The following is a 57,671-nucleotide window of genomic DNA, read 5'->3' as shown; positions in this document are numbered from 1 at the left end:
TGCTCACCGCACGAAACGCGTCGTTGGTGCTGATGCTCAGGTCATGGAATTGTTCGATCTGCTGCAACACCGGGTCCGGCTGGCGGCAGGCATACACATCGCCGGGCAGCAGCAACAAAGGGATGCGGTTGGCCGTGGCGGTGGCGGCGGCGGTCAGCATATTCGCCGCGCCGGGGCCGACCGAAGCGGTGCAGGCGTAGACCTTGCGCCGCAAATGCTGCTTGGCAAAACCAATCGCGGCATGGGCCATGCCCTGCTCGTTGCGGCCCTGGTGCACCACCAGGTCGCCACTGTCTTGCTCCAGGGCCTGGCCCAGGCCCAGCACATTGCCGTGGCCGAAGATGGTGAACACCCCGGCGACAAACTTGCTCTGCACGCCATCGACTTCGATGTACTGGTTATCGAGGAACTTCACCAGGGCCTGGGCCATGGTCAATCGGGTGGTGGTCATGTTGGGTCCCCTCGGCGCCTACGGGTTAAAGATCCAGCAGCCAACTGTGCTGCGGGTCATTGTGAAAGTGCCAGGCGCGCTTGGGGCCGGCCATCACATTCAAGTAATAGGACTCGTAGCCATAGGGCACGCTGACGGGGTGATAGCCCTTGGGCACCACCACCAGGTCGTGGTTTTCCACGGCCATGGCCTGGTCGATGCTGCGGTCGTCGGTGTACACCCGCTGGAACACAAAGCCCTGGGACGGGTTGATCTGGTGGTAATAGGTTTCTTCAAGAAAGCTCTGGTGCGGCAAGTCATCGGTATCGTGCTTGTGCGGCGGGTAGCTGGATGAGTGCCCGGACGGCGTGCGCACCTCCACCACCAGCAGCGAATGGGCCGGCTCGCTGTCGGGCAGGATGTCGCAGACATAACGCGTGTTGGCGCCCTTGCCACGCACGCTGCGCCGACACTGCTCAGGGCGGATCAGCCGGGGCGTGAAACCGCCGGCCGTGGCGCCCGGCGCGGCGCAGACGGCGATCTGCACATCGCTCAGGGCGGTCACCTGGGCAAGGGTGCCCGGTGGCAGGTAGGCGGCGAACGGCGATTTGTCTTCAAATACCGATTGGCGATCACCCAGGTTCTGCCAACTGAACCCTTCGCCCTCGATCGTGACCCGGCCACTGAGCAGCACCAGGCACAGCTCGTTGTCGTCGGCGCTGACCGGCAGTGTTTGCCCCAGGCTCAGGCGGTAAGCGGCAAACCCTACATATTCCAGGCGCCCCTCTGGCAGCGCGACCATGGTTGGCCCGCGCGGGGTGCTTTTGACCAGCAGGCTCATTGTACAGCCCTCGCATCCAGCAGCGCGCGCAAGGTATCGAAGCCTTTTTTCGCATAGATATAGCTGGGTGCCACGGCCGGATCCTGCTCGGCTTCCACCACCAGCCAGCCACGGTAGCCGGCGCCCAGCAGCACATCCAGCAACTCGGCGAAGTCGATATCGCCATCGCCCGGCACGGTGAAGGTGCCATTGACGATGCAGTCGGGGAAGCTCCACAGCTGGTTGCGCGCCAGTTGCACCACCGCTTTGCGCACATCCTTGAAGTGCACATGGCACACGCGCCCCAGATGCTTGCGTAGCACCTCGACCGGCTCGCCACCGCCCATATAGCAGTGTCCCGAATCGAACAGCAGGCCGACCTCCGGGCCGGTGAGGCGCATCAGGGTGTCAATGTCCTCCGGGGACTCGACGTACGCGCCCATATGATGGTGGTAGGCCAGGCGCACGCCCTGGGACAGGGTAAAACGCGCCAATTCGGTGAGTTTGTCGGCATAGGCTTGCCATGCCTGCTCGCTGTGAAAGCGCGGGCGTTCGATCAGGCGGATCGGCGAGCCCTGGATCGAGTCGGCCACTTCGCCGTAGACCAGCACCGTGGCGCCGTTCTCGCGCAGCAGTTGCACATGGCTGGCGATGGCGTCGATTTCCTCGGCCACCGAGCGCCGGGCCAGGCGGCTGGAATACCAGCCGGAGACCAGTGCCAGGTCGTAGGGGCGTAACACATCGCCCACGCCCTTGGCGTCCTTGGGGAACTTGCCGTTGAGTTCAAAACCTTCGTAGCCGATGGCCTTGCCTTCGCTTAGCGCAGTGCTCAAGGGCGTTTCGCCGCCCAGGGCCGGCAGGTCGTCGTTACTCCAGGAGATGGGGTTGATGCCAATACGGATTGCGGGCATGGCTGCACCTTTTATTGTTTTAACCTTAAGGCTGCTGATATCTGCTTCTGTGGGCGCTGGCTTGCCAGCTCCCACCTTTGAGCGTGTTTAAATTCTGGAGCTGCGCCAAGCCTGGATCAGTTGTTCGAAGGTTTGCTGCACCTGCTGGATCAGGGTTTCATCATCAATCTCCCCCGCCATCCACGCCCTGCTCGGCTCCTGGAAAATCGTCCGGCCCACGGCAAACCCACGGCAGGTCCGGCTCTGGCTGGCCTGCTGGAACCCCTCGGCCAACGCTTGCGCCGAGGCATTCAGGCCCAGCAATACCACGCCCCGGCAATAAGGGTCGCGCTCCTCGATCAGCTCATCAAGCTGCTGCCACTGCTCGGCACTCTGCGCCTCGATCTTCCACCAGGCCGGGTAGATGCCCAGGTTGTACAGGCGCTTGAGGCTGCGATAGAGCACATCCGGGTAGGTCGAGGGATGATCCTTGGGCGGCACCACTTCCAGCAGCAGTTCATGGCCACTGGTTTGCGCGGCCTGATACAGGGCCTTGAGCTGCGCCTCCTGCTCCAGGCGAAGCAGCGGCTCGTCGTCGGGGTGAAACTGCACCAGGCACTTGATGATCTGCTCCTGGGGCCAGGTAATCAGGTTGCTGCCGATCGAGCGGCCATGTTCGAACGCCAGCGGCCGCGAACCCTGTACCTCTACCGGGCGCGCCACCCACCAACCACGGCCGGTGGCGGCGTTCAGCGCATCCTGGCCGAAACGCTGGTCGGCCAAAATGCCCACATCGGCCTCCACCCCCTGCTCGCCCAGCTTGCTCTCCACACGCTCCACTGCCTGGATAAACAGCTGCTTGATCGCGCTGACCCGCGCCGGGTCCTGGCCGCCTTTTTGCGCCAGTTCCAGCAATTGCCAGCGATGGTCAAAAGCGAACACAAACAGCTGCTTCCAGGTTTTGCGCGGCACACTGACCTGATGCAAACGCTGCAGCACCAAATCCTGATCCGGCCGGGTGATAGGCACCGGGCTGTTGAACAGATACTCAAGCTCCGCCGGGGTCGGCATTGCCGGGGCGCAGGCATGGCGCGACACCACCAACCCGCCGCAGGCATTGGCCAGTTGGCAGCAACGCGCGTCACCGGCGTCGTTCAACCAGCCACTGAGGAAGCCCGATATAAACGCATCGCCGGCGCCCAGCACATTCAGCACTTCGACGCGCACGCCGGGATAGATCGCACCGTCTTCGAGGCGCGCCGGTATATCCCCATGAATCACCGTGCACCCTTGCGGGCCGAGCTTGACCACCAGGGTCGCCGCCGTCAGTTGGCGCACGTTACGCAAAGCGCTGAGCAGGTCGTGGCTGGCACCGGCAATCAAAAATTCCTCTTCGGTGCCGACAATCAGGTCAAAGCGCGGCAGGATGCCTTGCAGGTGCTGGCTGACGTTCTGGTCGGCGACAAAACGAGTCTCGCCGTCAGCCTTGCCTGCCAGGCCCCAGAGCACTGGGCGGTAGTCGATATCCAGCACACGCTTGACGCCGTGCTGCTCGGCGTAATCCAGGGCCTGGAGGCTGGCCTGGTACACGCCGTCGGTGGAGAAATGGGTGCCGGTGATCAGCAGCGCCTTGCTGCTGGCGATAAAGGCTTCGCGAATGTCCTCGGCACGCAGGGCCATGTCGGCACAGTTTTCGCGGTAGAACACCAGGGGGAAGGTTTCGCGGTCCTTGAGGCCCAGCAGGACCATGGCGGTCAGGCGCTGCGGGTCGAGCGTGATACCGCTGACATCACAGCCCTCGCGCGCCAGGGACTCTACGAGGAAGCGCCCCATATGATCGTCGCCGACCCGGCTCAGCATCGCCGACTTAAGCCCCAGGCGCGCCGTACCGAAGGCAATATTGGCGGACGATCCACCCAGGTACTTGGCGAAACTGGTGACATCTTCCAGCCGCGCCCCGACTTGCTGCGCGTAAAGATCGACGCCCATGCGTCCAAGACAAATCAGATCCAATTGACGACCACTGGCAAAACGAGTCTGGCCCATGCTGGCTCCTGTTATTTTTATCAGCCCGCGCCTGCCATCGTGACGGCGACGCTCTTGGTGGATGCAGACTAGGACGTCCGGCGCCATCAATCAATATTTATTCTATAAATTTTTTATGTGGAATATATTTTCCATTAAGATATTTTTTGCCGCCTTCCCTGTAGACTTGTGCCCATTGACCTATTGTCAGGGGCGACGTGCCAGCCGCATGCTCCGTAAGAACAAGCCAGAAGGATTGCCTATGTCCCGCACCGATCAGCAGGCTCCCGCCGAGACCGAGGTCACCGAGGTTCTCGCCAGTCCTCCGATCAATGCCGAGCGTCTGTTGCAGTTGATCACCGATGAATACGAAAGCCTGCCCCGCCAGCTCAAGCGCATCGCCAGCTATATGAGCCAGCAGAGCGATCGGATCATGGTCGACCGCATCAGCGATATCGCCCGGGAATGCGAAGTTCACCCTTCGGCCATCGTGCGGTTTTCCCAGCGCTTTGGTTTCAGCGGCTTCAGCGAAATGCAGGCGCTGTTTCGCGAGGCGTATACCCACAAGACCACGCCGGTGCAGAACTACCAGCAGCGCATCCGCAGCATGATCGCCAACAAGTCGCAGAAAGCCAGCGGCGGCGACCTGGCCCGTGAATGCGTGAATGCCACGCTGTCGGGCATCGAGCGCCTGGGCCTGGAGCTGGACGACGCGGCCTTCGAGAAAGCCGTGGACCTGGTGGTCAACGCCGACAATATCTATGTGGTCGGCGTACGCCGCTCCTTTGCGGTGGCCGACTACCTGGTCTACAACCTGCAGCACACCAACAAGCGTATCCACCTGGTCTCGGGCCTGGGCGGCAGCTACCGCGAACAGATGCGCAGCGTGCGCGCCAATGACTTGGTGATCGCGATCAGCTTCACGCCCTACGGCAAGGAAACCCAGCACTGCCTGCGTATCGCCCAGCACCACCAGGCCAAGACGCTGATCATCACCGACAGCAACCTGTCACCGCTGGCCAAGCGCGCCAACACGGTGCTGCTGGTCAATGAAGGGTCGTCGTTCGCGTTCCGCTCGCTGAGTGCCACGCTGTGCCTGTGCCAGGCGCTGTTTATTGCGGTGGCGTACCGGCTGGAACTGAAGGTTGATGAGATTCACGAACAGGTAGGGTTTGACGACTAAAAAAGGCCGCCCTGCCATGCAGGAGCGGCCTTGATCAAGCGGGTACGCGGGTTAGTGCATGAAGATCGCGATCAGGATAATGACCGGGATCGGCACACCGAGGAACCACAGCAGTAATGAGCGCATGACGTTCTCCTTGAGTTAACGAATGGTTTCCAGATACACCACGGCGTCGCGGCGGCGACCGCCGAAGGTGGCGGCGAAACTGGCGAAGAAAGCACCGAGCAACAGTGCGACGAAGGTCCACAGCGAGGTCACGGCGGCGATTTTGCTGGCGGTGTCGGCGGCCTGCCTGGCTTTCAACTTGGCCTCTTCCAGGGCTTTGCGGGCGTCACCGTAGACCTGGTCGACGCGCCGTTCGGCATCGGCCTGGCTGAGGTTGGTGCGCTGGCTGATCAACTGCGCCAGGTAGGCACGGTCCTGCGGGGCCAACTGGCCGTCATTGCCCAGGGTGCGGGCGAAGATCCGCGCCACCACCCCATGCACTGCGTCATCACTGGCGGCTGCCGGGCGATCATCGCGGAACAGGCTGTCAACGTAATAGCCGAAATCGTCGCCATTGGCCGCATTGCCGGCGGCCTGGGTCAAGCCGCTGGCTGCGCCCGAGGCCACACTCGCACCGGCCTGCACCCCACCACCGACGATGCTGCTGACCGAGCCGACCACCAGGGTCGCGGTCACCAGCGTGGCCACGGCCCAGGCGAGAAAACCATGGGCGGTGTCGCGAAAGTACACCTCATCGCCATGCATATTGGCCCACTTGACCCGCAGCCGACCGGCGAGATAACCGCCCAGTCCCGCCGCGACAATCTGGGTGAAGGCCAGCCAGACAATCGTGGAAATGCCCAGGCCCTTGGCGCTGATGCCACTGTCGGCCCACGGCGACACCGCCGAAAAGCCCAGGCCGAAGCCCAGCAGCACCAGGACCAGGGACAACGCAGCGGCGGCCGCAGCCCCGGCAAAGATCGCCCCCCAGGAAACCCCGGAGAGCGTGCTCGACTCTTGCAAAGTGGATGAGGATGTCATCATTGTTGTTGTGCTCCAGGCATTGAAAAATGGTGTTACATCTGTCGAAACGGACGGTGCAGACGCCGTGCCAGTCGCCTTAAAAATAAAAACCCATTAATTTCAATCAGATAAGCAAGTTGAACTTCCAAGAATCATGCAACTTGCAAGAACCAGGCATAGAGGGCGGGCGTTATGCACTCCCAGGACCGGCACCGCCAACCCCTGTGGGAGCGGGCTTGCCCGCGATGGCGGCGTGTCAGTCACCGAATGCTTGGGCTGATCTACCGCTATCGCGAGCACGCCGGCTCCCACATTTGACCGAGGCGACCTTGAGAATGGCCTACATGAATTTTCTTTTAGAAACCTCGCTGGCATTTCTTGGCAAAATGCCCCACTCCCGTGTGACCAGGTAACCTGTATGACCCGCATTTTGACCATCGAAGACGACGCCGTGACGGCCCGCGAGATCGTCGCTGAGTTAAGCAGTCATGGACTGGACGTGGACTGGGTCGACAACGGCCGCGAAGGTCTGACGCGGGCAGTCAGTGGCGATTACGACCTGATCACCCTCGATCGCATGCTCCCGGAGCTCGATGGCCTGGCCATTGTCACCACCTTGCGCACCCTCGGCGTGTCGACGCCGATCCTGATGATCAGCGCCCTCTCCGACGTGGATGAACGGGTACGCGGCCTGCGCGCCGGTGGCGATGACTACCTGACCAAACCCTTTGCCTCCGACGAGATGGCCGCGCGGGTCGAGGTGCTGCTGCGCCGCAACAACGCGGTCAAGGCCGCGCAAACCGCACTGCGCGTGGCTGACCTGGAGCTGAACCTGATCAGCCGCGAGGCCAGCCGTGCCGACCAGCCGCTGAGCCTGCTGCCGACCGAGTACAAGTTGCTGGAATTCCTGATGCGCAACACCGGGCAGATCCTCTCGCGGATGATGATCTTCGAGGAAGTCTGGGGTTATCACTTCGACCCGGGGACCAACCTGATCGACGTGCACATTGGCCGCCTGCGCAAGAAAATCGACCCGCCGGGCCTGACGCCGCTGATCCGCACGGTACGAGGTTCGGGCTATGTCATTGCTGAACCCGTCTAACGGCTGGCGCTCGTCCAGCAGCCGTCTGCTGGCACTGTACAGCTCGCTGTTCGTGGCCTGGAGCTGCATCCTCATGGGAGTGCTGTATTACGAGGTCTCGGGTTATCTGGGCGACCTGTCGCGCCACTCGCTGATGCAGCGTCAGCATCTGTTCCAGCGTTTCAACGGCGCGCAACTGGATGAAGCCCTGGCCACCAGCATGACCTTCGATATGAAGGGCATGGATGCCTATGGCCTGTTCGATGGGCAACAACGCCCCCTCAGCGGCCCGCTCCAGCAGATCCCCGCAGGCTTGCCCCTGGACGGGCGCATCCATGCCTTGGCCAACTGCATCGAATCGGATGACCCGAAACTGCCCCGGGGCAGCTGCGACGCCGTGGCAACCCACACCCAGGATGGCCGCTGGCTGGTGCTGGTGCGCGACAACGGCTCGTTGCTGGGCGTGACGCGGATCATCCTGCAGGCCCTGCTCTGGGCGATCTCCCTGACCATCATCCCCGGCGTCGCCGGCTGGCATCTGCTGCGCCGGCGCCCTTTGCGGCGGATTCGCGGGATCCAGGCCAGCGCCGAAGCCATCGTCGCCGGCGACCTGACCCACCGCCTGCCGCTGTCCAACCGCCGCGATGAACTGGACATGCTCGCGGCCATCGTCAATGCCATGCTTGAGCGCATTGAAAAGCTGATGAACGAGGTCAAGGGCGTGTGCGACAACATTGCCCACGACCTGCGCACCCCACTGACCCGCTTGCGTGCGCAGCTGTACCGAATCAAGCAGCAGACCGATGAAGGTTCGCCGCAGGCCCTGCAGCTTGATGAAGTCATCAGCGAGACCGACACCCTGATGGCGCGCTTTCGCGGCCTGTTGCGCATCTCCGAGCTGGAAGACCGTCAACGACGCTCCGGCTTCCTGGTCTTCGATCCCCTGCCCTTGCTCCAGGAACTGCATGACTTCTACCTGCCACTGGCGGAAGAAGGCCAGTTGGAGCTGCTGCTGCAAATCCCCGATTCATTGCCGCCGATCACCGGTGACCGCGCACTGTTGTTCGAGGCCCTGGCCAACCTGCTGAGCAATTCGATCAAGTTCACCCCGTCGGGCGGCGAAGTGATTCTGCGCGGGCTCGACCAGGCGGGCAGTGCGCGCATCGAGGTACTGGACTCCGGCCCGGGAATCCCGGAAACGGAACGCGCGGCGGTGTTCCAGCGGTTTTACCGGGTCGACGGTGGTCAGCAGGGCAGCTTTGGCCTGGGCCTGTCGATTGTGGCGGCGATCGTCAACCTGCATGGCTTCGGCCTGGAAGTCGGCAGTAGCGAGCGTGGGGGCGCGCGGTTGACCCTGGAGTGCCGCGCACAACAGCCGCTGTAGGAGCCGGCTTGCCGGCGATAGTGGCGGATCAGGCCGGGAAGTTTTTGCGCAGGGCCTCGACGCCGCCGGTGTAGACGCCGCTGAACAGCTCTTCCACCTCGGCATCCGTCACACCGGCAATCGGAGTGAACACACCCGACCAGGTGACTTTGGCCGAATGCTCACCCAGCGCTTCAACCTGCAATGTCGCCAAATAGGCACTGACCGGAAACGGCGATTCGCTGATGGTGTAGCTGTAGGTGCGCGCAACGTTGTCAAAGGTCTGCAAGTGCTCGACCACCACGGCGCCATCCGCCGTTTGCAGGTGACGCACGCGCCCGCCTTCACCCGGCTCGCTCTTGGCAATCAATGGCAGCCAGTCAGGCAACGAGTTGAACCCGCCGACCAGTTGCCAGACTTGATCGGCCGAGACCGGGATTTCAATGACAGCAGCTGCTTTGGCCACGATAAAACTCCACGACAGGGGAAAAAGTCAGGCAGCTTACGCTGCCTGGTGGTGTTGGCGCTATTGGCCGATCAGCCATGGGCCGACTTGGCACACTCGCAGCCAGTCGCCGATTCGCACGGCTCACCATGGGCATGGTGCTCGGCACAACCCTGGCAGCAATAGCCCTTGCCGTCTTTGATCACAGCGTTCGGCCCCAGTACACATTTGCAATGCGGGCAAGCACAGGTTGGATCTGGCATGTTAAGACTCCTTTTTCATGGTCGTCCTGGTGCAGCGAATGCTGGCACCTTAAGCAGTGACTCCCGCCCGCCACCCAAGGTTCAGCGCCGTTAATCAGCCTGGCGTGCACTGCTGCGGTACATGAACACCAGTGCCAACGCCAGGCACAGCATCGCCAGCACCCGGCTGCCGGACAGTTCGATGGCGGTGTTGCCCAGCCAGCCGAAGTTGTCGATCAGCATGCCCATGGCCAATTGACCGACGATCACCGCGACCGTCGCCACCGCCGTGCCCACGATCGGCACCGCACCGACCATCACCATCATGTACACCACACCGAACAACGCCCCGGTCAGTTGCCACTTGGGCACCTCCAACAGGCTGACGGCCTCGGCCGGTTCGAAGAACAGGATCAGCAGGCCAGTCACCAGCGTGCCCACCGAGAACGTCACCAGGCTGCTGCGCAGCACACCGACGGTTTGCCCCAGGCGCCCATTGATCGCCGCTTGCACACTCAACACCGCGCCGGCGGCAACCACCAGCACCAACAATAGAAGCAGATTCATTGCCTTAACCCCGCGCAATCAAAACAAGAGCCACCACAATCAACAGCAGCGCAATCCAGCGTTCACCGTTGACCCGCTTGCGGGCAGTGCCGAACCAGCCAAAGTGGTCGATCAGCACACTCTTGCCGACCTGCCCGGAGAGGATCGCGATCATGGTCATGGCAATGCCGATATGGGGCGTGGCCAGGGTCAGCACCACCACATACATCGGCCCCAGGAACCCACCGATCAGTTGCCAGCGCGGCAGTTCGTTGAGGGCCGGACCTTGTTGTGGGCCGCTGAACAGCAGCAGCAACAGGAGGATCGCCGTGCCCACCGCGAAGATGCTCAAGGTCGCCCATAAGTGCCCCACCTGGGCACCCAACGGCCCCAGCAACCCGGCCTCCACCGACAGGCCCATGCCTGCCAGGATCACCAGCGGCAACAGCAGCAGCCCCAGGCGGTTTTTCGGTCGGGCCTGGGCCGCGGCCTCAAGAGAAGAACTTTGCATACAGCACCTACAGGTCAGAAGAACAATGACGCGCATTATCCGGTGGCACACCTGTGCGATAAATGGGAGCATGCCGACAACACCTTTGCGCAATACGCACAGCATGGAGTGACGATGCAGGGCTTCAACGAGCTGAGTTTCAAGGCGCTACGCCTGTTTGTCGCGGTGCTGGACCACGGCAGCTTCTCTGAAGTCGCACGCCGCGAAGGCCTGGCGCCCTCTTCCATCTCCCGGCAGATCCAGTTGATGGAACAGGCCCTGAGCCAGCAATTGCTGTATCGGCATACCCGTGCGGTCAGCCCCACGGAAGCCGGGCGCTTACTCGGGCATCATGCGCGCTTGATGCTGCAACAGCTGGAAGAAGCCGGGCAGGCCCTGCAGGAACAGGAAAGCGAGCCCAGCGGCCTGGTGCGCATCAATGCGCCCATGGTGTTCGGCCAGCGCCACCTGTCACCCTGGCTGGCCGAGTTGTGCCAGCGATACCCCAAGCTGCAACTGGATATCCAGCAGACCGACACCTACGTCGATCCCTTGCAGGAAGGCGCCGACTTGTTGTTCCGTATCGGTGTGCTCAACGATTCCGGAATGCAGGCGCGTATTTTCGCGCCCCAGCGCTACCGGATCGCTGCCAGCCCCGACTACCTGGCGCGCTTTGGCACTCCACGCCATCCCGATGAACTGCTCAATCACCAGTGCCTGGCGTACAAGGGCGTGAACGGCCAGCAGCGTTGGTTCTTCCGCCGCGCCCAGGACGACTGGACGCCCTATACAGTCAAGGGCCCGATCACCGGCAACCACGCCGACACCCTGGCGCGCGCCGCCGAACAGGGCCTGGGGTTCGTGGTGTTCCCTTCGTGGCTGATCGGCGACAGCCTGCGCGCCGGACGCCTGCAGGCGGTGCTGACCGAATATGAAGTGGCCACCACCCTGGAGCCGCAGCAGATTGCCGCGCTGTGGCCCGGCAGCCGGCGGTTGTCGGTGAAGGTGCGCACGGTCATCGACTTCTTTGTCGAACGCTTCGGCAGCGTGCCCTACTGGGACCGCTGACTCAGAACAGCCACTGGCCGATCAGCCAGGCGTTGGCGCCGCTGATCACACTAAACAGGCTCCAGGCCAGGATCCTGGTGGGCAGGCGATTGACGAACGGCCCCATCAGTTGCCGGTCGCCGGTCATGCGGATCAACGGGTACAGGGCAAAGGGCAACTGCAGGCTGAGCACCACCTGGCTGAGGATCAGCAACTTGCCAATGGCATCATCGCCCATCAACCACACCCCGAGAAACGCCGGGATCAGCGCCAGGCCACGGGTGATCAGGCGGCGTTGCCAGCAAGGAATGCGCAGGTTGAGGTAACCCTCCATGATCACCTGGCCGGCGATGGTGCCGGTGAAGGTCGAGCTTTGCCCGGACGCCAGCAAGGCAATGCCGAACAGGATACTGGCAAAGGCGCCGCCCACCAGCGGGTCCAGCAGGTGGTAGGCGTCCTGGATTTCCACGACCTCGGTATGACCGCTCTGGTGGAATGCCGCGGCGGCCAGCACCAGGATCGCCGAGTTGACAAGCAAGGCCAGGGCCAGGGAACCGATGGTGTCGATACGCGCCAGCTTGACCGCGTCCTGGCGGCTGGCCAGGTCTTTGCCGAACAGGCGGGTTTGCACGATGGACGTGTGCAGATACAGGTTATGTGGCATCACGGTGGCCCCGAGGATACCAATGGCCAGGTACAACGGCGCCGCATCGCTGATCGCCGAGAGCGACGGCGTGAAGCCACGCATGACATCCGGCCAATAGGGCTTGATCAACACCAGTTCGACAAAGAAACACACACCGATGGTCGCCACCAGCGCCAGCATGATCGCTTCCAGGCGCCGGAAGCCGCGGTTTTGCAGGGCCAGGATCAGCAGCGTGTCAAACGCGGTAATGACAATACCGGTGGTCAGCGATACCCCCAGCAACAGGTGGAACGCCAGGGCGCAGCCGAGGACTTCGGCCAGGTCGGTGGCGATAATCGAGATTTCCGCCAGCACCCATTGCGTGCGCGCTGAACGCCGGCTGTAGCGCTCGCGGCACAGCTGCGCCAGGTCCTTGCCGGTGGCGATGCCCAGCCGCGAACACAGGCACTGCACCGCCATCCCGGCCAGGCTGGCGAGCAACACCACAAACAGCAGGTTATAGCCATAGCGCGACCCGGCCTCGATGGCCGTGGCCCAGTTGCCGGGGTCCATGTAGCCGATGGAAATCAGCAGGCCGGGACCGGCAAACTGCAGCACCCGTTTGAAAAACGGCGCACGGGGATCGACGGGGATGGTGCCCGCCACTTCCGGAGGGCAAAACGGGGCGGTCGCAATTTTCGGCAGGCTGAATTTCACGCGGGGTACCCGGCAGACACACAAGACAAGGACGCAGCTTAGCAGTCAGGCGAGACCGTGCGCATCAGCGTTTCCCGGGGCAGATCAAGCGCCTCGACCACCTGCACCACCAGGTCCATTTCCTGATTCAACGCCTCGCGCTCCATGCGCTGGCGAATCACCCCCAGCACCAGCACCGCCAGGGTCGTGATGGAATACGCCGGCCCGGAAAACGCCCGTACCCCGCTCACCAGCAGCATGGCCGCCGCCAGCGCCTGCCCCACCACCGGAATCGCCGTGGCCGCACCGCGCCGCAGGATAAACCCGGTCAACCCGGCGAGCGCCGTTCCGCTCAAGGCGGTGGTGGCCGAGCGGCCGACATCGAAACGGTGGAAAAACCCCTGTTCCTTTTGCGCGGCGGCCCGGAGTTCGGCCTCGAACACCTGGCGGTCGGCCAGGCTGAGCTTGTCCTTGTACTGTTCGATCAGGGTCTCGGCGACCCGCTCTTCCAGGCTCACCAGGGCCACGCTGTCGATGGGCTGGTCAAACTTGATACCGACGCGCAGGGCCACGTCCTGGGCCAATTGGCGGTAACTCACGCCGTGCCCACGGGCCAGGTTCATAAAGCTGTCACCGCCCATGCGCTGCAACTCGATGGCCAACTGCAGTGGGTCGCGCACATCCGCAGCGATGGTCGCACTGCGCTTGGCGGCCATCAGCTCGGCGAGGAACTGCAACTCTGGCGCCCGTGCCTGGAGCAGCACCGGATACAGGTCCACATCCTCTTCGGCAAAGCGCACCTCGGCACTGCGCTGGTCCGCACGGATCATGCCCCGGCGCTCTTGCAGCAAGTCGGTGTACTGCACCACGGTCTGCAACTGCGGCCAGTAGGCAGCGTGGTCGAACGTGACCAGATGCACATTGGTCACTTTGCCCTTGAGGGATGGCGTCAGGGGGATGGCATAGCGGCCAATACAGCGCTCGGTATCCGGCTTGAGCGCCAGGGCCCAGTCCTTGCTGGAGTGACAATTGATCACGCGCCCCTTGAGCGGTGCCGACACCTGCTCCCAGGGGCTGGACGTGCAAATCGCCCCGCCCATCAACAACAGGTGATTGAGGGGCAGTTCCCGGGCCAGCTCCGGGCTGGCCAACAGGCTCTTGACCAGCAGGCGTGCGCCCAGGGAGTGGCCGATCAAGTTGATCTGACGGACCTCGATCGACTCGGCGTGCAGGTAGTTGGCCAGCTCCGCCAACAGCGTCCTGGCCACCTCGTCCACCCGCGCCTCGACACTTTTGTAGTGATCGAGAAAATAACCCACCGCCTTGCCCAGACCCACGGTCGCCGCGCCCAGGCTGCCGCCGCCGAGCATCGAGGCAATGATGTCCTTGAAGGGGGCGAAGAGGTTTTCCAGGAAATGCCCGGCCGGCCAGAACAGCATCAGATTGGTCGAACCCTCGATCCCCGCCAGCTGCGCCTGGAAACTGGCCAGTTGTTGCTGGTTGAAAAACGCAGAATAACCATGGACATAGAGATTGAGCACCTGCCCCTGGGGCTCGCCGCACAGCACGAACGAGGGCTTGCGGGTGCGGTGCATTTCATCCCACTGGTGTTGCATGAGGCGTTGGCTCCTGGTGAAAACGCAGGGCGATAGTAACAAGAATTGGCGCAGGACCTGGCCCTGTAAAGGACTGCATCCAGCACAATAGGTGGCGAAGTTGTCGATCTTGACCTGCCCGTCCGGGAACGTCGCCCGGATGTAGTTGCGCAAGGTGCTGATGTACCTATCGGTACGACGCTCCATCTTGGAAACCGCCGCCTGGTTGATATCTAATGCCTTGGCCAGGCTTTCCTGGCTCAACAGGCGCTGGCGCAATGCGTCGTGCCTTGGCAAAAATTCAGATTCAACAGCGTAAAAGCGCGCTCTAATAGCGCCCTGTCGATTCGCCTCAAAGATTCTGGAGTAAGCGATGCCCCATGAAGGCAACCTGTTACAAGCGGCCGTAGTTTTCCTGTTGGCGGCGGTGCTGACCGTGCCTCTGGCCAAGCGCCTGCAATTGGGCGCGGTGCTGGGCTATCTGTTCGCCGGTGTGATCATCGGCCCCTCGGTGCTGGGGTTGGTGGGCAATCCGCAAAGTGTCGCGCAGTTCTCCGAGCTGGGGGTGGTGTTGTTGCTGTTCATCATCGGCCTGGAACTGTCGCCAAAACGCCTGTGGGTGATGCGCAAGGCGGTGTTTGGCGTGGGCCTGGCGCAGGTGCTGCTGACCGCGATGGTGATAGGTGCAGTAGCGCTCTGGGCCTTTGGTCAGTCGTGGAATAGCGCGATTGTGCTGGGCCTGGGCCTGGCGCTGTCCTCCACCGCCTTCGGCCTGCAAAGCCTGGCCGAACGCAAGGAACTGAACAGCCCCCACGGGCGCCTGGCCTTTGCGATCCTGCTGTTCCAGGACATCGCGGCAATCCCGCTGATCGCCATGGTGCCGCTGCTGGCAGGCAGCGACCACACCACCACTGCGGCCCAGGACCTGAACCACGGTTTGCAGGTACTGGGCAGCATCGCCGTGGTGATCATCGGCGGTCGCTACCTGTTGCGGCCAGTGTTTCGTATTGTCGCCAAGACCGGCCTGCGCGAAGTGTCCACCGCCACCGCGCTGCTGGTGGTGATCGGCACCGCCTGGCTGATGGAGCTGGTGGGCGTGTCCATGGCCCTCGGCGCATTCCTCGCCGGCCTGCTGCTGGCCGACTCGGAATACCGCCACGAACTGGAATCGCAGATCGAGCCGTTCAAGGGCCTGCTGCTGGGGTTGTTCTTTATCAGCGTGGGCATGGGCGCCAATATCGGCCTGTTGTTCAGCACGCCCTTCGTGGTGCTGGGCCTGACCCTGCTGCTGATCGCCATCAAGTTGCCGCTGCTGTACGCAGTCGGGCAGATGGTCGGCGAGCTGAACCGCGAGAGCGCGGTGCGCCTGGGCGTGGTCCTGGCGGCCGGCGGTGAGTTTGCCTTTGTGGTGTTCAAGATCGGCCGCGACCAGGGCCTGTTTGCCCCGCACCTGTACGATGTGCTGGTGCTGACCATCACCCTGTCCATGGCCCTCACCCCGCTCCTGCTATTGCTGTGCCCGAAGCTGTTCCGGCCCAAGACCAAGCCGGTGGACGTGCCGGAAGAATACCGCGCGATCGAGAGCGATGCGCCGCGCGTGGTGATCGCCGGGATGGGCAGGATGGGGCAGATCGTGGCGCGGATCCTGCGGGCGCAGAACATTTCATTTATCGCCCTCGACACCTCGGTGGAAACCATCGATCTGACCCGCAGTTTCGGCGGCATGCCGGTGTTCTACGGCGATCCCCAGCGCCCAGAGATCCTGCACGCGGCCAAGGTCGACCAGGCCGAGTACTTCGTGATTGCCATGGATGATCCGGAAATCAACATCAAGACCGCCGAGCTGGTGCGCAATCTCTACCCGCACATGAAGATCATCGCCCGCGCCCGTAACCGCCAGCACGTACACCGCCTGGTGGACCTGGACGCGTCACCGGTGCGCGAAACCTTCTATTCCAGCCTGGAAATGAGCCGCCGCACCCTGGTCGGCCTGGGCCTGAGCGAGACCCAGGCCGATGCGCGGATCAACCGCTTCAAGCACCACGACCTGCAATTGCTGGCGGCCCAGCACGCTGTGTACGACGACGCGGCCAAGGTGATGCAGTCGGCCCAGGAAGCCCGTGCGGAACTGGCGCGGTTGTTTGAAATGGACCGCCTCGAAGAGGAATCCGCAAAGGTCTGAGGATGGATCCGAACGAAATTGCGAATTTTCTGACAGAATATGGCGCAATTTCGTTCATCCATTGGAAGACCTCATGCTCACCCTCAGCAAAATCGCCACCCGCCTGGCCCTGGCGCTGACCGTCAGCCTGGGCGCCAGCCCGCTGTTCGCGGCAGCCAAGCCGGCCGCCGCGCCGCCGGACGACTTCCAGATCGTCTCGACCCTGGACGGCAAATTCACCTTCACCCTGCCCAAGGGCTATGTCGCCGATGCCCTGCCTGCCGGCGCGCAAGCCCAGGGCACCGCTGGCGCCAACGGCACGATGTATATCAACCAGGCCTCAAAAAGCGTGGTGGTGGTGGCCCAGACCCTGCGCAATGACGGGATCGACTTGAAGGACGACGAACCGCTGTTTCTCGACAGCGCGGTCGAGGGTTTCCTCAAGGACGTCGGCACCAGCCTGCCGGACTACAAGAAACTGGCGCAGAAAAAACTGCTGATCAAAGGCGTGGGCCTGCGCCAGATTGATGGCACGGCCACCATGGGCGGCGGCAAGACCTTGAACTCGACCTTCCTCGCAGGCTCCGGCAACCGGTTGCTGGTGATCCAGGCCATTTCCCGGGCTGAGGATGTGACGGGGCATGGGCTGCTGGTCAGGCAGATCACCAGCGGCAAGTGACATTCCCTTAAGCACCACACATCCAATGTGGGAGCGGGTTTGCCCGCGATCGCGGTGTATCAGCCAATACATAGGCTGACTGACACGCCGCCATCGCGGGCAAGCCCGCTCCCACTTTGTTTATTGCATTCCCCCCTACGGCTTGCGTAGCAGGTAGGTATCCATGATCCAGCCATTGGCCTGGCGCGCCGCCTTGCGCACGCGCTCGATTTCCTCGGCCACCTCGGCCACCTTGCCGCTGATCAGGATTTCATCCGGCGTGCCCAGGTACGCGCCCCAGTAAATCTCCAGGCCCTGGTCCGCGACGCTGCGGTAGGAGTCCTCGGCGTCGAGCATCACCACCAGGGTATCGGCATCGCTGGCCTGCCCCGCCGCGAGCCGGCGCCCGGTGGTGATCTCGATGGACCGGCCAATGCGGTTCAACGGCACTTTATGCTGGGCCGCCAGGGCCTGGACGCTGGTAATCCCGGGGATAACCTCGAACTCAAACTCACTGCCGCCACTGGCCAGGATCGCCTGCAGGATGCGGATGGTGCTGTCGTACAACGCCGGGTCGCCCCAGGCCAGGAAAGCGCCCACTTCGCCGTCGGCCATTTCCTGGTTGATCATGCGCTCGAAGGTCTGTTGCTTGTCGCGATTCAGATCCTGCACGGCCGTGGTGTAGTCGACCTCGCCACGCACACGCTCGGGGCAGTCGGCTTCGACAAAGCGGTAGGTGCGGTCGGCGTCGATATAGGTCTGGCAGATTTCCCGGCGCAGGTCGATCAGCTTGTCCTTGCTCTGGCCCTTGTCCATCAGGAAAAACACGTCGGTGCGGTTAAGCGCCTTCACCGCCTGCATCGTGATGTAGTCGGGGTTGCCGGCGCCAATGCCGATGATCAGGATCTTTTTCATGAAGGGGTTCTCAGTGCGGGGCTGCGATTTTGCCATGTTCGCGCGGCTCAGGTCTCGCGTGTTTCCAGGCGCAGGCGCCACACACCGTTGAAACGCAGTTCGGTGGAGGACAACGGCTCCACATCTATCCGGTTGAACATCGCCAGCGGGCCTTGCATGACGTAGAGCAACGCGGCGCGGATCACAAAGGGGTGAGTCACCGCCACGACATGGCCTGGGATCTGCTCCAGGGTGTGCAGCCACTGCCCGACCCGTTCACACACTTGTGCAACGGATTCGCCGCCATGGGGAGCGGCCGTGCTGTCCGTCAACCAGGCCTGCAAAGCCTCGGGTTCGGCTTGCTCTATCTCATCCAGGCGCTGCCCTCGCCATCGCCCGAAATCACAGTCGCGCAGGGCCTCGTCTACCTGCGGGTGCTCGCCAAACAGCAGGGCCGTCTGCCGGGTGCGCAGTTCGGGGCCGCACAGCAAACGGGGGGCGCGCTTGAAGCGCTTTGCCTGGGCCAACGGCATCTGCTGCCCCTCCGTCTCCAACGGTTCATCCAAGGCAAAGCGCGTGCGTTTGCGGGCCTGGGTGCTGGCGTGGGCAATCAGGGTCAAGCGGGTGGCCGGCATACAAAGCTCCACGGGTTAAGTGATTTCTAGATGTCACAGCGATCCAGGCAAGTCGCGCCACTGTAGGCCGCCCACACGCCGTAAACCAGCCCCTGTGGATCGCACTTGAAGGCGCTTACAACGTGCAGCGGAACTGATGCTCGTCGCTCATCACCCAGTCATTGCCCTGGCCGCTGAATCACTGCGTTCAAAGAATCATCTCCCCCCTTCTTTCCAAGGACGTGTCCATGAATTCTATCGAATCACGCCTACCTAGTTTTTCCAATGCCACACGCTCCTTCGCAGAACCCCCGCCGGAATCGGGCGCAGCCCTTACGTCAAGTCGATCCCGGCGCGACGCCGTGGATGTGACTGCCCACGAACTGGAGAATGCCCGGCAACTTGTGCAAGACAGTGACCGCGAACTGGCGAAACAGTACGCCCTGACCCTGGCCTTTCACGAGACATCCAACGAGCCTGCTGCAGACTTCGACCCGAGCAAAATGACCGTTAACAACATCCCGCCCTACTCCACATTCGGCAGGGCCTGGAAAAAATTCAACGACGCCTTGAAAGCAGAGCCTTTTGCAACATTTGCCAAAAACAACACCATCAATACGCAAAACTTTACCTGGACCCCCAGCTCAGCGTCGCTGGACTTCGAAATTCGCGGTGCGTCTGGCCACTTCTCGAAATACACCCCCGGGTGGGAAGCGGCATCCGCAGACGTTGCCGCTGCAGCAAGAGCACTGGAACCCAGCGCTGAGCACTCCTTCGCGCATACCGGGGAACACAGTGCTCCGCTGGCGCTGATCGGCGACTTCTACGGCCATGACGCCTACAGCACCAAAAGCCAGCGGTCAGCCTCAATCGAGCAGTTGCTGACCCAGCAATCGTTTCCCTCCCTCCTGCCGGCAAACACCAATAGCCTGCAAGCTGCACATATCGTCGAACAGCAACACCAAACCGCAGAGGTCCTCGCCAAAGAACCCGCCTCAGTGCCTCTTGAGCAAACGCCGTCCGCGCAGGTTGATGAGGCTGACCGGGAGTTGGCGCAGAACACCGCGACAGCCCTGCTGACGCTGCGCAAAGAAACGCGCCCCGCTGCTGCCCTGCCCCCTGCCAGACGCCTGTTTCTGGAACTGCCGCCCCTTTCGACACTGGCCCAAACATTCAAGGCATTTAACGAAGCCCTCTCCAGTGAGGCTTTTTTGGATTTCGTCGAAAAAAACAACCTGGTCGTTGCCAACCTCAGGGTGGACCCGACCACCGGCAACCTGCTGGCCCGCAGCCCCAAAGGCTCCGATGCGCCACCCAAGATGTTCACGCGCGATGACTCGTCAGGCTGGGCGCAGGTGGCCCCGGCCATAGTGGCGCTGGCGAAAAAACTGAGTGCCGGAACCGGGGCGCTCGTACCGTGCTTCAACGTTGAAACCGCAAGCCTGGGCCAGGTTCTGAGTTTCTATGGCGAGCCGCCGGCGGATCCCAGCCTGCAAGGCGTTCTCAAGCAGAGCTCGGCCCTCAATCGCAACGGTTTCAGCGCGTTGACCAGCGCTGCGCACGACCCGCGATCACGGGAGGTCAAGCAAAACCAACTGGCCGTCAAACAACAACTCGATCAGCAAGCTGCCGCCGATAAACCCATCACCATCCCTCCCCGCCGCTCCCCGACCGCCGAGATTGCCAGGCAGCAGTTTGCTGGCGAGCCCGGTTTGCAAGCGGTCGTGGGACGGCTGCTGACGGACGCCATAAAGAGTGCATCACCCGGGCTGGACTTCGACATCAATCAGGTCGACTTGGCCCAGCCCGCCCCGGACAACCCGGGTCAGTTCAAACGCAAGCCGCTGACGACGCTGGCCCTGGAATACCTGGTAGACGGTGCGGTCCCCGACTTGCCCGCCAACAGCAAACTGGTCGACACCCGCCCAGACGTCCTGACCCATACCGGCAACACCCCGGACATCCCACTCGCCGTTGACATGGGCGCGATCCAAAGCGCATTACGTGCGCTGCCAGGCCAACTGGCGCAGGCGTTGACAACCGACGTGTCCAACTATTGGGACCAGCCCGCCTTCGGCGCCCCCACCCGTGCAAGCCTCAGCCCGTTTGCCGGCAGTCGCCGGACACTGATCAGTAACCTGTTACGGGACAACCTGCGACTGGCCGCACTCAAGCAGCCGGGCCTGGACGATCTGCAGCGCGAAACCCTGGACCTGGTGGTGCGCTACCCCAACGGATCGACGCGCCCAAGCTCCAACGACAGTGCCGAGGTGACGGTATTCAACCTCGGCAGCATTTCAGAGCCCAACCAGGGCGCGATAGAGTCCACTTCAGCCAACCTGCTGATTCAGCGCCATGTCGGCGAGCGCACGATTCTGCTGCTGTGCGAACCCAGCGGCAAAGTCACCCCCTATGACTCCTACGCGGCGTTCAACGCGGCACGGGAGCGACAGCTCAAAGCGCAGGCCCCTGAACAACGGCTTCTCAACACCTTGCGTAAGGTCGACGGCAATGCTTTCCAGACCCAGGCCGAGACGGTGATCACTCAGCGTCTGGATAACAGCCTTGCTCCCGACCCCAGCTGGCTGAACCTGGACACACGGGATCAGCCTTCACGCAAGATGCCCAGTTGGGTCAGCAACGCCACCGAGGCCGAACGTGTTGTCTTGCGTGAACTGAGCCTGCAACTGGCGAGTATCACCCAGCGCAATAAAGGGCGGACCTACAACAGCGATATCCCGGATATCCGGCCCTTTGCCGAACAGGCTTTCGATCAACTGAAGGCGGTGAGCCACCCGGCGAAAAACCTGGAGGTGGTGTTCAAGGTGCCCGTCGGCGGCAACTCCCCAGGTGGGGTGGTCAGCGGCAGTCTCCATCGCGAACGCATGAGCATGACCGATGTGCTCCTGAAAAACCTGTCGGGGCTGCCCAGCCGCGACGTGGAGGTTTATCTCAAACCGGGTAACACGCGGGTTCCGGAGCTGGAAAAGGATGGCGAACTGCAGAAACTGATCGAGAAGGTCGACGTGGGTAAAAGCTACCCCGAGCTGCTCAAGCGCGAACTGCTGGACGATCCCGTCAAAAAAGCCCAACGCCAGTCCCTGTTTGCCCAGCAAGTCCCCGTGGAACTGCAGATCAAGGCCCTGGAGCTGGCGGTTAACAAACAATCGGGGTTCGATACCACAGGGTTGCGCTACGTGCAGGCGGCCGTCAACCCGCAACCCGGTGCGCAGACCGTCGATGGCAAAGAGATCGTCGTCCGCCCGCTGGCGTTCATTGCCGGGCCAGGCGCCACACCCGAGGTGGTCGACAACATGTACCTGATCGAACCCGAGGACAGCAGCGGCGGCCCGCATATTCTCTACCGCCCATTGATCGCCGACGCACCGCTGCTGCAATTCCCCACCCGCCAGGCCTTGCTGGAGGCCATCCAGCAACCGGGGCGCCTGCAAAACGACATCCTGGCCTGGTTTCCCGACAACGCGACCCGCGACTACTACAAGGCATGGAGTTTCAAGGAGCCCTCCACCCAGACCACCAGCCTGTTTGGCGTGGGCGACGGAGAAACCGTTCCCGCTGCGCCCACACTGGCGGTGGGCGGCTATGCCGCTGCCGATGCCCTGAAGGCCAAACTGCAAACCGGGCAATTGATGAACCACCTGTACGACGCCAATGCCCAGGGCGTGATCAGCATGGCCGAACAACAATCTGTCTCCGACGCCGAAAGCCGCTGGGCAACGCTCAAGGAAGGCGGCTATCTGTTGCTCAACGCGGTACTGCCGGCCCTGCGCGGCCCCGGCGCGGCCATTGGCACGGCGCTGCAGTTCCAGGGCATTCTCAGCGACCTGCAAACGCTGGCGGACAACGCCACGCCGGACAAAGAAACGGCCATGGCGGATTTGCTGCTCAACTTTGCAATGCTGGTGACCCACTCTCGAGCACGCTCCTCACGCAGGCCGGTCGATCCCCCACCGACGCCGGAGCTGACCGAGGCAGCGCTGCGCAGTGGCAGCCACAACAGCATCATCGAGGCGCCGAATGGCGAAAAGGTCCGGCGCCTGATCGTGATGAAGGGCAACATGCAAAAGATGCAACTGATCAAAGGCAACCTGTTCAGCTTTGAAGATGAATACAAAGGCAAACCTCGGCTCAACATCAACGCCCATGGTCGCGACCTCAGCTTCAGGGAACAACTGTCCGGTAAAAGCTCGACCATCCTGTATGACGGCGCTGAGCATACCGCCGAGCAACTGCATGCCCACTTGCTCGCCAAAGGCATTGATCCCAGCCAGTTCGACAACGTTCGCTTGCTTGTCTGCTACTCCGGCAATGGCGCCGAGAACTCCTTCGCCGCCGAGTTCCAGCGGCTGATCAACAAGCCGGTAAAGGCCTTCGTGGGCACCGTGACCGTGACCCCAAGCCCCGAGCTGGTCACCGCCGAGTTCAAGACCGGCATCCAGATGCATGGGACGCAGAAAGGCCCAAAACTGGTGAGTGACACCTACGCCCAATACGACAGCGTGGACACGGTCAAGGACCGCACGGGTATTTCCCTGATCCGCAACCCGCTCGAATATGTGCTCTTCTCCTATTACCCCGTGTATTTCCCGCCCCGCACCGGCGCCACCGCGGCAAACCGCTGAGCACCAGCACACTGGCGGCACTGCACAATCGCTGCGCCAGATTGACGAAAGGGCCTGCGAATGTTCAGATGCCGCCCTGTTTCAGGTGCCTTATGCCGCCGTGCATAGGGTGAAACGGGAAACCGGTACGCTCATTCGAGCAAGTCCGGTGCTGCCCCCGCAACGGTATTCGCGTGACCCCTTCGACACACCACTGTGGCCAGAGCGCCATGGGAAGGTGAAGGGTTCGATACGCGAGAGCCCGGAGACCGGCCTGGAATTTCTGTTTGGCATAATCCTGCGGTGGGCGGGCATGGGCCGGTATCGGTGTGTGCCCGGTGCCTTCTCCTGCGTGCTTCTGCGAAGATACTTTCGAGAAGACTATGATTTTCCAACGTTGCTCTACCTCTGGCCCGACCCTGCTCCTGGGTTGCCTGTTCAGCCCGCTGCTGCTCGCCGATGACACAACCCTGGTGCTCAACCAGCAGATCGTCTCTGCGCCGTCGGTGGAATCCACCACCGTGGCCGATATGGCCCAGTACGGCAGCAAAGTCGAGATTGTCAGCCGCGAACAGATCGAACGCGCCGGCCCCAGCGCCGATATCACCCGGGCGATGCAGATGTTTATTCCCGGCTTTTACGTTGCGCCGAAAAACGGCCCCTTCGACTACGGCACCTATTCCCTGCTGGGCGGGCGCAATGACGACACCCTGATCCTGCTCGATGGCGTGCGCCTGAACAACCGCCTGTACGGCGGCCTGTACCTGGACACCCTGCCAGCCAACGCCGTGGAGCGCATCGAAGTGCTCAAGGGCGGCCAGAGCCTGTTGTTCGGTACCCAGGCGGTGGCGGGGGTGATCAATATCGTCACGCGCAGCCCGCAGACCCGTGACGTGTCCGGCGAAACCAACCTGGGCATCGATACCTTTGGCGGCACCACCGGCGATGCCCGGGCTGAGCGGATTTTCACTAACGGCCTGGGCGACCTGGGCCTGCTGGCGTACGTCAGCCACAACGTGTCCGAGGGTTACCATCCGTTTCGCAACCGTGACATGAGCAACGTCAGCGACAAGAAACGCTCCTACGAAGTCACCACCTTCGGCGCCAAGGCCATCCAGTCCCTGGGCGATGATTCGCGCCTGGAGCTGTTCTACCAGTACTCCGACGCCAACCTGGACTTCGCCGGCGCCACCAACAACCGCAAGACCACCAACGACCGCGTGCAACAGATCGCCACGGCGACCTTCGAGCAACGCCTCAATGAACGGCTGAGTTACTTCGTCAAGGGCCATATCAACGATTGGGACACGCGTTACTCGCGGGTTAACAACACCGCCGACGGTGGCACCGTGGTGCGTAACCGCGATGACTACTGGGGGTTCACCGACTGGGGCGTGCAGGCCGAAGGCAAGGCTGAGCTTGAAGGCGGCCATGTGCTGGTGTTCGGCTCCGACAACCAGTGGTTCAAGGGCCAGGACGATGTACTGATCATCGACAACAACAAGGCCGAAGCCCACGCCCTGTACAGCCAACTGCGCCCGCAGATCGACGCCCTGCCCGACTGGCACCCGAGCATCGGCCTGCGCCACGAAACCATGAGCGGCGGCGACAGTGCCACGGTCGGCATGCTCACCTCGCTCTACGACCTCAATGCCAACTGGGCTCTGCGCGGCCAGTACGGCAGCGCCTACAAGCTGCCGAATGCCGAGCAATTGTTTGTCAATGAACCCGGCGACGAGATCGGCAACCGTAACCTCAAGCCGGAAAAAAGCCGCAACGCCGAGCTGGGTCTGGACTACAAGGGCCTGCTGGCCGACCGCGAGTTCAGCGCCAGCGTGACCCTGTTCAAGCGCAAGATCACCGACCTGATCACCCTCGACGATAGCCACTGGGTCAACGGCCAGGGGCAGATCCAGGTGCGTGGCTTCGAGGCCGACGCCAAGCTGGCGCTCAACCACCAGTGGAGCCTGCAGGCGGACATGACCCGCAACCTGACCGAGTCGCGCGCCGGCGTCACTCTCAATGATGTGCCAAGCTTCTTCGCCCGCTCACGGGTGGGTTTCGAGTCGCAGAATCGCCTGTGGGGCGCCGGCGCGGCCATCCGCTATATCCACGATGTGATCAGCTCGAAAAGAGTCGAATACGGCCACTATTCGGTGGTGGACGCCGACGCCTACCGCTACCTCGACAACGCCCACCAGCACCGCGTGAGCCTGCTGGTAGAGAACCTGTTCGACCGCGACTATGTCACCAGCCGCTCCAGCAATGTCGACAACCTGGGCCGGCCGTTCACCACGGAGGTGCGTTACACGTATCGCTTCTGATGACTGAAATCACACAAATCGACGGGGTGGACAGCCACCCCGACTGGTCCCATATCCCCGAGCATGCCCGCCATGTGCTGCTGTGCACCGGCCCGCGCTGCACCCATCGCGGCGCCCTGCAGATCTGGAAAACCCTGCGCCGACGGCTGCTGGAACACCAGCACATCGAAGTGCCCGGCGGCGTGCTGCTGACCCGCACCCATTGCCAGTTCCCCTGCAACCTGGGGCCGGTGCTCACGGTGTACCCGGAGCGCTGCTGGTACGGAGTGCGCAGCAAGGCCGATGCCGTACGCCTGGTGGATGTGCACCTGGTGGGCGGCGAGGTGCTCGAAGAGTTATTGATCCGGGAGCGCCCATGAAACGCTTGGGAGGATTTGCCATCGCCCTGGTGTGCAGTGCCTCGGCCCTGGCGGACAGTTATCGCAATTGCCAACAGGAGTGGCACCTGCCCCATACGCCGCCGGCGCGGATTGTCGCCCTCAACCAGCACGCCGCCGATATGCTGCTGGCCCTGGAGGCCGGCCCGGCGCTGGTGGGCGTGGCGTACCTGGATGACAACGGCGCCGCGCATAAGCAGAGCACATATTTCGCTGTACCGGTGATTGCTCCGCGCTACCCGGCCAGCGAGGTGCTGTATGAGCAACAGCCGGACCTGGTAGTGGGCGGTTTTGCCACGGCTTTTGGCAGCGGCATTACTTCACGCAGCGGGCTGGCAGGTAATGGCGTGGCTTCATATCTGCTGGAATCGGCGTGTGCCGGGCATTCCCTGGATTACTTCGGGCACATTCGCAATGACCTGCTGACCCTGGGCAAGCTGCTGCATAAACCGCAGCGGGCCCGCGAGCTGATTGACGCCCTGGACGCCGACCTGGCCAGCGCCCAGGCATTGGCCAAGCCCGCCAAACCCCTGTCGGTGTTTTACCTCGACAGTGAAGTCAACGGCCTGGACAGCGAAGGACGGCAAGGTTTCGTCACCACCCTGCTGGCGGCTGCCGGAGCGCACAATATATTGGCTGGGATCAACCAGTACCGGGTCACGGTCAGCAGTGAGACGTTATTGATGAGCGATCCGGATGTGATCCTGCTGGCCGACGCCGTGTGGTCCCCTGCCAGCCGTAAACGCCAGTTGCTGACCCGCGACCCGGTGCTGTCGCGCCTGCGGGCGGTGCGGGAAAACCGCATGATCGATATCCCGTTTACGCACCTGGTGCCCACTGTCGGCAGCGGCAAAGTGGTGCTGGAGTTGGCCCACGAGCTCAACACCCTGTAGGTGCGGGCCACTCATGACTTCTGGTCAAGAGTCATTTGAACAAGCATGGGTGTTTCGCCTGGCGCCGGCAGCCGATACTCAACGCCATTGTCCATGCCACAACAGGAGTCACACATGTCTATTCCCGCATTCGGCCTTGGCACTTTCCGCCTGCAGGGCCAGGTGGTCATCGATTCCGTCAGCACCGGCCTCGATCTCGGCTACCGGGTCATCGACACCGCGCAGATCTACGACAATGAAGCCGAGGTCGGCCAGGCCATCGCTGCCAGCGGTATCCCCCGCGATGAACTGTTCATCACCAGCAAGATCTGGATCGCCAATTTTGCCGAAGGCCAGTTGATCCCCAGCCTCAAGGAAAGCCTGCGCAAGCTCCAGACCGACTACCTGGACCTGACCCTGATCCATTGGCCGTCGCCAGAAAACCAGGTACCCGTCGCCGAGTTCATGGGGCAGTTGCTGGAAGCCAAGCGCCTGGGCCTGACCCGGCAGATCGGCATCTCCAACTTCACCGTGGCGCTGATGGAAGAAGCCATCGCCGCCGTCGGTGCCGAGAATATCGCCACCCACCAGATCGAGCTGCACCCCTACCTGCAAAACCGTAAGGTGGTGGATTTCGCCACGCGTCACGGTATCCAGATTACGTCCTACATGACCCTGGCCTACGGCGAAGTGCTGAAAGACCCGGTGATCCAGGCAATCGCCACACGCCACCAGGCCACACCGGCACAGGTCGCCCTGGCCTGGGCCATGCAGCTGGGGTATGCGGTGATTCCGTCCTCGACCCAGCGCGCCAACCTGCAGAGCAACCTCAAGGCTGTACAACTGACGTTGAGCCAAGCCGATATGGCGCAAATCGAGGGCCTCGAGCGCGGCCATCGCCTGACCAGCCCCAAGGGTATTGCGCCGCAGTGGGACTGAGCTAAACCGCCGGGTTGCGCGCCAGCTCCCGCAGCCAGGGCAAGACCCGCAAGCCACTGGCTGGTGACGGCGGGTCGACGATGTCCATAAAGTGTTCCAGGGTGATGCTGTCGGGCGCTCCCGGCAAACGCACCAGGGCCAGGGGCACCACGCAAGCAGACGGCCCCAGGTCCTGGTCGTCATACACCAGCACATGGCGCACCTGCGGATGTTGCTGTTGGAACGCCAATGCGCCGCCCGCGGCGGCAGCCAGTCCGGCATGGATAATCAACACGTCAAATGGCTCAGCCGGGATATCCGTCAGGATCAGCACTTCATCGAAGGTCTGCACCGGGACGATCCGGTAATAGCCCAGCTGGTTGAGCATTTTTTCGATGTGCAACCGTTGCAGGTGCCGTTCATCGGCAATCAGGATGGTCAGTGCTTTGGTTGGCATCGCAAGTCCCTGAGCAGGCATCGCTCGCGGAAGGAAGGAGCTGCCTACTTTTCCAGACATATTTCGACGAAAAAATCAGCGTAGTTCCCTCTACACGTAGGAGTTCTCCCAAATCCCCTGTGCCGGACCCGCCTCTATGCCTGGTTGCAGTAATCCGTCAGGGCTTGATGCAATTGATCAATGGCCTCTTGCACAGCCGCTACTGCGCAAACCAGTGCCTCGGGATCGCGCTGTTCACAAGCCGCTTCCAGCGCTTCGCAGTGGTTCACCAAGGTCTGCGCCTCGACCAGACGCGCCCCGCCCTTGGTCCTGTGGGCCAGGTCGTGTAGCTGGGCGTAGGCGTGCTTTTCAAGCAATGCCTGAAGTTGCGTACGGTCTGCAGCAAGGCTGTCGAGCAGTTGTGCCAGCAGCTCCTTGACGGCCCCCGTGTCGGAGCCGGTCAGCTTCAACAAGCGGCTCAAGTCGAGGGCCTTGACCGGGTCCGCCTGCACCGGCTCATTGACCGAAGGCATGGCCGTGCGAGAAGCCAGTGCGGCATGCAGATCCTCAAGCCCGGTGGGTTTGAACAGGCAGCCGTCCATCCCCGCCGCCAGGCAACGCTCGGTTTCCTCCGGCTGTGCATTGGCGGTAAACCCCAGCAACAGGCAAGGGGCCAAGCCGCGGGCCCGCTCATCGGCACGGATGTCTCGGGCCAGCTCATAGCCATTTTTCAGCGGCATGTTGCAGTCGGTGATCACCCCATCAAAACGCTCGGTCTGCCAACGCTCCAGGCCCTGCACACCATCGTTGGCGGTAGTGATCCGGTGCCCCAGGAAACTCAGTTGGCGGGTCAGCAATTGACGGTTGGCGGGGTAGTCGTCCACCACCAGGATATTCAACGCATGAGCTGGCGGCGCCTCCAGGGCAACCGGTTCGGACGGTGCGCTGGCCGAGGTGGCCACCGCCAATGGCAGTGTGACCTCGACCCGTGTGCCCTGCCCCAGCACGCTGCTCAATTTCAGCTGGCCACCCATCATTTCACACAGGCTGCGGCTGATGACCAACCCAAGCCCTGAGCCACTGCGCGCCGACTGGTCAGTGTTACGCCCTTGAATAAACGGGTTGAACAGGCGCATCTGGTCCTCGACGCTGATCCCAATGCCGCTGTCTTCTATCACCAGCCGCAGGCTCAGGTAACCATTGGCAACTGCCGGCGAGCCACTGGCACTCAAGCGCACATGGCCCCGGGCGGTGAACTTGATGGCATTGCTCAACAGGTTAGAGACCACCTGCTTGAAGCGCAGCGGATCAATCAACACGTAGCGATCGACCAGCGGGTCCAGCTCCACCTGCAACACCAGGCCCTTGGTGCGCGCCAGCCCTTCGAAGATTCGCCCCACCGAAGCCAGCAGCTCGCGCAGGTTCGACGGCTCCAGGGTCAGGGACAAGTGGCCGGATTCAATCCGCGCGATGTCGAGAATATCGCCGATCAACTCCAGCATGCCGCGCGAAGCGTCGGAAGCCACTGCCAGGGCGTCATGGTCGATACGCCCTTGCTCGGCATTTTTCAAGGCCAGTTCGATCATGCCGATCACCGCATTCATCGGCGTGCGGATCTCATGGCTCATGGTCGCCAGGAAGGTGGTCTTGGCGCGGTTGGCGGCGTCGGCCCCCTCCTTGGCCTCCTGCAACTGCCCCAGCAAACGCTGGCGCTCGCTGACATCGACCCAGCCGGCAATCATGCCCACGACCCTTTCGTCCCCGTCGCGGTACGGCAGCATCCAGTGATAAATGGTCAGGGTCGCGCCGCCGGGCACCTTGAGTACCCGGTCGTGAATCTGCGGTTCGCCGCGCTCCATCAAGCGCAAGTAGTCTTCATGGTAGGACTGGGCCTGGGGTTGGTTCCCCGTGTCGGTCTCCATCACGGTCTTACCGATCACGTCTTCGAGGCGGAAGCCGAAAACATTGAGATAGGCGCTGTTACAGGCCATCAACCGCCCCAGGCGATCACGCACGTAGATCGGGTGCGGCGTACCGTCGATCAGCACGCTCATAAAGCGCATCTGGTCGCTCAGGGCGCGCTCGGCCTGGGCACGTTTGCGGATCAGGCTGCGCAGGTAAATGGCCCAGCCCAGGGTGATCAGCAACAACACGGCGGCCAGGGAGAAGCCCTGGATAATCGTGTTGCGGTGGCGTAGCCAATAGCTGTCATCGATCAACAACTCGCTGCGCCAACGGTTGGTCAACTCATCCATCTCCTGGGGGGTAATGCTCAATAACGCCTTGTCCAGGATCGAATACAACTCCAATTGGCCGCGCCCCACGCCAAAGGCGATTCGCGCCGGCTGCGAGCCCACCGTACTGGTGATGCGCAGGCGGTCACGGTATTGATGGGCAATCATGTAGCGCGCAATGATCAGTGCGTTGACCGAGGCATCGACACCCGCGTTGGCGACTAAAGCCATGCCCTGTGCGGAGTTCTCCACGTCCACCAACACAATATTGGGGTAGTCGCGGCTGATGATTTCCCGCTGCACGCTACTGCCAATGACCGCCAGGCGCTTGCCCGCCATATCGTCGAGGGTGACCGGACTGCTGCCATCGTCACGCGTGATCAGCACGAATGGGTTGCTCAAATAGGGCCGGGAAAAACGGACCTTTTCCTCGCGGGTCGTACTCGGTGTGATGAGCGCGATCATCTCTGCCTCGCCATCGCTGACCTGCTGGATTTGACGGGGCAACGAACCTGCGCGCACCACATCGAACTTCAAGCCCGTACGCAGGCTGATCTGGGCCAGGACATCGGCACTCAAGCCCCGGAATTGCCCTCGATCATTGAAAAACGACAACGGCAGGAACTTGTCCAGTGCCGTCACCCTGACCCTTGGATGCTTGTCCAGCCAGCGCTGCTCACTGTCGCTCAGACGCAGGCGTTCACGACCAACGATCCCCAGATTACCGGCACTCCAGCGGCGCAGGATCTCCATCTGTTCATTGGCCGGAATCACCGCCAGTGCCGCATTGATGATGTTCAGCAGCCGGATATTGTCCCGGGCAAGCGCGAACGCGAAAGGGTTGACCTCCAAACTGGAAAAGTCCGCCATCCGCACGTTGTTGAGGTTGTTCTTGTTAATCAGATAGTTGGTGCTGATTGCATCGCCCAGATAGACATCCGCCTGGCTAAAGGCCACGGCCCCAATCGCCTCGAAAGTCGACGGGTAGGTCTGCAAGGAGGCATTGGGATAAAAGGCCGCTACCACCTCGGGCTGCATGTAGTGGGAGAGCATGGCCAGGCGTTTACCGTCGAGATCGGCACTCAGCGCCTGACTGTCATCAATACGCGTCACCAGGGTTGGCTGGTCGTTGGCGTACGAGCGCGAAAGCGCCAACTGAGGGTCCGCCGCCTCGTAGCCATTAGCCGTGCCTACAAAGTCCACCTCGCCGCGTTTAAGGGCTGCGATGAGTTGATCCCGGTGCTCGTAACACTGCACCTGGATCGGGATACCGAATAGCTTAGCGAGCAGCGCCGCATAATCAGCGGTGATCCCCTCCAGTTCGCCGTTGCTGCCCGTCACATCGAAGGGGACATAGTCGGGAGCGGAAACCCCCATCACCAACGTGCGGCGTTCGCGCAGCCAGCGCCAGTCCGCCTCATCCAGGTTCACTTGCAGTGTGTCAAGGGTGGAATGCCCCACCAGAGTCAGTGGGTGTGGCTCACCCTGAGCCACACTGACGGTGAGCGCCAGACCCACCAGCCAGAGTGCGGTGAGCCATTTCCCCAGAGATCTCGACATGTCAGATCAGATGATTACGCTGGGCGAACTTGGATAAGTGCACCACCGAAGACATACGCAGTTTCTCCTTCAACCGGGTTTTATAAGTACTGATGGTCTTGTGACTCAACAGCATGTCCTTGGCGATTTCATTGTTGCCCAAACCCAGTGCCAGCTTCTGTAGCACCATCAACTCCCGGTCAGAGAGCGCTTCTACCAGTTGCTGTTCCGTGGTTTGCAAGTCGTCCTTGCGTACGGAACTGGTGGGCAGGCTGGGGAAGCAGCTGTAGTTGGACATGACGGCCTTGATGGCTTTTTGTAGCTCATCCAGCTCGCCGGTTTTCGCGACAAACCCCATCGCCCCGGCCCGCATGCAACGCGTCGAAAAAAACACCGCCAGATAGGAGGTCAGGACCAGTATCTTGCAGGGCAGGCCCAAGGCCTTGATCCGGCTGATCACTTCCAGCCCGCCCAGCTTGGGCATGGCCAGGTCGAGAATGACCAGGTCTGGCCGTTCCTCCCTGGCAATCTGTAATGCATCGGCACCATTGGCAGCCTCGAAAATCTTCTCGAAGCCCTCCTGGCGCAACAGGTACTTGACGGTTGCACGAATGAACGGATGATCATCCACAATTAGCGCTTTGCTCATGCGACTCCCTGGCAGAACACCACGACTGTTTAGTTGCTTCATTGGCGACCACTCATTTCAGGGCGCCAATACCCTTACACATCACACGAAACCCCTGTACCTGTGAGAAGTACCAGTTCCGACCAGCGGTACTGTCTACACAGAACGTTTCAACGGAATTTGGTTAGGTGCAACGGCTCAACATTAACAACGGAATGATGTTTCGCCCGAAGGGAAAATCCGGCGCATATGTAGGACTAATCCTCACTAAAGCGTAGTCAAAATCACCGAAAAAAACCGCCCCCCATGACGGGGGGCAGCTTTTCCAGCCGAACAGAGAGGGATTGTCAATCAGTGGTGCTGGGACTCCAGAAGGCTTGCACCACCAGGGTCGACTGGGAGATCCGCGCCACCAGGGCATCCAGTTCGTCACCATCGACCGAGTTGGCCGCCAGGGTGGCCTCGATCTCCACTTCCTCACTGCCAAAGGGCCGCACATCGACATCGCTGGCCGGGTAGTTACAGCGCGCCAGTTCCGACTCCAGCAAAGCCATTACCGCCTGCTGCTGGGCGCGCCGCGCAATCACGTAGAGGATGTTGGTGACCTCCGCCGACACCACGTCCAGGGGCTGGCGGTTGATGTTGTTGACGATCGGACGCAGCAAGGTGTTGGCCGCCAGCACAAAACAGGTGCCCAGGAACGCCTCGAGGATCAGGTCGGCACCGGCGCAGGCGCCCACGGCGGCAGAAGTCCACAGCGTCGCGGCGGTATTGAGCCCGCGTACGTTGCCCTCCTCGCGCATGATCACCCCGGCGCCGAGAAAGCCAATCCCGGACACTACATACGCCACTACCCGCACGGCCCCTTCGGCCCCGGCCAGGCGGTTGGCCATGTCGACAAAGATCGCCGCCCCCACCGCCACCAGCACATTGGTGCGCAGCCCCGCCGTGCGCTGGCGGAACTGACGCTCAAAGCCGATCAGCCCACCCAGGATAAAGGCCGCACTGAGGCTGACCACGGTGTCGATCAAGGAATCCAGATTGATATTGTTGAGGGCTTGCATGGTAAATCTCCCTTTGATTGCCCGCAGAATCAGCGTCGAAAAAAGGGGGATCAGGCAGGAACCAGGACGGTTCGCTACCGAAAGGCCGCTTCTCGCTTGCTCGGCGAGGCAACGGCATGGGGATGCGCGTCAGCTGGCCAAGCCTGGTCGACAACTGTCACTCGAAAGTCTGTTCACGAAGGTCTGCGCTATGGTTGAAAACCGGCGCAGCTTACGCCTGCAGTCTGCAGGAGGAAAGTGACAGCGCGGCGAATCGGCGGGTTCTTCAGCAAGGGTTCAGCCAGGGTCGCCCCCGCAGGCGCGGGAGCGACCGGCAGCCGGTATCAGCTCGCGGTGGCCAGCAGCACGTCACGCACCGAACGGTCCTGGCCGCGGCTGCGATCATGTTCATGCAGCGACGCGGCAATCTCGTCGGCGCGAATCGGCAGGATCGACAGCAAGGTATCGCTCAAACCATGGCTGGCCTGGCTGAAGCCCTGCATGTAGATACCCGCCTTGCAACGCTCGTCGGTGACCACGCGGTAGTCGCGGTTCACTTCAAAGTCACCCATATAGGCCTCGAGCGGCGCCAGCAACTGGCGATGCATCTGGCGCTCATAGCCGGTGGCCAGGACCACCGCATCGTAGTGATTGAGCACCGTCTCACCGGTGGCGTTATGGCGCACCAGCAACTCGATGCCCAGGGGCCCGGCGCTGGCTTTTTCCACGGTGGTCAGGGTGCGGAAGGCGTGACGGGCGATGCCGGAGACTTTCTGGCGGTAGAAAATCCCGTAGATGCGCTCGATCAGGTCCAGGTCCACCACCGAATAGTTGGTGTTGTGGTACTCGTTGACCAGGCGCTCGCGCTCGCTGCTGGGCTGCTGGAACACCAGGTCGGTGAACTCCGGGGAGAACACTTCATTGACGAACGGGCTGTCGTCGGCAGGCTTGAGGGCCGAACCGCGCAGGATGATATCCACCTGCACCGAGGGGAAGCTGTCATTCAGATCAATAAACGCCTCGGCCGCGCTCTGCCCGCCACCGATGATTGCAATGCGCATCGGCTTGCCCTCGACACACGGCTGCTGGGCCATGCGCGCCAGGTACTGGGAATGGTGGAACACCCGCCCATCGTCCTTGAGCGCCTTGAACGCCTCGGGAATCCGTGGCGTACCACCGGCGCTGACCACCACCGAGCGCGCGGTGCGTACCAGTTGCTCGCCCTGGGCATCACGGGAGATCACCCGCAGCGCCTCGACCTGCTGCTGATGCAGGATCGGCTCGATGGCCAGCACTTCCTCGCCATAGCGGCTCTGCGCGGTAAATTGCCCGGCGACCCAGCGCAGGTAGTCGTTGTACTCCATGCGGCACGGGTAGAACGTGCCCAGGTTGATGAAGTCCACCAGACGCCCATGGACCTTGAGGTAGTTGACGAAGGAATAAGGGCTGGTGGGGTTGCGCAGGGTCACCAGGTCCTTGAGGAAGGAAATCTGCAGTTCGCTCTGGCTCACCAGGGTATTGCCGTGCCAGCGGTAGTCGGCCTGCTTGTCGAGAAACAGCACATCGAGCTTGCCCTGGGCTTTCTCGCGCTCTTGCAGGGCGATGGCCAGCGCCAGGTTCGAAGGACCGAAACCAATACCGATCAGGTCGTGAACCGCGGGCGATGCAATTGCCTGTGTCATTCCAGTGTCCTCTGGATAAGCCCCGTGGCAGTGGGGCGGAAAGCCTGGGCGACCTGCTGAACAACAGGCCATGTGTTGATAGGAAACGAGGACAATGAAAAAAAATTTAAGCCCGGTGCAGGATTCGTCCGGGCAGGCGTGGCGGCGACGGCTGTGGCAATGCAGTAATGGCAGTTTGAAGTCATCTAACTTAGAATTATTCTCATGTGGCTTTAAACAGACTGGTAAACGCGCTCGAATACTGGCGTTTCGCCCAGCTGTAACGCCGTATGTAAGCACTTAAATTTCAGGGCAAATACCTCGTTTACCTGACAGCTTCCCGCTTCTGTCTCTGCCCTCAAGGGCGTTTGAGCAGCGGTCCGAACTTTCCTGGCTGGAACCCGTGCATGAACCGTCCTCGACACACCCGGCGCGCGCTGCTGGCAGCACTTTGCCTGATCCCCGTGGTCGCCTTCGCCGCCTGGCAACTGATCCCGCCCGGCCGCGATCAGTTCGCCACCCTGGAAGTGCGCCGGGGCGATATCGAAAGCAGTGTGACCGCCCTCGGCACCCTGCAACCACGGCGCTACGTGGATGTCGGCGCGCAGGCGTCCGGGCAGATCCGCAAGATTCACGTTGAAGCCGGCGCCCAGGTCAAGCAAGGCGACCTGCTGGTAGAGATCGATCCGGCCACCCAACAGGCCAAGCTCGACGCCACCCGTTACTCCATCGCCAATCTGCAGGCGCAACTGCAGGAGCAGCACGCGCAAAACCGCCTGGCACAGCAGAAATACCAGCGCCAGCAACGCCTGGCCGCCGGTGGCGCGACCCGCGATGAAGACGTGCAGACCGCCCAGGCCGAACTGGACGCCACCCAGGCGCGCATCAACATGTTCAAGGCGCAGATCAGCCAGGCCCAGGCCACGCTGCGGGTTGATCAGGCCGAGCTGGGCTACACGCGCATCTATGCACCGATTTCCGGCACGGTAGTCGCCGTGGATGCCCGTGAAGGCCAGACCCTCAACAGCCAGCAGCAGACGCCGCTGATTTTGCGCATCGCCAACCTGTCACCCATGACCGTCTGGGCGGAAGTTTCGGAAGCCGATATCGGCCATGTCAAACCGGGCATGCAGGCGTATTTCACCACCCTGAGCGGTGGCAACCGGCGCTGGACCAGCACTGTGCGCCAGATCCTGCCGGTGCCGCCCAAGCCCCTCAACGAAACCAGCCAGGGCGGCGGCAGCCCCAGCAGCTCGAGCAAAAGCGGCAGCGGCCGGGTGGTGCTGTACACCGTGCTGCTGGATGTGGATAACGCCGATAACGCACTGATGGCGGAAATGACCGCCCAGGTGTTTTTCGTCGCCAGCCGCGTCAGCGATGCGCTGACTGCACCCGTCGCGGCCCTGCAAGGCAGCACCCGGCCCGACACGCAACTGGCGCGAGTGGTGGCCAAGGACGGTAGCATCGAAGACCGTGAAGTACGGGTGGGGATCAGCGACCGCCTGCGCATCCAGATCCTCGATGGCCTCAACGAAGGCGATCACCTGCTGATCGGCCCCGCCGAAAGCAGCGGAGGCTGAATGTTGACGCCGCTGATCGAACTTCGGGATATCCGCAAATCCTACGGTGGCGGTGATACGCCCCAGGTCGACGTATTGCGCGGGATCGACCTGTCGATCCATGCCGGGGAATTCGTGGCGATTGTCGGGGCCTCCGGCTCAGGCAAGTCGACCTTGATGAATATCCTCGGCTGCCTCGACCGCCCCACCGTCGGCCAATACCTGTTCGCCGGGGAAAACGTCGCACAACTGGACACCGACGAACTGGCCTGGCTGCGCCGCGAAGCCTTTGGTTTTGTGTTCCAGGGCTACCACCTGATCCCGTCCGGCTCGGCCCAGGAAAACGTCGAGATGCCGGCGATCTATGCCGGCACGCCGGCCGCCGAACGCCATGCCCGCGCCGCCGCCCTGCTCACCCGCCTGGGCCTGGCCGGGCGCACCGGCAACCGCCCGCACCAGTTGTCCGGAGGCCAGCAACAACGGGTGTCGATTGCCCGAGCCTTGATGAACGGCGGGCATATCATCCTCGCCGACGAACCCACCGGCGCCCTCGACAGCCATAGCGGCGCCGAGGTCATGACCCTGCTCGACGAACTGGCCAGCCAGGGGCACGTGGTGATCCTGATCACCCACGACCGCGAAGTGGCGGCCAGGGCCAAGCGCATCATCGAGATCCGCGACGGCCTGATCATCAGCGACACCCCCAACCCCCACTCCCACGCTAACGCCGACGCCAACCCCAAGGCCTTGCAAGCCGTGGACCTGCGCCAACGCCTGGCCGATGGCGCCGAGCACAATGGTGCGTGGAAAGGCGAACTGCTGGACGCGGTACAAGCAGCCTGGCGAGTCATGTGGATCAACCGCTTCCGCACAGCCCTGACCCTGCTGGGCATCATTATTGGCGTGGCCTCGGTGGTGGTGATGCTCGCCGTGGGCGAAGGCAGCAAGCGCCAGGTCATGGCGCAGATGGGCGCCTTCGGCTCCAATATCCTCTATGTCAGTGGCTCGGCGCCCAACCCGCGGACGCCGCCCGGCATTATCACCATGAACGACGTCAGCGCCATGGCTGCCCTGCCCCAGGTCAAGCGCATCATGCCGGTCAACGGCGCGGAAGCCGGGGTGCGCTTCGGCAATGTCGACCACATGGCCTATGTCGGCGGCAACGACACCAACTTCCCGGCGATCTTCAACTGGCCGGTCGTCGAGGGCAGCTACTTCACCGAAGCCGACGAACGCAGCGCCGCCACCGTCGCGGTGATTGGCAAACGGGTGCGCGACAAGCTGTTCAAGGACCTGCCGAGCCCCATCGGCCAATACATCCTCATCGAAAACGTGCCGTTCCAGGTGATCGGCGTCCTCGCCGAAAAAGGCGCCAGCTCCGGCGACAAGGACAGCGACGACCGTATCGCCATCCCCTACTCCGCCGCGAGTATCCGCCTGTTTGGCACCTACAACCCCGAATATGTAGTGATTGCCGCCGCCGACGCACGCAAGGTACATGAAGCGGAAAAAGCCATCGACCAACTGCTGCTGCGCCTGCACAACGGCAAGCGGGATTTCGAACTGACCAACAACGCCGCGATGATCCAGGCCGAGGCCCGCACCCAGAACACCCTGTCGCTGATGCTCGGCTCGATTGCCGCCATCTCGCTGCTGGTGGGCGGCATTGGCGTGATGAATATCATGCTGATGACCGTGCGCGAACGCACCCGGGAAATCGGCATCCGCATGGCCACCGGCGCCCGGCAGCGGGACATCCTGCGCCAGTTCCTCACCGAAGCGGTGATGCTCACGGTGGTCGGCGGGGTGGCGGGGATCGGCCTGGCCCTGCTGGTCGGCGGCGCGCTGATCCTCAGCAGCGTGGCCGTCGCCTTTTCGCTGCCAGCCGCCCTTGGCGCCTTCGCCTGCGCGCTGGTCACCGGCGTCATCTTCGGCTTTATGCCGGCCCGCAAAGCAGCCCGGCTCGACCCGGTCACGGCCCTTACCAGTGAATGATCGCCCTATGAAAGCGCACTTGACCCTCGTTGCCGCCAGCCTGCTGCTGGCCGCGTGCAGCAGCCCGGCGCCGCGCCCGGAGAGCGGTTTGCAGCCACCGCCCGCGTGGGACACGGCGAGCAAGGCCCAGGCCCAGCACGTCAACCAGCAATGGTGGACGGCATTTGCCAGTCCACAACTCGACCAATTGATCGAACAGGCCCGCGCTGGCAGTTACGACCTGGCCAGCGCCATGGCCCGGGTACGCCAGGCCCAGGCCAGCGCGGTGGTCGCCGGCGCGCCCTTGCTGCCCGCGCTCACCGGCGGGCTCAACGCCAGCCGGCAGAAACAGCTGCGTGGCACGGGCAACAACCCACCGCAGAGCAACAGCAACAAAGACGCGGGGGACTACTTCAGTACAAACCTCACCGCCACCTACGAAATCGACTTCTGGGGCGGCAAGCGTGCTGCACGCGACAGCGCGGAACTGGCCGTGCGCACCAGCGAATTCGAGCGCGCCACGGTGGAGTTGACCCTGCTCAGCGGCGTGGCCACGACCTACACCCAACTGCTGGCACTGCATGAACAACAGCGTATCGCCGAACTGAACCTGGCCAATGCGCAAAGCGTCCTCAAACTGGTGCAGACCCGCCATGATGCCGGCTCTGCCACCCAGCTGGAACTTGCGCAGCAAAAGAGCCTGGTCGCCGCGCAACAACGGCAGCTGCCAGAAGTCCGTCAACGCACCGAAGCCGCCCGGATCAGCCTGGCCGCCCTGCTCGGCCAACCGGTACAGACCCTGCCATTTACCGATCAATCCTTTGACCAACTGCGCTGGCCCAGCATTGCCGCCGGAGTACCCAGCGACCTGCTCACCCGCCGCCCGGACATCGCCAGCGCCGAAGCACAACTGGCGGCGGCCCAGGCCGACATCATCGTCGCCCGCGCCGCCATGCTGCCCACGGTCACCCTGACCGCCAACCTCAGCTCCGGCGCCAATCGCACTGCCGATATGCTGCGCAACCCGTTCTATAACCTCGCGGGCGGGCTGGTCGCGCCAATCTTCAACAACGGTCGCCTCGGCGCCGAACGCGACAGAGCGACGGCACGCCAGGATGAATTGCTGCACACCTATCGCAGGGCGATCATCAATGGCTTTGCCGATGTGGAAAAGGCCCTGAGCAGCATTCGCCAGCTCGACGAACAACGCCAGTGGCAGCGTGAGGAGTTGAGCCAGGCACAGACCGCCTTCCGCATCGCCCAAAGCCGTTATGAGGCCGGCGCGGAGGACTTGCTGACGGTGCTGGAAACCCAGCGCACACTGTATGCCGCCCAGGACCTGAACGTGCAACTGCGCCAGGCGCGGCTGGAGGCCAGTGTGGCGCTGTACAAAGCGCTGGGTGGAGGCTGGCAGGCACCCGACCTTCAACGATGAAGATCTAATGTGGGAACTGGCTTGCCAGCTCCCACATGGTTTAGTGTGCATTCAGCTTGATGGCGCGTCGGTCAAATGATCCGTTCCCTGACCTTCAAATGCCGCGCATACCACGGCCGTTTCGGCACCTTGCGGAACAAGTCCTTTAACTTGTCATCATCAGCGCCAAAGGTGATGCGCAAGGCCAGCTTCATGGTTTCCGGATCCATTTCCACAGTGCGCCCCATCTGCAATCCCGGGGTGGTACTGCAACCATGGGTGTCCGGCCCCAGCCACGGATCACCCACCTCGACCCAGCGCCCCGGCGCAAACCAAGGCACACCGTTGACCTCCAGGCGGCTCAGTTCACCCGGGTGAAAGCGCTCATGGGCGCGAAACCAGTCCTCGAGCCGATCATCGATCCAACCATGAAAATGCCAGAACACCGGGTTCACATGGGAGGAAAACGGATCGCCCAAAAAGTCATTCTCAGGCTCATACCAACGCGCCGCGAAGTCCGCCGGATCTCGCGCAAATGGCACGGGCGCACCATTGGAAGGATCGCGCGGCACCGAAGCCCAGCGCATGTGCAACCAATCGTGCAACCCCAACTCAAGCTCCGAGCCGAACTGACCCAGAGTCAACTTGGCCAGGTAACGCGGGTCACGGTATTGCGACTCCCACACCTGGAAGTTGCTGTGATAAGTCTCGGCCGCCTTGATCTCACTGACCCACTGGGTGTACTGCTCGTCACCGCTGGCCATCCAAGTGGGTGGCAGCGCAAAGCCATCGTGATTGTCGAAGTAGCGCGCAAAACCCCGGCGATCAGCCTCAAGTGCCGGCTGCGGCCCAGGGAAACGTGGCCATGACGGCAAGTCCTGCATGGAGCGCGCAGTACCGAGCATGTGCCGATGCATAAAGAAAAAGTCGATCCCCGAACCGTTGCGGTCCTTGCGCGGGCCACGGGCGTCGCGCTCTTTATCTCGTGGCCCGGGCTGCCAGCCGATACCGCGCAGGGCATTACGCTTGTCTTCAGGGAGCTTGTGCCACTGGTCCCGCGAGGCGTGCCAGAGCTGATGAAACAGGCGGTGCTCGGGCGCAACCAACCACGCCAGCAGCGTCGGGTTCAGGCCGATACGCTCGCGGGCTTCGGGAAAAAGCTGCTTGGTAGCGACAAAACGGTTGTCCCGCTCCAGCAGCGCCAGCGGGCGGTCGAGACTGAGGATCTGCCCGCTAAGGGTGCCGCTACCGGCATTGCCGAAGCTGCCCCAGACTTCGTCCAGGCGCATCTTGAATTCATAGGCCGGCCTGCCGTCTGGCGAGTCGCGGTCAATCAGGCGCCAGTACAGCAGCGCCGCATTGCCTGGCGCCAGGTCGCCGAGCACCTGATAGCGCGGCTCACCCTCTGCGCGCAGTTGCCCGGCCGTATCCAGGTAGCCACGCAGGCCTCGGCCACGCGGCGCAATATCAAGAAACAGCTCCAGGCCGTCGAGGGGCAAGCCTTGCAGCCCGGCATCAGCCCCTTCCAGGCGCAGGCTCCAGACACCCCGCAGGCTGTCCGCCAATTGCTGGCCGGCGGTGTCCGCCAGGTCCACCGTGGCCTCTTCGGGCGTGATGGGGAATTCCTCACGCGTCAACTCACGATGGGCATAAAAGGCCGCAGGTACGGCGGCGCCGGTCAGCGCCAGGCCTGCGATAAACCCTCGTCGAGAAATCGTCATGTTCCTACCTGTGTCAGCCTTGGAGCAGGCTTTATCCAAGCTAGAACGTTTAGCCGGGTGGCAAATTTACTGTAGGCGCCGGCTGCCCGGCGATGGCGGTCTTCCTGTCGATGCATCACTGCCTGACCCACCGCTATCGCCGGCAAGCCGGCTCCTGCAGGTGATCGTTGGCGCGCTTAAATTTCCCTGCCCATCACTCGTTCTTCCCAGATAGCAAAGGCCCCTTGCGCCTGCACCTCAAAGGCGAACCGACTGAGATGGCAATGACAAAACCACGTTCGAAAAAGGCTCTATACATCGGCCTGCCCTTGGCCCTGGCCATTGCTGCCGGCGCAGGCTTTGCCTGGGATCACTGGTTTCGCGGCAATGCCGGCTACCCGCTGGAAGTGATCAAGCAAGCCAATGAACTGCAAGATCGGTTGATCTCGTTCGACAGCCATATCACCGTGCCCCTGGACTTCGGCACCGCAGGCCATGAAGCGGACAAGGACGGCAGCGGCCAGTTCGACCTGGCCAAGGCCAGTCGCGGACGCCTGTCGGGGGCGGCGCTGACGATTTTCGGCTGGCCCGAACTGTGGAACGGCGCCAACGCGCCCCACAAACCGACCGCAGGCTTTGTCGACGAGGCCCGGCATCAGCAAGAGGTGCGCTACAAGATCATCGCCGGTATGGTCCGCGACTTTCCCAACCAGGTCGGCATTGCCTATACCCCCGCCGATTTTCGCCGCCTGCATGGCGAAGGCAAGTTTGCGATTTTTATCAGCATGCTCAACGCCTACCCGCTGGGCAACGACCTGAACCTGCTGGACATGTGGACCGCACGCGGCATGCGCATGTTCGGCTTCAGCTACATCGGCAACAACAGCTGGTCGGACTCTTCGCGCCCACTGCCGTTTTTCAACGATTCACCGGACGCCCTCGGCGGCCTTTCGGATATCGGCAAGCAAGCCGTACAGCGCCTGAACGACCTGGGCGTGATCATCGACGTATCGCAAATGTCGACCACCGCCCTCGAGCAAGTCGCCCAGCTTAGCCGCACCCCCATGGTCGCTTCCCACTCTGCGCCCCGCGCATCGGTGGATATCCCACGCAACCTCAGCGACAAAGAACTGCAACTGATCAAAAACAGCGGCGGCGTGGTGCAAGTGGTGGCCTTCGGCGGTTACCTGCGACCGTTGAGCCAGCCGATCCAGGACAAGCTCAACGCACTGCGCGCGCGTTTCGACCTACCGCCACTGCCCAACCTGGCGATGGCATTGATGCCGGGGGATCCGATCATCGCCGCCTGGCCAGAACAGAAGTTCGGTGAATACGCCAGCGAGCTCTACGCCATTCTCGAAGAGGAACCCAAGGCCAGCCTCAAGGACCTGGGGGATGCCATCGACTACACCGTGCGCAAAATCGGCATCGACCACGTCGGCATTGCCTCGGACTTCAACGAAGGCGGCGGCGTCAAGGGCTGGAACGATGTCAGCGAAGTACGCAACGTGACCGCCGAACTGATCACCCGCGGTTACTCCGAAGCCGATATCGCCAAGCTGTGGGGCGGCAATTTCCTGCGGGTGTGGGAGCAGACGCAAAAATCCGCCAAACCTGGCGTCTTGCCAAGCGAGCCGACGCCATGACCGACCGCCGTACCTTTCTCAAGCAGGCCGGCATCCTCGCCGCCAGCCTGCCGTTGGGGGCCGGCCTTGAGGCCCAGGCAGCCCCCATCCAGGCACCCGCAGACAAATGGACGGGCCTGCGCCACCTGTTCGACCAGGACCCAAGCTACATCCACTTCTCCAACTTCCTGATCACCTCACACCCAAGGCCCGTGCGCGAGGCCATCGAACGGCACCGCGCTGCCATTGACCGCAACCCCGGCCTGACCATGGACTGGGACCTGCAGGAACCCTGGAAACGCGAACGCCAGGTGCGCGAATGGGCAGGTCGTTACCTGCAAACCAAACCCGGCCAGATCGCCCTCACCGGCAGCACCACCGAGGGCTTGGCGATGATCTACGGCGGTATCCATGTACGACCCGACCAGGAGATCCTCACCACCGAGCACGAGCATTTTTCCACCGACAGCATCCTGGGGTTCCGCACCCGGCGCGACGGCACTCAGGTGCGCAAGATCAAGCTGTTCGCCAACGCCAATCTAGTGTCGATCGATGAAGTGCTGGCGGCCATCGAGCGCAATATCCGCCCCAACACTCGGGTGCTGGGTATGACCTGGGTGCAATCGGGCAGCGGCGTGAAGCTGCCGATCGGCGAAATCGGCCAACTGGTCAAACGCCATAACCAGGGGCGCGAAGAAAAAGACCGCATTCTCTACGTGGTCGATGGCGTGCATGGCTTTGGCGTCGAAGACCTGGCCTTCCCGGACATGCACTGCGATTTCTTTATCGCCGGCACCCATAAATGGATGTTCGGCCCACGCGGCACCGGCCTGGTATGCGCCGCGTCAGAGCAGGTGACCACCCTCACCCCCTGCGTGCCGACCTTCTCCGAAGACAGTGATTTCGCCACCTCGTTCTCCCCCGGTGGCTATCACGCCTATGAACACCGCTGGGCGCTGGACGAGGCCTTCAAGCTGCACCTGCAACTGGGCAAGGCCCAGGTTCAGCAGCGTATCCACAGCCTCAACACCTACCTCAAGGACCGCCTGCAAGCGCGACCGAACATCGAGCTGGTCACCCCGTACAACCCGCAGCTCTCAGCCGGCTTCAGCTTCTTTCGGGTCAAGGGCCAGGACAGTGACAAGGTGGCCGCCTACCTGATGCGCAACCGTGTGGTCAGCGACGCAGTGAACCGCGACGTCGGCCCGGTGGTGCGCACCGCACCCGGCTTGCTCAATACCGAAGATGAAGTCGACCGCTTCCTGGTCCTGCTCGACAAAGCCCTCTGACACCCTTTTTTCTTGCCCACGAGACGACTCATGAACGATGAACCGCTCACCCCGACGCTCCTCAAATCCCTGGCCCTGACGGCATTGATGGCCTGCCTGTTGCCGTCCGCCCAAGCCGCGACGCCGCCCAAGCCCGGCACCGTGTTCAAGGACTGCAAAAACTGCCCGGAAATGGTGGTGCTGCCTACCGGCACGTTCAAAATGGGCACCCCGGATGATGAAGTCGGTCGCCAGCCCGATGAAGGGCCGATGCATGACGTGACCTTCGCCAAACCCGTGGCCATCAGCCGCTTCCAGGTGCTGGCCGGCGAATGGGACCGTTACGTACAAGAAACCGGCTACAAGATGCCCGACGGCGACGACCGTCCAGGGCGCAAATGCACGGCCGGCAAACCCACCTACAAGACAAGCCCCAAACATCCGGCAGTGTGCATGGACTTTGCCGAAGCCAATGCCTATGTCGCCTGGCTGTCGAAGAAAACCGGCAAGCAGTACCGCATGGTCAGCGAGTCCCTGCGTGAATACGCCGCCCGTGGCGGCACCTCCGGCCCGTTCCCATTTCCATTCGATGAGGGTAAGGAATACAGCATCGCCAAGCACGCCAATACCTACGGGCCGGCGGATGGTTACAGCTATACCGCCCCGGCCGGCAGCTATGCGCCCAATGCGTTCGGCGTGTATGACATGCATGGCAACGTCTACGAATGGGTCGAAGACTGTGAAAACGACAGCTATGTCGGTGCGCCCAGCGATGGCAGCGCCTGGCTGACCGGGCAGTGCGAAGTGCGGCAGATTCGCGGCAACGACTGGGGCGAAGCGCCGGTGTTTTCCCGCTCCGGCAACCGCAACAGCCTCAACTCCAACGTGCGCGGCGACTGGCTGGGCTTTCGCGTGGCACGGGATCTCTGAGCCTACGCACCTCGGGACGCGGCTAAATCGCGCCCCGCCCGACTCGTCCTCCTACTATCGGCCTGCCAACGGTAAACCTCCGCGCGCAGGCCTTCACTTGCCCACAGCACGTAGCCACGTCGCGATCGAGGTAGTTTCATGACCGCAGCACCGCGCAGCGCCATTCGAGAACTCTTGAGCCTGCTCAAGCCCTATCGGCGGATTGTTATTTCTTCCATCACGCTGGGCATCATCGGCGGCCTTAGCGTCACGGCGCTGCTGGCCACGGTCAACCGCGGCCTGCACAGCGCCGACGGCATGGGCACCGGCGTGGTGCTGGCCTTCGCCGGGCTGTGCCTACTGGCCCTGCTCAGCAGTATCGGCGCCGACATCGGCACCAATTTCGTCGGTCAGAAGGTGATTGCCAAACTGCGCAAGGACCTCGGCGCCAAAGTGCTCGCCGCCCCCATCGAACAGATCGAGCGCTACCGCACTCACCGCCTGATCCCGGTGTTGACCCACGACGTGGACACCATCAGCGACTTCGCCTTCGCCTTCGCCCCGCTGGCGATTTCCACCACGGTGATCCTGGGCTGCCTGGGCTACCTGGCGGTGCTGTCCTGGCCGATCTTCCTGATGACCCTGCTGGCCATCGGCATTGGTTCGGCGGTGCAGTACGTGGCTCAAAGCAAAGGCATCAAAGGGTTCTACGCGGCACGCGACGCCGAAGACAACCTGCAAAAACACTATTCGGCGATTGCCGAGGGTGCCAAGGAACTGCGCATCCACCGCCCACGTCGGCATGCCATGCACACCCGTAATATCCAGGGCACCGCCGACAAAATCTGCGACACCCACATCCGCTCGATCAATATCTTCGTAATTGCCAAGAGCCTGGGCTCGATGCTGTTTTTCGTGGTTATCGGTCTGGCCCTGACCCTGCAACAATTCTGGCCCAGTTCGGACCCGGCGGTGATGAGCGGCTTTGTCCTGGTGCTGCTGTACATGAAAGGTCCGCTGGAAAACCTGATCGGCAACCTGCCGATCATCAGCCGCGCGCAAATTGCCTTCCGCCGCATTGCCGACCTGTCGGAGCGTTTCTCCTCGCCGGAACCACACCTGCTGCTCGATGACGCCGACAAAACCGTGCCCGTGATGAAGCACTTGGAACTGCGCAACGTGCAGTACGCCTTCCCAACGGTCGAAGGCAGCGAGCCGTTCAAGCTCGGGCCGGTCAACCTGAGCATCGAGCCTGGGGAAATTCTGTTTATCGTCGGTGAAAACGGTTGCGGCAAGACCACCCTGATCAAGCTGCTACTGGGCCTGTACACCCCGCAGCAAGGTGAAATCCGTCTCAACGGCCTGCCCGTGGACGCCCTGGGGCTGGATGACTACCGGCAGATGTTCACCACGATTTTTGCCGACTACTTCCTGTTCGACGACCTGGTGCAGAACGACAAGGCCTTGCCCGACGACGCCACTCAATACCTGGAGCGCCTGGAAATCGCCCACAAGGTCAGCGTGCGCGACGGCGCGTTCACCACCACCGACCTGTCCACCGGGCAACGCAAGCGTCTAGCCCTGGTCAACGCCTGGCTCGACGAGCGCCCGGTGCTGGTGTTCGACGAGTGGGCGGCGGACCAGGACCCGACCTTCCGGCGGATTTTCTACACCGAGCTGCTGCCGGACCTCAAGCGCCTGGGCAAGACCATCATCGTCATCTCCCACGACGACCGTTACTTCGACGTCGCCGACCAACTGGTACGCATGCAGGCCGGCCGAGTCATCACTGAAAAAGCCTGCGCCTGACCTCCCCTGTAGCAGCCGGCTTGCCGGCTACTACAACGCTCCCCGCCTGCTATTGCACCTAAATCTCATTGATCGAACTTCGTCTTCCTGACACAGCTTATTTCCTCTGCCGACGGCGACGAGATCGATCATGAACCAATTGAACCAACTTCCCGATGACGACCTGCTGGCCTTGTTGCTGGCCGATGAAGCCGGCGCCGGGCAGTCCATCCAGAGCCTCGCCGGGCGTGATCCGGTGCCGCTGTCGTTCGCCCAGCAGCGTCTGTGGTTCCTGCAACAGTTCGATCCGCAAAGCCATGCCTATAACCTGCCACGGGCGATTGCCATCAAGGGACCGGTGGACGCGTGCGCCCTGGAAGCGGCCCTTAACCAGGTGATCAATCGCCACGATATCCTGCGTACCGCCTTTCGCAACACCGACGGCACGCCCCTACAAGTCATCGACCAGGGCGCACAGCTGAACCTGCTCGAAGAGGACCTGAGCGCCCTGGACAGCGTCCAGCGCGAACAGCAAGTGCAAGATCGCATCCGCCAGCACGCCACCCAGCCCTTCGACCTGAGCCAGGCGCCGCTGATTCGTAGCACCCTGCTCAAGCGCGCCACGCAGGATTATGTGCTGCTGCTCAATATGCATCACATCGTCTCGGACGCCTGGTCCAATCCGATCCTGATGCACGACCTGGCAAGCGCCCTTGGCCAACCAGGCCGGGCCCTGCCGCGCCCGTCCATCCAGTACGCCGACTACGCCCAGTGGCAACGCCAAGACTACCCGCTGACACCGCAACACGCCGCAGCCGCCCAGTATTGGAAGGCCATCCTTGGCAATGATATCCCGGCCCTGACACTGCCTCGCGAGCGCCTGGAAAACCACGCAGGTGCCGGCCATCATGCCCACACCCTGCCTGCATACTTGAACGAGCAGCTCCAGAGCTTTTGCCAGCAACAGGGCCTGACCCCGTTCGTAGTACTGCTCGGCACCTGGCAATTGCTGCTGGGACGCTACAGCGGCCAGACCGACTTCACCGTCGGCGTGCCCAACGCCACACGCAACCAGGCACAGATCCAGGCCCTGGTGGGCTTTTTCGTCAGCAGCCAGGTGTATCGCGCGCGACTGGCACCCGAGCAATCGTGCAGCGCGTTCCTCCAGGCCCTGCGCCAGCAATCCCTCGCCGCCCTGGAACATGCCGACTACCCCATCGAGCTGATCCTCGAAGACCTCCACCTGCAACGCAGCCCCCAGGCCAACCCGCTGTTCCAGACCCTGTTCAACTGGCGCGCCGGCGCCGCGCAGGACGCGCCCCTGCACCTGGGCCCGTTGCAACTGACGTTTATGGACAGCCACCCGTTGCAGGCCAAGTTCGACCTGTCGCTGGACGTGGAGTACAGCCAGCAGCAGATCACCGCACATTTCGACTATGACGCCGGGTGCTTCACCCCGGCGACCATCGCCACTCTGGCCGGGCACTGGCAGAACCTGTTGCAAGCCATGGTTGAGCAACCGCAGGCACTGATCGGCGAGCTTGCGATGCTCAGTGATGAGGAGCGTGAGCGGCAGTTGGGGCAGTGGAATACCACGGCCGTCCACTACCCCAACGCAGCCCCTGTGCATGTGTTGGTCGCGGAGCAAGCCGAACGCCTGCCACATGCCGCCGCTGTGGTGCTCGGCGAGCAGCAGTTGACCCTGGATCAGCTCAACCGTCGCGCCAACCAACTGGCTCACAAGCTGCTGGAGCTGGGCGTTGGCCCCAACGTCTGCGTGGGCCTGGGCCTTGAGCGCAGCCTGGAAATGGTCATCGCCCTGCTGGCCGTGCTCAAGGCAGGCGGCGCCTATGTACCGCTGGACCCGGCCTACCCCGCTGACCGCCTGGCCTACATGATCAACGACAGCGGCATCGGCCTGCTGCTGACCCAAAGCAGCCTGGCATTGCCCGCCCCGGACAGCCTGCCGTCCCTGTGCCTGGACCAGGACAGCGACTGGCTGGAAGGCTATGACAGCGCCAACCCGCAGCTAACAGTCAGCGCCGATAATCTGGCCTACATGATCTATACCTCTGGCTCCACCGGGCAGCCCAAGGGCGTGCAGGTGCGCCACGGCGCTCTGACCAATCATATGCTGTGGATGCAGGGCGAATTGGGCCTGAACGCTGCGGACCGGGTCTTGCAAAAAACCGCCTTCAGCTTCGACGCCTCGGTGTGGGAGTTCTGGTTGCCCTTGCTCAACGGTGCGCAGTTGGTCCTCGCCTCCCGCGAGTTGTCCGACGATTTGTCAGTGCTGTGGTCGGAAGTAGCCGCCCAGCGCATCAGCGTGCTGCAAATGGCCCCTTCCCTGCTGCAAGCCTTGCTCGTCGACGAACAGGGCGCGCAGATGCAATCCCTGCGCTTGCTGCTGCTGGGCGGCGAAGCCTTGGGTACTCCGCTGGTCGCACAATTGCGCGAACGCTGGAACGGCCGCCTGTGCAACCTTTATGGCCCAACCGAAGCCACTATCGACACCACCTTCTTTGATGTCGCCAGCCTGCCCGAAGGCGCCATCGCCCCTATCGGCCGCCCCCTCGCCAACGTGCGTACCTACCTGCTCGACCACGACCTGCAGCTGTGCCCGGTGGGCACCAGCGCCGAACTGCTGATCGGCGGCGACTCCCTGGCACAGGGCTACCACCAGCGCCCGGGACTGACCGCCGAACGCTTTATTCCCGATCCGTTTGCAGGCAATGGCGCACGCCTGTATCGCAGCGGCGACCTGACGCGCTACCGTGCCGATGGGGTCATCGACTACATCGGGCGTATCGACCATCAGGTAAAAATCCGCGGCCTGCGTATCGAACTGGGAGAGATTGAAGCGCAACTGCTGCAACACAAGGCGGCGCGCGAAGCCGTGGTCATCGCCCACCCAACCCCGGGCGGCGCGCAGTTAGTGGGTTATGTGGTGCCGACGGAACCGGCAACAGACATTAACCGCCAGGACGCCTTGCGCGAGGTCTTAAAAGCCTGGCTCGGCGAACAGCTGCCAGACTATATGGTCCCAGGTCATTTGCTGATCCTGGCGCAACTGCCCCTGACCCCCAACGGCAAACTCGACCGCAAGGCCCTGCCCGCCCCCGACGCGAGCCAGGCCCTGCACGCCTACGTGGCCCCGCAAAACGATCTGCAACAACGCATCGCAGCCATCTGGCAAGACGTGCTCAAACTTGCAAAAATCGGCCTGAACGACAACTTCTTCGAACTGGGCGGCGACTCGATCATCTCCATTCAGGTGGTAAGCCGCGCCCGCCAGGCCGGCATCCACTTCACCCCCAAGGACCTGTTCCAGCACCAGACCATCCAGAGCCTGGCCAGCGTGGCGAAAACCCACGGCCAGGGCCTCGCGATCGATCAAGGTCCGGTCACCGGCAGCGCACCACTGCTGCCGATCCAACACCTGTTCTTCGATACCGAGATCCCCGAGCGCCACCACTGGAATCAATCGGTACTGCTCAAGCCCGCCACGGCCCTGGACCCGCACCTGCTGGAACAGGCCCTCAACGCCCTCATCCAACACCACGACGCCCTGCGCCTGAGCTTCACTCAGGCTGATTCTGGCTGGAACGCCGAATACCGCCCGGCCACGGCGTCGGTGTTGTGGCAGACCCGGATTGAGGACACAACGCAACTGCAATCTTTGGGCGACGAAGCCCAACGCAGCCTCAACCTGCAAGACGGGCCGCTGCTGCGCGCGGTGCTGGTCAGCCTGGGTGACGGTAGCCAGCGCTTGCTGCTGGCGATTCATCACTTGGTGGTGGATGGCGTGTCGTGGCGGATTTTGTTTGATGATTTGCAAACCGTGTACCGGCAAGTGCAAGCGGGCCAGGCGATTGAACTGCCGGAGAAGACCAGTGCGTATAAGACATGGGGAGAAAGGTTGCGGGGCTATGGGCAGAGTGCCGAGTTGCAACAGGAACTGACGTACTGGGAACAGCAACTGGACGCCGCCAGCCACGACCTGCCGCAATCCAACCCTGACGGTAGCCAGCAGCATAGCCGGTCAACGACTGTCGATATCCTATTGAGCAAAACCCTGACCCAACAACTGTTGCAAGTCGCGCCCGCGGCCTATCGCACGCAAATCAATGATCTGCTGCTGACGGCCCTAACCCGTGCAGTCAGCCAATGGACCACGCGCGACAACGTGCTGATCCAACTGGAAAGCCATGGCCGCGAACCCCTGTTCGATGACATTGACCTAACCCGCACCATCGGCTGGTTCACCAGCCTGTACCCGGTCAAGTTGAGCGCCCATCCGGATTTGGGCGAAGCAATCAAACAGGTCAAGGAACAACTGCGGGCCATTCCTGACAAAGGCATTGGATTTGGCGTTCTACGCTATCTGGGTGACGCTCAGACTCGGGAACGCCTGAGCGCATTGCCCGTGCCACGTATTACCTTCAACTACCTGGGCCAGTTCGACGGTAGCTTCGACAGTGCCGAAGGCGCGCTGTTTGTGCCTACTGGCGAGGAGCGTGGTGCCGAAAAAAGCAGCGAAACGCCTTTGGGCAACTGGCTGACCATCAATAGCCAGGTCTATGGCAGCCAGTTGAGCATGAGCTGGACGTTCAGCGACGACGTCTTCCCTGTTGAAGTCATCCAGAACCTCGCCAACAACTGCCTGCATGCGCTCGAGCAACTGATCGGCTATTGCTGCGATACCGATCACCAAGGTGCAACACCCTCTGACTTCCCATTGGCTGGGTTGAGCCAGGCACAACTGGACACACTGAGCATCCCGGTCCAGCAGATCGAAGACATTTACCCGTTGTCGCCGATGCAGGAAGGCTTGCTGGTGCACACGTTACTGGAAAAAAACTCCGGCATTTACTTCATGCAAGAGTGCTACACCATCAAGGAAACGCTGGACTATCCGCGCTTCGAGGCGGCCTGGCAGCAGGTGGTAAAACGCTATGAAGCGATTCGGGCGTCATTCCTGTGGAATACCGGCGGCACGCTGCTGCAAGTCATCCACAAAAACAGCAACGTGCAGGTCGAACGGCTGGACTTGAGCCATGTGCCGATGGACCGGGTACAAGCACAGATCGAACACTTGCTCAAGGTAGAGCGGGAAGCCGGCTTCGATCTAGCCTTGCAGCCTCCGATCCGCTTCAAGCTGATCCTGCTGGCCGACCACTCCCACCGGTTTGTCATGAGCAACCACCATATCCTGCTAGATGCCTGGTGCCGCTCGTTGCTGATGTCGGACTTCTTCGAGATCTACCACGCCATGTTGGCGGGTAAACCCTGTGAGCTGGCCACGCCCTACCGCTTCCGCGACTTTATCCAGTGGTTGCAACAACAGGATCGCACCGCCGCCACGACGTTCTGGAAAGATCAACTGGAGGGCCTGGAGCACACCACCTCACTCCCGGTGGATCATCCGCAAGTGCCTGCGCACTCGGTGTCGGTGATTGGCGACAACTACACCTGGCTCAGCCAGCAAGACAGCACCGCACTGCAAGAGGTCGCGACGCGCCACCACCTCACGCTCAACACCTTCGTCCAGGCTGCCTGGGCCTTGACCCTGCATAACCACAGTCGCTCGCGGGACGTAGTGTTCGGTGTTACGGTTTCCGGTCGCCCAGCGCATATTCCCGAGATGCAAAATACCGTAGGGCTGTTTATCAACAGCGTACCGTTGCGGGTCGCTATCCCCACCCCGGACAGTCAACTCAGCACCCTCGCCTGGCTGCAAACCATCCTGCACAAGAACGTGTCACTGCGTGAATATGACTATCTGCCCCTGGTCAACATTCAGGAGTGTAGCCAGATCCTCAAAGGCCAGCCGCTGTTCAACAGCCTCTTCGTCTACGAAAACGCGCCGATGGAAGACTCCGTCGGCCAGGACGCTCAGGACATGGGCGTAATCTCCGAATCTTCGCGGACCCACACTAATTATCCGGTGACCGTGGTGGTCTACCCAAGCGACAAGATTGGCCTGCATCTGTCATACGACACCCGCTTTTTCGAGCAGTCGACCATGGACAGCTTGCTCGAAGAGTTCAAGCAATGGCTGATCGCCCTACGTCATCACCTGCACCAACCGTTGGCCCAGATCACTCTGGTGGCTCCGGAACGTCTAAGTGAGTGGGCCCTTGAACACAATCAATCGCAGGTGCCCCACGATCTGCAGCGCTCATTTGTCGAGCAGTTCGAACAGCACGTCGATGCCAGCCCGCAACGCGTGGCAGCGGTTTGCCAGGACCGTGCCTGGACCTACGAGCAACTCGACCATGAGGCGAACATCCTCGGCCATCGCTTGATCGAGCGCGGCGTGGGCCTGGACCAACCCGTGGCCCTGCTGGCCGACCGCGACCTGGAGCTGCTGGCAATGATTGTCGGCACCTTCAAGGCCGGCGCAGGATATCTTCCGTTGGACCCAAGCCATCCTGGCGAACGGATCAAGAGCGTCCTGCGCCTTAGCAAGACGCCACTATTGGTCTGCACGGCCAAGTACCGCGAGCAGGCCCAGATGCTGCTTGGCGAACTGGCCATCAGCGCCCCCGAACATAGCGTGGGCCTGCTGGTCTGGGAAGATCTGCCGCCTGATTTGGCCAACCGGCAACGCCCAGGACGCTACAGCGGCCCGAACAACCTGGCTTATGTGATTTTCACTTCAGGCTCCACCGGGCAGCCCAAGGGGGTCATGGTGGAACAGGCCGGCATGCTCAACAATCAGTTGAGCAAAGTGCCTTACCTGCAACTGACCGAGCAGGACATCATCGCGCAGACCGCTTCCCAGTCGTTCGATATTTCTGTCTGGCAGTTCCTCACCGCACTGCTGTGCGGCGCCAAGGTATGTATTTTTGCCGACGACATTTCGAAGAACCCTCAGGCTCTGCTCAAGCACGTTGAAGAACAACGTATTACCGTGCTGGAAATTGTCCCGGCGCTGATCCAGGCGCTGCTAATCGAACAACACAGCGACCTTCCCGACCTGCGCTGGCTACTACCAACGGGCGAAGCGCTGCCGGCAGAAACTGCCGCCGACTGGCTGGCACGCTACCCGGCCATCAAGCTGGTCAACGCCTACGGGCCGGCTGAGTGTTCTGATGATGTGGCGTTCTACAACATCGACCCGGCCTCGACTCAACGCACCTACATCCCGATCGGTTACCCAACCGATAATAATCGTCTGTATGTGCTGGACGACGACCTGTCGCCGATCCCCACCGGGGCAACGGGTGAAATCTGCATTGCCGGCGTCGGCGTAGGGCGCGGCTACTGTGGTGACCCGGTGCGCACCGCCGCCAGCTTTGTGCCCAACCCCTTTGCCCTGATACCGGGCGAGCGGTTGTACAAGAGCGGTGACCTGGCGCGCCGACGCAAGGAAGACGGCGCCCTGGAGTACCTGGGGCGTGTGGACCAGCAGGTAAAAATCCACGGATTCCGTATAGAGCTGGGCGAGATCGAGGCGCAAATCGCGCTGTTCCCCGGGGTTCGTGAAGCGGCCGTACTGGTCGGCGAGAACCCGCTGGGCAAGCAGTTGATTGCCTATCTGACCCTGGAAGAAAGTGACACTCACTCAGGCATCGATGCGCTGCGGGCCTTCCTCAAGGCCCGCCTGCCGGCCTACATGATTCCTGCCCAGGTGCATGTGCTGGAGCAGATGCCACGCAACCCCAACGGCAAGCTCGACCGCAAGGCTCTGGCCTGCGTAGACGTGCAAAGCGAAGCCCAGGAACACCGTGAACCGCAAAGCGGGTTGCAGAGCGACATTGCCGATATCTGGCGAGCAGCGCTGAAAATCCAGCGTATTGGCCTGGATGACAACTTCTTCGCCCTTGGTGGCAATTCGCTGCTGGCCACGCAGGTGACGTCCCGCGTGCACCTGCACCTGGGTATTGAGGTACCACTGGCCACGATTTTCGAAAGTGCCTCGCTGCAAGACTATGCATCCCGTATCGAGCCCGCTGGCGAACAAGCCCCTGATGACTCATTGAATGATCTGTTTGATCTGCTCGATGTGCTGGAGACCCAATAAATGCAAGCCAACGCCCTGAATGACTTGATAGACCGCTTTATCAAGTTGCCAGTTACCCAGCGCAAAACCCTCTATGAGCAAATGAGCGCCAAGGGCATGAGCTTGTCGCGCTTGCCGATCCCACAAACCCGGCATTTCTTTGCGCAAATACCCTTGTCGTTTGCCCAGGAGCGCCAGTGGTTTCTGTGGTTGCTCGATCCTGCCAGCGCCGCCTATAACCTGCCAACCGCACTGCGGTTGCGGGGACCACTGGACGTCGATGCATTGCAACGCAGCTTCGATACCCTGATCGAACGCCACCAAAGCTTGCGCACCCGATTTGTCGAAGAACCTCAAGGCGTGATACAGGTGATCGACCCCCTGAGCGGCCTGTTCCTCGACGTCATTAGCAAGAACGGCGCCACAGATAGTTTTATCAAGGACTTCGTTGAACAGCAGAGCCGTCAACCCTTCGACCTGCGCCGTGATCAGTTACTGCGGGTGAAGTTACTACGCATTTCTGAAGAGGATCATGTCCTGCTGCTGGTCCAGCATCATATTGTCTCCGATGACTGGTCAATGCACATGATGGTCCAGGAACTGGTTCAACTGTATGGTGGCTATTCCCAGGGCCTATCCGTCGAGCTGCAAGCACTGCCGATTCAATACACCGATTATTCGATCTGGCAGCGCCGCTGGATGGAGGCAGGGGAAAGTGAACGCCAGCTGGCTTACTGGAAGGGCCAACTGGGCGGCGAACAGCCGGTCCTGGAGTTGCCCACAGATCGTTCGCGACCTGCCGTGCAGAGCTATCGTGGGGCGAACATCACGGTCACGGTTCCCCCGGCGCTGGCACAAAAACTCAAGCAGCTTGCCCAGCAGAGCAATGTGACACTGTTCATGCTGCTGCTCGCCTCGTTCCAGGCACTTTTGCACCATTACAGCCGTCAGGCCGACATTCGTGTCGGCGTGCCTGTGGCCAATCGCAACCGGGTAGAAACCGAGCGTTTGCTGGGCTTTTTTGTTAACACCCAAGTGCTCAGGGCACGCTTCGATGAACCGCTGTCCTTCAGCGAACTGTTGGCACAGGTCAAGCAAACTGCGCTGCAAGCCCAAGCCCACCAGGACCTGCCCTTCGAGCAACTGGTCGAAGCCTTGCAGCCGGAACGTAACCTGAGCCTCAACCCTTTGTTCCAGGTGATGTTCAACCACCTCAGCGAACACCAGGGCGCCTCAGCCGGCCAGCCGTCATCACCTTCCGCCTTGCACGTCGAGAGTCTGAGCAGAGAACACCATACCGCTCAATTCGACCTGACCCTCAACACCTTTGAATCAGCACAGGGTCTGTCTGCAACGCTGAACTATGCCACCGACCTGTTTGACGCCAGCACCATTGAGCGCTTTGGGAAACATTGGCTGAACTTGCTGGAACACTGCATTGCAGCGCCACAGCAGTCAATCAACAGTATGTCGCTGCTCAGTGATATGGAAAGACAGCAGATCCTACGAGATTGGAACGCCAGCACTGCCGACTACCCTCGCGACAGCGCCATCCACCACCTGATCGAAGCCCAGGCCGCCCGCACCCCGGATGCCGTAGCATTGGTCTTCGACACCCAGTCATTGACCTTTGCCCGACTCAACCAGCAGGCCAACCGCCTGGCCCATCGCCTGATCGCGGCCGGTGTCGGCCCGGATGTACTGGTGGGAATTGCGGTGCAACGCAGCGTTGACCTGGTGGTCGGGCTGCTGGCGATTCTCAAGGCCGGTGGCGCCTATGTGCCGCTGGACCCGGCGTACCCCGAGGAACGCCTGGCCTACATGATGCAAGGCAGCGGCCTGGCCCTGCTGCTGACCCAGGCACCGTTGCTGGCGCGCTTGCCGATCCCGGCCGGGGTCAGTGCCCTGGCCCTGGACCAACCGGATGCGTGGCTCGATGGCTACAGCTGCGAAAACCCG

The 57,671-nt window shown here is 62.0% G+C and carries 39 protein-coding genes, 1 pseudogene and 1 riboswitch (1 of these 41 running past the window's edge); of the genes and pseudogenes, 20 read left to right on the top strand and 20 right to left on the bottom strand.

Annotated features, from left to right (window positions below; genetic code table 11):
• From iolD to iolC, 4 genes are all read right to left on the bottom strand, one after another.
• Positions 1 to 451: the start of a 3D-(3,5/4)-trihydroxycyclohexane-1,2-dione acylhydrolase (decyclizing) gene (gene iolD, locus HBR93_RS20495; RefSeq protein ID WP_169960951.1), read on the bottom strand. It extends 1,481 nt beyond the left edge of the window; the window shows 451 of its 1,932 coding nt (coding positions 1-451); the start codon lies at positions 449 to 451; the stop codon falls past the left edge of the window.
• Between the two features lie 25 nt (positions 452 to 476).
• Positions 477 to 1,271, bottom strand: a complete 795-nt coding sequence (gene iolB / locus HBR93_RS20490) for a 5-deoxy-glucuronate isomerase (RefSeq protein WP_057959196.1) — start codon at positions 1,269 to 1,271, stop codon at positions 477 to 479.
• The gene (iolE, locus tag HBR93_RS20485) at positions 1,268 to 2,161 is read right to left on the bottom strand and encodes a myo-inosose-2 dehydratase (RefSeq protein WP_169960950.1); all 894 of its coding nucleotides are present in this window, start codon (positions 2,159 to 2,161) and stop codon (positions 1,268 to 1,270) included. Before iolE ends, iolB begins: the two co-directional genes overlap by 4 nt.
• A gap of 87 nt (positions 2,162 to 2,248) precedes the next feature.
• On the bottom strand, positions 2,249 to 4,186 hold the full coding sequence (iolC, locus tag HBR93_RS20480) for a 5-dehydro-2-deoxygluconokinase (RefSeq protein WP_115127948.1): 1,938 nt from the start codon (positions 4,184 to 4,186) through the stop codon (positions 2,249 to 2,251).
• Positions 4,187 to 4,427: 241 nt separating this feature from the next.
• On the opposite strand from iolC, the gene HBR93_RS20475 reads away from it, so the two are divergent.
• A complete protein-coding gene (locus tag HBR93_RS20475; protein WP_057444762.1) occupies positions 4,428 to 5,348 on the top strand; it encodes a MurR/RpiR family transcriptional regulator in 921 nt (306 codons plus the stop codon).
• A gap of 141 nt (positions 5,349 to 5,489) precedes the next feature.
• On the opposite strand, the gene HBR93_RS20470 is transcribed toward HBR93_RS20475, so the two are convergent.
• A complete protein-coding gene (locus HBR93_RS20470; protein WP_057959194.1) occupies positions 5,490 to 6,377 on the bottom strand; it encodes a hypothetical protein in 888 nt (295 codons plus the stop codon).
• 397 nt (positions 6,378 to 6,774) lie between these two features.
• On the opposite strand from HBR93_RS20470, the gene HBR93_RS20465 reads away from it, so the two are divergent.
• Together HBR93_RS20465 and HBR93_RS20460 are read left to right on the top strand one after the other, a co-directional pair.
• Positions 6,775 to 7,458 carry a response regulator transcription factor gene (locus HBR93_RS20465; protein ID WP_057439073.1) on the top strand — a complete coding sequence of 228 codons (684 nt, stop codon included), beginning with the start codon at positions 6,775 to 6,777 and terminating at the stop codon, positions 7,456 to 7,458.
• Positions 7,436 to 8,821 carry a HAMP domain-containing sensor histidine kinase gene (locus HBR93_RS20460; RefSeq protein WP_169960949.1) on the top strand — a complete coding sequence of 462 codons (1,386 nt, stop codon included), beginning with the start codon at positions 7,436 to 7,438 and terminating at the stop codon, positions 8,819 to 8,821. The genes HBR93_RS20465 and HBR93_RS20460 overlap by 23 nt, the downstream gene beginning before the upstream one ends.
• Positions 8,822 to 8,849: 28 nt before the next feature.
• Here HBR93_RS20460 and HBR93_RS20455 read toward each other — a convergent pair whose 3' ends face one another.
• The 4 genes from HBR93_RS20455 to HBR93_RS20440 all read right to left on the bottom strand — a co-directional run bounded on the left by HBR93_RS20455 (position 8,850) and on the right by HBR93_RS20440 (position 10,544).
• A complete protein-coding gene (locus tag HBR93_RS20455) occupies positions 8,850 to 9,266 on the bottom strand; it encodes an SRPBCC family protein (RefSeq protein WP_057439074.1) in 417 nt (138 codons plus the stop codon).
• Positions 9,267 to 9,337: 71 nt separating this feature from the next.
• Complete coding sequence (locus HBR93_RS20450; protein ID WP_081044213.1) at positions 9,338 to 9,508, bottom strand: metallothionein; 171 nt, start codon at positions 9,506 to 9,508, stop codon at positions 9,338 to 9,340.
• A gap of 90 nt (positions 9,509 to 9,598) precedes the next feature.
• The gene (locus HBR93_RS20445; protein ID WP_169960948.1) at positions 9,599 to 10,054 is read right to left on the bottom strand and encodes a DMT family transporter; all 456 of its coding nucleotides are present in this window, start codon (positions 10,052 to 10,054) and stop codon (positions 9,599 to 9,601) included.
• Positions 10,055 to 10,058: 4 nt separating this feature from the next.
• Entirely contained in the window at positions 10,059 to 10,544 is a 486-nt protein-coding gene (locus tag HBR93_RS20440; protein ID WP_057439076.1) for a DMT family transporter, read from the bottom strand.
• Between the two features lie 114 nt (positions 10,545 to 10,658).
• On the opposite strand from HBR93_RS20440, the gene HBR93_RS20435 reads away from it, so the two are divergent.
• Positions 10,659 to 11,591, top strand: coding sequence for a LysR family transcriptional regulator (locus tag HBR93_RS20435; protein ID WP_115127945.1), 933 nt, complete (start codon positions 10,659 to 10,661; stop codon positions 11,589 to 11,591).
• Position 11,592: 1 nt separating this feature from the next.
• Here the strand turns inward: HBR93_RS20435 and HBR93_RS20430 are convergent, their stop codons facing one another.
• From HBR93_RS20430 to HBR93_RS20420, 3 genes and pseudogenes are all read right to left on the bottom strand, one after another.
• On the bottom strand, positions 11,593 to 12,912 hold the full coding sequence (locus HBR93_RS20430) for an Nramp family divalent metal transporter (protein WP_057444760.1): 1,320 nt from the start codon (positions 12,910 to 12,912) through the stop codon (positions 11,593 to 11,595).
• 38 nt (positions 12,913 to 12,950) lie between these two features.
• Positions 12,951 to 14,507, bottom strand: coding sequence for a DUF726 domain-containing protein (locus HBR93_RS20425; RefSeq protein ID WP_120734417.1), 1,557 nt, complete (start codon positions 14,505 to 14,507; stop codon positions 12,951 to 12,953).
• A gap of 93 nt (positions 14,508 to 14,600) precedes the next feature.
• Positions 14,601 to 14,819 (bottom strand): annotated as a pseudogene (locus tag HBR93_RS20420) (helix-turn-helix domain-containing protein); the annotation flags it as partial.
• Positions 14,820 to 14,859: 40 nt separating this feature from the next.
• On the opposite strand from HBR93_RS20420, the gene HBR93_RS20415 reads away from it, so the two are divergent.
• On the top strand, positions 14,860 to 16,668 hold the full coding sequence (locus HBR93_RS20415) for a monovalent cation:proton antiporter-2 (CPA2) family protein (RefSeq protein ID WP_057959191.1): 1,809 nt from the start codon (positions 14,860 to 14,862) through the stop codon (positions 16,666 to 16,668).
• A gap of 73 nt (positions 16,669 to 16,741) precedes the next feature.
• Positions 16,742 to 17,326, top strand: a complete 585-nt coding sequence (locus HBR93_RS20410; RefSeq protein WP_057439079.1) for a hypothetical protein — start codon at positions 16,742 to 16,744, stop codon at positions 17,324 to 17,326.
• Between the two features lie 135 nt (positions 17,327 to 17,461).
• On the opposite strand, the gene cobF is transcribed toward HBR93_RS20410, so the two are convergent.
• Together cobF and HBR93_RS20400 are read right to left on the bottom strand one after the other, a co-directional pair.
• Positions 17,462 to 18,220 carry a precorrin-6A synthase (deacetylating) gene (gene cobF, locus HBR93_RS20405; protein ID WP_169960947.1) on the bottom strand — a complete coding sequence of 253 codons (759 nt, stop codon included), beginning with the start codon at positions 18,218 to 18,220 and terminating at the stop codon, positions 17,462 to 17,464.
• Positions 18,221 to 18,267: 47 nt separating this feature from the next.
• Positions 18,268 to 18,834: a histidine phosphatase family protein gene (locus tag HBR93_RS20400; RefSeq protein ID WP_169960946.1), complete on the bottom strand. Its 567-nt coding sequence runs from the start codon at positions 18,832 to 18,834 to the stop codon at positions 18,268 to 18,270.
• A gap of 341 nt (positions 18,835 to 19,175) precedes the next feature.
• Here HBR93_RS20400 and HBR93_RS20395 point away from each other — a divergent pair, with 341 nt between their 5' ends.
• The 5 genes from HBR93_RS20395 (at position 19,176) to dkgB (ending at position 27,947) form a co-directional block, all read left to right on the top strand.
• Positions 19,176 to 23,456 carry a hypothetical protein gene (locus tag HBR93_RS20395; RefSeq protein ID WP_169960945.1) on the top strand — a complete coding sequence of 1,427 codons (4,281 nt, stop codon included), beginning with the start codon at positions 19,176 to 19,178 and terminating at the stop codon, positions 23,454 to 23,456.
• Between the two features lie 66 nt (positions 23,457 to 23,522).
• Positions 23,523 to 23,728: riboswitch (cobalamin riboswitch) on the top strand.
• A 90-nt stretch (positions 23,729 to 23,818) separates the two neighbouring features.
• The gene (locus HBR93_RS20390) at positions 23,819 to 25,759 is read left to right on the top strand and encodes a TonB-dependent receptor (protein ID WP_169960944.1); all 1,941 of its coding nucleotides are present in this window, start codon (positions 23,819 to 23,821) and stop codon (positions 25,757 to 25,759) included.
• Complete coding sequence (locus tag HBR93_RS20385; RefSeq protein ID WP_169960943.1) at positions 25,759 to 26,118, top strand: (2Fe-2S) ferredoxin domain-containing protein; 360 nt, start codon at positions 25,759 to 25,761, stop codon at positions 26,116 to 26,118. The genes HBR93_RS20390 and HBR93_RS20385 overlap by 1 nt, the downstream gene beginning before the upstream one ends.
• Positions 26,115 to 27,029 carry an ABC transporter substrate-binding protein gene (locus tag HBR93_RS20380; protein ID WP_169960942.1) on the top strand — a complete coding sequence of 305 codons (915 nt, stop codon included), beginning with the start codon at positions 26,115 to 26,117 and terminating at the stop codon, positions 27,027 to 27,029. Before HBR93_RS20385 ends, HBR93_RS20380 begins: the two co-directional genes overlap by 4 nt.
• A 114-nt stretch (positions 27,030 to 27,143) precedes the next feature.
• Positions 27,144 to 27,947 carry a 2,5-didehydrogluconate reductase DkgB gene (gene dkgB / locus HBR93_RS20375; RefSeq protein ID WP_057959183.1) on the top strand — a complete coding sequence of 268 codons (804 nt, stop codon included), beginning with the start codon at positions 27,144 to 27,146 and terminating at the stop codon, positions 27,945 to 27,947.
• 1 nt (position 27,948) lies between these two features.
• On the opposite strand, the gene HBR93_RS20370 is transcribed toward dkgB, so the two are convergent.
• The 5 genes from HBR93_RS20370 to HBR93_RS20350 form a co-directional block, all read right to left on the bottom strand.
• A complete protein-coding gene (locus HBR93_RS20370) occupies positions 27,949 to 28,383 on the bottom strand; it encodes a hypothetical protein (protein ID WP_057959182.1) in 435 nt (144 codons plus the stop codon).
• Between the two features lie 134 nt (positions 28,384 to 28,517).
• Positions 28,518 to 32,156 (bottom strand): transporter substrate-binding domain-containing protein, encoded by a 3,639-nt coding sequence (locus tag HBR93_RS20365; protein ID WP_169960941.1) that lies wholly within the window; start codon positions 32,154 to 32,156, stop codon positions 28,518 to 28,520.
• 1 nt (position 32,157) lies between these two features.
• On the bottom strand, positions 32,158 to 32,784 hold the full coding sequence (locus HBR93_RS20360) for a response regulator transcription factor (RefSeq protein ID WP_057439085.1): 627 nt from the start codon (positions 32,782 to 32,784) through the stop codon (positions 32,158 to 32,160).
• A 326-nt stretch (positions 32,785 to 33,110) separates the two neighbouring features.
• Entirely contained in the window at positions 33,111 to 33,827 is a 717-nt protein-coding gene (locus tag HBR93_RS20355) for an MgtC/SapB family protein (RefSeq protein WP_057444753.1), read from the bottom strand.
• Positions 33,828 to 34,150: 323 nt separating this feature from the next.
• Entirely contained in the window at positions 34,151 to 35,488 is a 1,338-nt protein-coding gene (locus HBR93_RS20350; RefSeq protein WP_057439138.1) for a SidA/IucD/PvdA family monooxygenase, read from the bottom strand.
• 386 nt (positions 35,489 to 35,874) lie between these two features.
• Between HBR93_RS20350 and HBR93_RS20345 the strand changes: the two genes are divergently transcribed.
• From HBR93_RS20345 to HBR93_RS20335, 3 genes are read left to right on the top strand one after another with little or no spacing between them, the layout of a single operon-like run.
• Complete coding sequence (locus tag HBR93_RS20345) at positions 35,875 to 37,047, top strand: efflux RND transporter periplasmic adaptor subunit (RefSeq protein WP_057959179.1); 1,173 nt, start codon at positions 35,875 to 35,877, stop codon at positions 37,045 to 37,047.
• Positions 37,048 to 39,021: a MacB family efflux pump subunit gene (locus HBR93_RS20340; RefSeq protein ID WP_115127937.1), complete on the top strand. Its 1,974-nt coding sequence runs from the start codon at positions 37,048 to 37,050 to the stop codon at positions 39,019 to 39,021.
• A gap of 7 nt (positions 39,022 to 39,028) precedes the next feature.
• On the top strand, positions 39,029 to 40,435 hold the full coding sequence (locus HBR93_RS20335; RefSeq protein ID WP_169960940.1) for an efflux transporter outer membrane subunit: 1,407 nt from the start codon (positions 39,029 to 39,031) through the stop codon (positions 40,433 to 40,435).
• 71 nt (positions 40,436 to 40,506) lie between these two features.
• Here the strand turns inward: HBR93_RS20335 and HBR93_RS20330 are convergent, their stop codons facing one another.
• Positions 40,507 to 42,135, bottom strand: coding sequence for a PvdJ/PvdD/PvdP-like protein (locus HBR93_RS20330; protein ID WP_115127935.1), 1,629 nt, complete (start codon positions 42,133 to 42,135; stop codon positions 40,507 to 40,509).
• 263 nt (positions 42,136 to 42,398) lie between these two features.
• On the opposite strand from HBR93_RS20330, the gene pvdM reads away from it, so the two are divergent.
• The 6 genes from pvdM to HBR93_RS20300 form a co-directional block, all read left to right on the top strand.
• Positions 42,399 to 43,760 (top strand): pyoverdine-tailoring dipeptidase-like protein PvdM, encoded by a 1,362-nt coding sequence (gene pvdM, locus HBR93_RS20325; protein WP_115127934.1) that lies wholly within the window; start codon positions 42,399 to 42,401, stop codon positions 43,758 to 43,760.
• On the top strand, positions 43,757 to 45,028 hold the full coding sequence (locus HBR93_RS20320) for an aminotransferase class V-fold PLP-dependent enzyme (RefSeq protein ID WP_169960939.1): 1,272 nt from the start codon (positions 43,757 to 43,759) through the stop codon (positions 45,026 to 45,028). The genes pvdM and HBR93_RS20320 overlap by 4 nt, the downstream gene beginning before the upstream one ends.
• A 30-nt stretch (positions 45,029 to 45,058) precedes the next feature.
• On the top strand, positions 45,059 to 45,937 hold the full coding sequence (locus tag HBR93_RS20315; RefSeq protein ID WP_057439090.1) for a formylglycine-generating enzyme family protein: 879 nt from the start codon (positions 45,059 to 45,061) through the stop codon (positions 45,935 to 45,937).
• A gap of 138 nt (positions 45,938 to 46,075) precedes the next feature.
• Positions 46,076 to 47,725, top strand: a complete 1,650-nt coding sequence (locus HBR93_RS20310) for a cyclic peptide export ABC transporter (protein ID WP_057959172.1) — start codon at positions 46,076 to 46,078, stop codon at positions 47,723 to 47,725.
• Positions 47,726 to 47,855: 130 nt separating this feature from the next.
• A complete protein-coding gene (locus tag HBR93_RS20305) occupies positions 47,856 to 55,733 on the top strand; it encodes a non-ribosomal peptide synthetase (RefSeq protein WP_169960938.1) in 7,878 nt (2,625 codons plus the stop codon).
• Positions 55,734 to 57,671 (top strand): condensation domain-containing protein (locus tag HBR93_RS20300; protein WP_169960937.1); only part of this gene is annotated, 1,938 nt, incomplete at its 3' end.

Origin of the sequence: Pseudomonas sp. WS 5411, assembly GCF_012985595.1 — a bacterium.
GTDB classification, from domain to species: domain Bacteria; phylum Pseudomonadota; class Gammaproteobacteria; order Pseudomonadales; family Pseudomonadaceae; genus Aquipseudomonas; species Aquipseudomonas shahriarae.
This window is presented reverse-complemented; position numbering and strand designations above follow the sequence as displayed.

What these genes read in the sequence shown, in the direction of transcription:
- HBR93_RS20475 (WP_057444762.1), top strand. Translation starts at nt 4,428, where the DNA reads ATGTCCCGCACCGATCAGCAGGCTCCCGCCGAGACCGAGGTCACCGAG.
- iolB (WP_057959196.1), bottom strand. Translation starts at nt 1,271, where the DNA reads ATGAGCCTGCTGGTCAAAAGCACCCCGCGCGGGCCAACCATGGTCGCG.
- HBR93_RS20465 (WP_057439073.1), top strand. Translation starts at nt 6,775, where the DNA reads ATGACCCGCATTTTGACCATCGAAGACGACGCCGTGACGGCCCGCGAG.
- HBR93_RS20415 (WP_057959191.1), top strand. Translation starts at nt 14,860, where the DNA reads ATGCCCCATGAAGGCAACCTGTTACAAGCGGCCGTAGTTTTCCTGTTG.
- pvdM (WP_115127934.1), top strand. Translation starts at nt 42,399, where the DNA reads ATGACAAAACCACGTTCGAAAAAGGCTCTATACATCGGCCTGCCCTTG.
- HBR93_RS20340 (WP_115127937.1), top strand. Translation starts at nt 37,048, where the DNA reads ATGTTGACGCCGCTGATCGAACTTCGGGATATCCGCAAATCCTACGGT.
- HBR93_RS20435 (WP_115127945.1), top strand. Translation starts at nt 10,659, where the DNA reads ATGCAGGGCTTCAACGAGCTGAGTTTCAAGGCGCTACGCCTGTTTGTC.
- HBR93_RS20380 (WP_169960942.1), top strand. Translation starts at nt 26,115, where the DNA reads ATGAAACGCTTGGGAGGATTTGCCATCGCCCTGGTGTGCAGTGCCTCG.
- HBR93_RS20320 (WP_169960939.1), top strand. Translation starts at nt 43,757, where the DNA reads ATGACCGACCGCCGTACCTTTCTCAAGCAGGCCGGCATCCTCGCCGCC.
- HBR93_RS20370 (WP_057959182.1), bottom strand. Translation starts at nt 28,383, where the DNA reads ATGCCAACCAAAGCACTGACCATCCTGATTGCCGATGAACGGCACCTG.
- HBR93_RS20450 (WP_081044213.1), bottom strand. Translation starts at nt 9,508, where the DNA reads ATGCCAGATCCAACCTGTGCTTGCCCGCATTGCAAATGTGTACTGGGG.
- HBR93_RS20445 (WP_169960948.1), bottom strand. Translation starts at nt 10,054, where the DNA reads ATGAATCTGCTTCTATTGTTGGTGCTGGTGGTTGCCGCCGGCGCGGTG.
- HBR93_RS20355 (WP_057444753.1), bottom strand. Translation starts at nt 33,827, where the DNA reads ATGCAAGCCCTCAACAATATCAATCTGGATTCCTTGATCGACACCGTG.
- iolE (WP_169960950.1), bottom strand. Translation starts at nt 2,161, where the DNA reads ATGCCCGCAATCCGTATTGGCATCAACCCCATCTCCTGGAGTAACGAC.
- HBR93_RS20470 (WP_057959194.1), bottom strand. Translation starts at nt 6,377, where the DNA reads ATGATGACATCCTCATCCACTTTGCAAGAGTCGAGCACGCTCTCCGGG.
- HBR93_RS20335 (WP_169960940.1), top strand. Translation starts at nt 39,029, where the DNA reads ATGAAAGCGCACTTGACCCTCGTTGCCGCCAGCCTGCTGCTGGCCGCG.
- iolC (WP_115127948.1), bottom strand. Translation starts at nt 4,186, where the DNA reads ATGGGCCAGACTCGTTTTGCCAGTGGTCGTCAATTGGATCTGATTTGT.
- HBR93_RS20425 (WP_120734417.1), bottom strand. Translation starts at nt 14,507, where the DNA reads ATGCAACACCAGTGGGATGAAATGCACCGCACCCGCAAGCCCTCGTTC.
- HBR93_RS20460 (WP_169960949.1), top strand. Translation starts at nt 7,436, where the DNA reads ATGTCATTGCTGAACCCGTCTAACGGCTGGCGCTCGTCCAGCAGCCGT.
- HBR93_RS20365 (WP_169960941.1), bottom strand. Translation starts at nt 32,156, where the DNA reads ATGTCGAGATCTCTGGGGAAATGGCTCACCGCACTCTGGCTGGTGGGT.
- HBR93_RS20330 (WP_115127935.1), bottom strand. Translation starts at nt 42,135, where the DNA reads ATGACGATTTCTCGACGAGGGTTTATCGCAGGCCTGGCGCTGACCGGC.
- HBR93_RS20410 (WP_057439079.1), top strand. Translation starts at nt 16,742, where the DNA reads ATGCTCACCCTCAGCAAAATCGCCACCCGCCTGGCCCTGGCGCTGACC.
- HBR93_RS20350 (WP_057439138.1), bottom strand. Translation starts at nt 35,488, where the DNA reads ATGACACAGGCAATTGCATCGCCCGCGGTTCACGACCTGATCGGTATT.
- HBR93_RS20400 (WP_169960946.1), bottom strand. Translation starts at nt 18,834, where the DNA reads ATGCCGGCCACCCGCTTGACCCTGATTGCCCACGCCAGCACCCAGGCC.
- HBR93_RS20305 (WP_169960938.1), top strand. Translation starts at nt 47,856, where the DNA reads ATGAACCAATTGAACCAACTTCCCGATGACGACCTGCTGGCCTTGTTG.
- HBR93_RS20440 (WP_057439076.1), bottom strand. Translation starts at nt 10,544, where the DNA reads ATGCAAAGTTCTTCTCTTGAGGCCGCGGCCCAGGCCCGACCGAAAAAC.
- dkgB (WP_057959183.1), top strand. Translation starts at nt 27,144, where the DNA reads ATGTCTATTCCCGCATTCGGCCTTGGCACTTTCCGCCTGCAGGGCCAG.
- HBR93_RS20360 (WP_057439085.1), bottom strand. Translation starts at nt 32,784, where the DNA reads ATGAGCAAAGCGCTAATTGTGGATGATCATCCGTTCATTCGTGCAACC.
- HBR93_RS20315 (WP_057439090.1), top strand. Translation starts at nt 45,059, where the DNA reads ATGAACGATGAACCGCTCACCCCGACGCTCCTCAAATCCCTGGCCCTG.
- cobF (WP_169960947.1), bottom strand. Translation starts at nt 18,220, where the DNA reads ATGAAAAAGATCCTGATCATCGGCATTGGCGCCGGCAACCCCGACTAC.
- HBR93_RS20385 (WP_169960943.1), top strand. Translation starts at nt 25,759, where the DNA reads ATGACTGAAATCACACAAATCGACGGGGTGGACAGCCACCCCGACTGG.
- HBR93_RS20390 (WP_169960944.1), top strand. Translation starts at nt 23,819, where the DNA reads ATGATTTTCCAACGTTGCTCTACCTCTGGCCCGACCCTGCTCCTGGGT.
- HBR93_RS20310 (WP_057959172.1), top strand. Translation starts at nt 46,076, where the DNA reads ATGACCGCAGCACCGCGCAGCGCCATTCGAGAACTCTTGAGCCTGCTC.
- HBR93_RS20345 (WP_057959179.1), top strand. Translation starts at nt 35,875, where the DNA reads ATGAACCGTCCTCGACACACCCGGCGCGCGCTGCTGGCAGCACTTTGC.